A 56,760-nucleotide genomic window follows, 5' to 3' on the forward strand; every position below is an offset into this window, starting at 1 on the left:
CGCCAGTGCCTGCGCCGCCCGCACCTGCGGTAGTCGCGGTCGTGTCAGCGCCAGGACCGCGCGCGCCGCCGCCGCTGGAGCTGCTGCTGCGGCGCCGCCGGCCAGGCTGCCGCCAGTGCCGTTGCCGCCGGCACCGGTACCGTTGGCGCCCCGGGCGCCGACACCGACGCTGGCCGCCAGGGCGCCACCGCCAGTGCCCGTGCCGTTGGCGCCACGGCCCGCGGTGCCATTGGCGTTACCGCCATAGCCGCCGCGGCCCGCCGTCGCGCTGCCGTTGTTGGCATCGCCCGCGGTCGCATCGCCAATCGTTGCCATGCCGCCGGCACCGCCGTTCCCGCCAGCGCCGCCATTGCCGCTGTTGCCGCCATTGCCGCCGGTGCCTCCCATGGCATTGCCGCCTGTGCCGGCGCCACCCGCACCGCCGGCGCCCCCGCCGGCGTTACCCAGCTGACGGGCGACGTTGCCGATATGGCTGACGGTCAGGCCGCTGACCGTGCCGTTGAGCCGCGTCATGGCGACCGCACGGCTCGTGTTGAAGGCGTTGGAGAAGTTGGCGGTCGAGGTGGAGCCGTTGTTTGCCGCAGTCGTGCCAAGGCCCTCCGCCCATGCGCGTCCGCGGTTCTCCGAATTGGTCTTGGTCGTGGTGGTGGTGTCGTTGTCGGTGACATTGACATTCACCGCCACGGCATCGTCGGTTGCGGTCTGTGCCAAGGCGTGCCCTGTCACCCCGAGAGTCAGGGCGACGGCGGACGCGAGTAAGGTCTTTTTCATACATAGCTCCCAGGAGGATGTTCTCTGCGACTCAGCCCGGCGCCGCCCTCGTCAGACGGAAACGAAGCGGTAGCCGGGTCATGGTCCGGCATTGGCCAAACCGAAGCGCCCTGCGCATATTCAGTGCCAGCACCCCACCCAGATACGGCATTCCCTTGTAAAACAAGGCCAAAATGGCCCTGTTGCGGTGCAAGATCCCACTTTTGGTGCGACACTGCGAGCGCTAATCCTGTGCACCGGAACAGACATGTCACATCGCTGTGACAGGACCCGAAAAGCCTCGCCAGCCGGCAATTCCGGCGGCTCGAAAAAAAATTGTTTATTGCCGGATAGTTAAGTCGGCATGCCGGAAAAACCGGCTCGACCCGTTCGCGTTACGAAAATGAAACGACGAACCGGACAGGGCGCGGGTGGTGTTTTTTTAAGCACGTCCTGCATTGGGGGGATGTTTCGGATGAACCGCATCGCGGATCATGGGCGGCCGCGCCAATTCGGGCGCTGCATTCGTCGCTTCCCGAAGCGGAAAATCAAGCCGAAAAACGCTGGCGAGATTGCGACGAAAATGTATCGACATTGTGCCGACGTTGCTCTGGCAAGCCGGGTCCGGCGCATGGCCGGTAAAAGCGCGAATTCACACGACGGCGCCTATTGCGTTGTCACTATGTTCATGTCTGATTTAAAGTACATTAAACTAATTGCCGACCTGTCGTCGACTCGCAAGGGAAGCCATGAGTGAAGCCGTCGTTCCCCTGTATCACCAGATTTACGTGGTGCTGCGCCAACAGATTGTGGAAGGCCGTTTTGGCCAGGGGCCTCTGCCGGGCGAGATCGACCTGGCCAAGCAATTCCACGCCTCGCGCGTGACCATGCGCCGGGTGTTCGATCGCCTGGTGCAGGAAGGACTGGTGCGCCGCCATCGCGGGCTCGGCACCTTCGTCAATCCGCATCCGATCGCACCGGCCGCCAGCGCACCGCAGACCGTCAGCCTGCTGGACAACCTGCTCGACATGGGGCAGAAGACCTCGGTCAAGGTGATCTCGATCGAAGAGGTGCATGCCACGCCGGACGTCGCCGAATCGCTGTGCCTGCAGCCCGGCGATCCGGTGACCAAGGTGGTGCGGGTGCGCCATTACCACGGCGAGCCGCTGTCCCATATCACCGTCTACGTGCCCGCCGACCTCGGCCGCCATCTGACCCGCAAGGATCTGGAAACCACGCCGATCCTGCGGCTGCTCGAGAACCGCGGCGGCCTGAAGCTGGGCCGTGCCACCCAGGTGCTGTCGGCCCGGCTGGCCGACGTGGTGGTGGCCCCGCTGCTCGAGGTGCCGGTCGGCGCCGCGCTGCTCGCCACCCGCCGCGTGGTGCAGGACAAGTCCGGCCGGCCGATCCAGTTGCTGCTGGGACAGTACCGGCCCGACCGCTACGAATACCGGATGGAACTGTCGCCGGCCGGCGGCGACAGCGCCAACGTCTGGGTCGACAACGGGACCCGCACCAGCTTGCGCGACTGACGCAGGCGCGCCATGCTGCGCGCTTCGACGATCAGACAAGGAGACCGCGTCATGCCGCTGCATCGAGCCAGCCGTTCCCTTCCCCCATCGGCCTCCACCACTGGCGTCGTCAAGACACGCCGCGCGACGCTCGGCCTGGGCGCGGCGACGCTGCTGTCGCTGCTCGCGCCTGCCGGCGCCATCGGCGCGGCCAACGGCAATGGCGGGCAGGCGGGAACGTCGGGCATAGCGGGCACATCCCCCGCCCCGCTTGGCCCGATCGCCGGCGGCAAGCCGATCCGCATCCTGGTCGGGGCACCGGCCGGCGGCACCACCGATACGCTGGCCCGCACCATCGCGACCGAGATGGGCAAGCTGCTGGACCAGTCCGTCGTGGTCGAGAACCGCCCGGGCGCCGGCGGCAATATCGCCGCCGAACTGGTCGCGCAAAGCGCGCCGGACGGCAGCACGCTGTTGATGAGTTTCACCAGCCATACCATCAACGCGACGCTGTACAAGAACCTGCCGTTCGATCCGGTCGCCGATTTCACACCGATCACGCTGGTGGCCAGCGTGCCCAGCGTGCTGGTCGCCCATCCGTCGGTGCCGGCCAACAATGTCGCCGAGCTGATCCAGCTGGCCAAGTCCCGTCCCGGCAAGCTGAACTTCGGCATCGGCGCGGTCGGCTCGTCGGTGCATCTGGCCGGCGACATGTTCAAGATGATGACCGGCACGTACATCGTCAACATTCCGTACAAGGGGACGACGCCGGCCGTCACCGACCTGTTGTCGGGCCGCGTCGAGCTGATGTTCGCCAGCACGCTGAACGTGCTGCCGCATATCAAGGCCGGCAAGGTGAAGGCGCTCGGCGTCACCAGCCCCGCGCCGCTGCCGCAGTTGCCTGGCGTGCCGCCGATCTCGCAGACCGTCAAGGGCTTCGAGTCCAACGCCTGGTTCGGGCTGTTCGGCCCGGCGGGCCTGCCGCCGGAAGTCACGCGCACGCTCTATCAGGCCGCGCGCCGCGGTCTGGAGACGCCCGCGGTGGCCAGGCGCCTGGAAAACGATGGCGCGCAGCCGGTCGCCAGCACGCCGGAGGCCTTCAGCGCCTTCGTCAAGCAGGACATCAAGCGCTGGGCCACCGTGGTCCGCTATTCGGGAGCCAAGGTGGAATGAGCCGTGCCGGCGCCGGGTCCATCCCGGCGCAAACCCTCGCGCAGAAGCTGGTGGCCCGCGCCGCGGGCATGGACCGCGTGACGCCAGGCACCGTGGTCACCTGCAAGGTCGATCTGGCGATGTCGCACGATTCCAGCGGCCCGCGCCGCGTCGCGCCGCTGCTGCGCGAGCTGGGCGCCAAGGTGTGGGACCCCGAACGCTTCGTCGTCGTGACCGACCATTTCGTGCCCGCCGCGGATGCGGAAGCCGAGGCGATCGTCCGCTTCACGCGCGACTGGGTGCGCGAGCAGCGCCTGCCGCATCTGATCGACAACGAAGGCATCTGCCACGTGGTGCTGCCCGAGCGCGGCTACGTGCTGCCAGGCCAGTTCATCGTCGGCGGCGACAGCCACAGCCCGACCGGCGGCGCGTTCGGCGCCTATATGTTCGGCATCGGCGCCACCGAAATGGCGGGCGTGCTGGCCACCGGCGAGATCTGGCTGCGCGTGCCGCAGACCATCCGCATCGAATGGGACGGCACGCTGGCCGACGGCGTCTGCGCCAAGGACATCATGCTGTTCCTGTGCGCGAGTCTCGGGCTTGGCGGCGGCCGCTACGAGGCCATCGAATATGCCGGCACGGCGGTAACGGCACTGTCGATGCACGAACGGATGACGCTGACCAATATGAGCGCGGAGCTGGGCGCGCAGACGGGCTTGGTTGCCCCGGACGCCACCACGCTGCAATGGCTCGAACAGGCCGGCGTGTCCGCGTCCACGCTGGCGCGGATCGATCTGCAGCATTGGCGCAGCGATGCCCATGCGCCGATGCTGCAAACCCTTCGCTTCGATGCGACCACGCTGGCCCCGCAGGTCGCGGCACCGCACTCGCCGGCCAACGGCGCGCCGGTGACCGAGATCCAGGGCGAAACGATCGACGTCGCCTATCTCGGCGCCTGCACCGGCGCCAAGCTCGACGACCTGCGCATGGCCGCGCGAATCCTGCGCGGACGCAAGGTCGCGCCCGGGGTGTCGCTGCAACTGGCGCCGGCCTCGCTGCGCGATCAGCAGCAGGCCGAGCGCGAAGGCACGCTGGCGGCGCTGCTCGATGCCGGCGCGCAGTTGCTGCCCAATGCCTGCAACGCCTGCGCCGGCTACGGTCCCACGCGTTTTGCCGCCGGCACGCGGGCGATTGCCTCGACCGCGCGCAATTTCGCGGGTCGCATGGGCGATGCCGGCAGCGCGGTGTGGCTTGCCTCGCCGATGACCGTGGCGGCATCGGCAGTCACCGGCAGCATCACCGATCCGCGCACGCTGCTGTCATGACCTCGATCCCCACGAAAGCACCCGGCGATACCTCGGCCGACGGCCAGGCCGCCGGCCGCATCTGGCGCTTCGGCGACAACGTCGATACCGATGCGATGGCGCCCGCCACGCAGATGAAAGGCGGCATCGACCAGATCGCGCGCCATTGCCTGGCGGGATTGCGCCCCGAATTCCCCGCGACCGTGCGGCCGGGCGACCTCGTCGTCGGCGGACGGCACTTCGGCGTCGGCTCGTCGCGCGAGCAGGCGCCGCAGGCGTTGCGCCATCTGGGCGTCGCGGCCGTCATCGCGCCCTCGTTCGCCGGACTGTTCTACCGCAATGCGCTGAATCTCGGCCTGCCGGCGCTGGTCTGCGCGGATACCGATCGGCTGGTCGATGGAGAACACGCGACGCTGGATCTGGAAGGCGCCGCCATCGTGCTGGCCGATGGCAGCCGCGTGCCATGCGAGCCGATCCCGCCGTTCCTGCTCGACATGCTGCGCGCCGGCGGGCTGATTCCGCATCTGAAGCAGCGGCTGGCGCAGCGGCGCGCCTGACGATGCCTCGCCCTCAACCCCTTTCGGCGTTGCGAGCCTCGCGCAGCAACGCCATCACCTCTTCGTCGGTGGTCTGCTCGAAATCCGCGTAATACGCGCCCACCGCGCCGAAATCATCCGGCACCCACAGCGACACGCATTCGTCGGCCGCATCCCGCAGCGACGCCAGCCCTTCGACCGACGCGACCGGCACCGCGGCAATCACGCGAGCCGCCCCGGCATGGCGCGCGCTCTCCAGCGCCGCGCGCATCGTCGCGCCCGTCGCCACGCCGTCGTCGACCATGATCACGACCCGATCCCGCATCGCCGCCACCGGGGCCCCGCCGCGATAGCGCTGCTGGCGCCGGGCGATTTCGCCCAACTGCCGGCCGCGCTCCAGCTCGAAGGCACCGCTGTCGACCGCGCGGCGCGTCCACGCATCGTCGTTGGCAACGGTATGCGGCGGCGAGCCGGTCGCATCGCCCTCGACCACTGCTCCCAGTGCCAGCTCGGGATAGCCCGGCGCGCCGATCTTGCGCACCAGCAGGATATCCAGCGCGGCGCCCAATGCGCGGGCCACTTCGAAGGCGACGGGCACGCCGCCGCGCGGCAGTGCGAGCACCAGCGGCGGCGCTTCTCCGCCCCGTTTCGCATGGCCAAGCTCGCTCAGGCGGCGCGCCAGATGGACGCCGGCATCGCGGCGATCGGCGAAATACGGCTGCAGCGGCATCGCGGCCCTCCTGTCCTGTTGATGCTCACCGGCCGGTACGGGATTCTCGCCGGCGCACGGTTGCCATTAACCCTGTGGCGCGGTCACCCTTTTATGTCCGGCTCGACACATGCCGTTACAATGCGAAAGTTAACAAGAACGATTCGCATTTATCGTTCATCACCCGAGCCTCCGACCCGCACGGACCGACGTCACGGTCCGCGCTGCCGCACCGCGGCGGCATTGCGCGGGCGTTCTGAAAAAATATAGACGGATCCGACCATGCCACAGCGTGCAATCCATCGCCGCGGCCGCCACCGCGGCCATGCCCTTCGCCTGACGACTCTCGCCCTGGGCCTGCAAGCCGCCGGCATGGTCTGGGCCCAGCAGTCCGCGCCCGCCGATGGCCCAGCCCCGGCCGCCGCCCCCGCCGCATCTGCCTCCGCAACCGCCACGGCCACCGCCGAACTGCCGGCGGTCACCGTACGGGCCACCAGCGACAACGAAACGGCCACCAGCCCCGTCTTCGGCTTCGTCGCCAAGCGCAGCGCCACCGCAACCAAGACCGATACGCCGGTCATGGAAACGCCGCAGTCGATCACCGTGATCACGCGCGACCGCATCGAGGCACAGGGCGCGCAATCGGTGCAGCAGGCGATCGGCTATACCGCGGGCGTCCACGCGGGCCTGTACGGCAACGACAATCGCGGCGACTGGGGACGCTTCCGCGGCACCGATTTCACGCAATACCAGGACGGGCTGCTCAATGCGGTTGGCTACTACAACAATGTCCGCCCCGACGTGTATGCGCTGGAGCGGATCGACGTCCTGCGCGGTCCATCGTCGATGCTGTTCGGCCAGGGCGCGGTCGGCGGCATCCTGAACCTGGTCAGCAAGCGACCGCAAGCCGAAGCCGCGCGCGAGATCGGCGTGCAGTTCGGCAACAACAACCGCAAGCAGGTGCAGGCCGACCTGACCGGGCCGCTCGATGCGGACGGCAAATGGCTGTATCGACTGGTCGCGCTCGCACGCGACAGCGACACGCATGTCGACTTCGCCCAGGACAATCGCTATCTGATCGCGCCGTCGCTGACGTATCGGCCGAACAGCGATACGTCGTTCACGCTGCTGGCGAATTTCCAGCGCGATGACAGCAATACGACGGCGGGGTTCTTTCCGTGGCAGGGCATGCTCTACCCGAACCCCGGCGGCCTGAAGATCCGCGACAGCCTCTTCGTCAGCGAGCCCGGCTTCGATCGCTTCAAGGCCGAGCAGGCCGCCATCGGATATCAGTTCGAGCACAAGGCGAACGAGGTCTTCACGTTCCGCCAGAACCTGCGGTACTCGTACAGCACGGTGGATTACCGCAGCATCTACGCGCGTTTCAATGCGCCGAACGGCGGTTGGGTACCGGGCAGCGACAGGCTGCTGAACCGTACCGTCTATTGGGACAATCCGCGGCTGCGATCCTTCCTGGTCGATACCCAGGCACAGGCCAAGTTCCGCACCGGCAGCGTGGGCCACACCCTGCTGACCGGCATGGACTACCAGCACGCCGATATCGACGGAAGCCGGGGTGCGGGCGGCAGCGCGGCGCCGATCGACATCGTCAATCCGGTCTACGGCAATTACGTCGCGCCGACGCTGAACCCGGTCAATCCCACCAAGCAGATCCAGACCGGCATCTATATGCAGGACCAGATGTCGTGGAACCAGTGGCTGCTGATGGTCGGCCTGCGCTATGACTGGTCGCGCGCCTCGCAAGTGAACACGCCGGCCGGCTCGCGCGACGACAATGAGTTGACCAAGCGCTTCGGCCTGATGTACCAGACCGACTTCGGCCTGAATCCGTACATCAGCTATTCCGAGTCCTTCCAGGGTGTGCCTGGCAACAACCGCGCAGGTCCGCTGAAGCCGCTGCGCGGCAAGCAATGGGAAGCGGGTATCAAGTACCAGCCTCCCGGCAAGAACGCCATGGTCACGATGGCGGTGTTCGACATGCGCGAAAAGAATCGTCGCGCCTCGGGCATCGTCAACGGCGTGGCGGACACCGTGCAGATCGGCGAAGCGCGCACCCGTGGTTTCGAGATCGAGGCGCTCGCATCGCTGCGCAATCGGGTCGACCTGATCGCCAACTACACCTACCTCGACACCCGCATCCTCGCGGGCAATTCCGTCGAAGTCGGCAAGCGCATCGCCAGCATTCCGAAGCATATGGCTTCGCTGTGGGGCACCTACAAGTTCAACCTGTTCGACAAGCCCGGCTTCTCGGCCGGCGCCGGCGTACGGTACTTCAGCGCCAGCTATGACGGCACCGACCGCAACAAGGTCGGCAGCGCTACGCTCGTCGACGCCGTGCTGGCCTACGACCACGGCCCGGTCCGCGTCGCGCTGAACGTCAACAACCTGTTCGACAAGGAATACCTGACGACCTGCCTGGCCCGCGGCGACTGCTACTTCGGCGCACGGCGAACGGTGGTGGGGAGCGTTACCTACAGGTTCTGATCAGCGCTGGGGAAGATTATCGACACTTGGGCTAATGGACGAAGCCTGATTGCGCCGCCTTTGGGCGGCGCTTTTTTTTGAGCCTTCGATTTGCCGCTGACCAAGCCGGCTGTAGCGCTCTTCAGTACCCAGTCTCCGAGACCACACTACCGAACCCTATTCGTAGCGACATGACGCGAATAATCGGATTCTTTGCGCAAACCACGCGAGATCCCCATTTATTCCATCGCTGCCCAGGGCAATAAAGTGCTGGAAGCCGGCCGTTTGTCGCTTGGCGAAGAGTCCCAAACTACCGCCCGCTTGCTGCAAGTAGGCAACCACGAAGGATCGCCTGCACCTTTCTGGCACGATTCTCAGGTCAAAAAGTCACCGATCTCCGCCACAAACGCGTCGTGCCTCTCCACATTCGACATATGCACCGCCGGCAGCAGCGCCAGCTTCGCGCCCGGAAACGCCGCTGCGATTTCCTCGCTGTGCTCGGCCCGCGTCACCGTATCGAACTTGCCGCCGAGCACCAGCGTCGGCCGTGAAATCAGCGTAATCGTGCGTCGCAGGTCCATATCGCGTACCGCGGCCAGCGCGCCGGCGATGCCGCGTGGGTCCGTTTCGAGCAGGACCTTGCGGAACGGCTCAAGCTCCGGACCGTTCTTCTCGCGCATTTCGGCGGGAAACCAGTTCCCTAGAAACGCGTCGGCGGTCTCGTTCGGCGCCGCGGTCAGGATCGTTTGAATGCGCGGCTCCCAATCCGCCGCCGGGCCGAGGTAGGCGGCGGTATGCGCGAGCACGAGGCGGTCGATTCGTTCGGGAGCATGGATGGCGAGCCATTGCGCGACCATGCCGCCCAGCGACAGGCCGAGGAAGTGGACGCGCTCGAGCGCCAGCGCATCCAGCAGTTCGACCGCGTCGCGTCCCAGCCGGTCCAGCGAATAGGCGCCGGCCGGTACGTCGGAGGCACCGTGGCCGCGCATGTCGTAGCGCAGCACGCGGAAACGCTGCAGCAATGGCGGCATCACGCCGTCCCACATCGACATATCGGTCGCGATCGAATTGGACAGCATCAGCACGGGGCGGCCGGCCTCGCCTTCGAGTCGGTAGGCAATCCGCTGGGCATCGCTGGTGGTGAAGGTCGACAACGCTGGCATCTCGGTTCTCCTGGAAGGTTGAAGACGGCCCGTCGCCGATCTGGCGGCCGAGGCCCATCACGGAAGCCATCGTAGTCATGCAGCGATTCTGAGAAAATTACAAAGTTCTCACACTCTCTGTCAGGAACGCGAACAATGTCCCGCTTCACGTTGCAAGACCTGCAGTGCTTCGACGCCGTCGTCCGCGAGGGAGGCTTCCAGGCGGCCGCGGCGGTTCTGCATCGAACGCATCCTGCGGTGTTCGCGGCGGTGGCCAGACTGGAGCGGCAACTCGGCCTGGCGCTGCTGGATCGCAGCGGGTACCGGGTCACCCCGACGGAGGCGGGTCGCGCCTTCCATCGGCAGGCTCAGTCGCTGTTGCGCGAGCTGCAGGCGCTGCAGCTTCACGCCGAGCAATTGGCGATGGGAGAGGAAAGCGAACTGCGCGTGGTGATCGGCGACCTGTGCCCGCCGTCGCAGACGCTGGGGTTGCTGAGCCCGTTCTTCGCCGAACATCCGGCAACGCGGCTGGACCTGCATGTCGAGGCGGTGACCGGGCCGTGGGAGCGCCTGTTCGACGGCGAGGCCGATCTGATCGTGCATCGCGTCGACAAGAGCGACACGCGGATCGAATGGCTGGATCTATGCAGGATCGAGCTGATCCCGGTGGCGGCACCGGGCTTTCTGCCATTCGCCGTCTCGCGTGCAATCCGCCCGGAGCAATTGCGCGCGCTGACGCAGTGCGTGATCCGCGACAGCGCGCGGCGCCCCGCGGATCAGGAGCATTTCGTGATCGCGGGCGCGCCGCAATGCACGGTGCCCGATCCGATGATGAAGAAGGAGATCATCGTGCAGGGCATGGCGTGGGGCCATCTGCCCCGCTTCCTGATCGAACGGGAATTGGCCGAAGGAAGGCTGCTGTCGATCGCTGGCCGCTATCTGCCGGGGCGCATCGAGGAGCTGGTTGCCGTCCGCCGGCGCGACCGGCCGCATGGGCCTGTCGCCAACCGGCTGTGGGAGCATCTGGCCAGGGCGGCCCCGCGATTTCGCGCGGCGCTGCGCCATGGCGGAAATCGCTGAGTACGCCAGGACATCAAGCGTTACACGCGCGTAGTCTCCGCATGCGCCAGCCAGTGCCGCGCGATGGCATCGCGCCGCGCTATCCACACGCCGCCTCGCGAACGCATATGTGCGAGCATTGCCTCCAGCGCCGCAATGCGGCCGGGCCGGCCCAGCATGCGCAAATGCAACCCGACGGACATCATCTTGGGGGCGTGTGCGCCCTCGCGCCAGAGCCAGTCGAACGCATCGGTGACATAGCCCGCGAAGTCGGCGGCGCGCACAAAGCGGTTGCCGTGCTGGAACTGCATGTCATTGGTGTCGAACGCATAAGGCAGCATCACATGCGGCCCGCGTGGACCAGGCAGTGTCACGGGCAGATCGTCACCATAGAAATCGCTGTCGTAGAGGAACCCGCCCTCTTCCATCAGCAGCCTGCGCGTTCTCGGCGTCGACGCGGAGCGCGTATGCCAGCCCACCGGCCGAATGCCGGTGGCCGAACGGATCGCGGCGACGGTGCGGTCGATTGCCTCGCGCTCCTGCTCGGTGGACATTGCGACATGGCTTTCCCAGCGCCAACCGTGTGCGGCGACCTCGTGGCCACGGGCCACCGCATCGCGTGCCAATTCGGGCAGCCGCTCCACGGCGCGTCCGCAGGCGCTGACCGTGATGGCAGCGCCTGCGTCGGCCAGGCATTGCATGATGCGCCACCACCCCGCACGCGTCCCGTAGTCGAAATGGCTCTGCAGGCAAGGATCGGGACGGCCTTCGATGCGGTCGATCACCTCGTACGTCGATTCGTTGCGGGCGTCGCCTTCGGCGATCGACAGTTCGGCCCCCTCTTCGAGGTTCAGCACGAACGATACGGCCACTCTCGCCTCGCCGGGCCAGTGCGGGTGGGGCGGACGACCCGCATAACCGAGCAGGTCGCGCTGCGCGGCTGGCGCTGGTTCGTCGGGCTTCGGCGACACGGCTACGCGGTCCATCGTCATTCCGCTTGCAGCTTGCCGCTGCGCACCAGCTTTGCATATCGGTCCAGTTCGCCGCGCAGGAAGGCGGCCGCTTCCGGAGGCGACCCTGTGGCCGGCTCGGCGCCCAGGGCCTCGAAGCGGCTTCGCACGTCGGCACTCGCGAGCACGGCTGCGATATCGTGATTGAGCTTCTGCACGATCTCGCGTGGTACGCCGGACGGCGCGATCATCATGAACCAGGGTGCGAACTGGTAAGCAGGCAGGCCGGCCTCTGCCATCGTCGGCACGTCGGGCAACAGGGGCGAGCGGCGCGGCGTGGTAACGGCAAGGGCTCGCAGTTTTCCGCTTCTGATATAGCCGACCGAAGAGACCACCGGATCGATCATCATGTCCACCTGCCCGCCGACCAGGTCCGTCAGTGCCGGCGCGGCGCCCTTGTAGGGTATGTGCGTCAGAGCGACGTCGGCCAGGCTGGCAAACTGCGCTCCGCCAATATGGCTGGTCGATCCGCTGCCCGAAGAGGCATAGGTCATCTTGCCGCCAGCGCGTCGCGCCAGTGCGACGAGCTCCGTCACCGAGCGCGCCTGCACTGCCGGATGGACGGCCAGCACGCTGGGCAGCGTGGCGATCATTGCCACCGGCGTGAAGTCGCGCTCGGTGTCATAGCGCAACTTCTGATAGAGGCTCGGGTTGACCGCATGGCCCACGGTCACGAGCAGCAGCGTGTGCCCATCCGCCGGGACCTTGGCCACGTACTCGGTGGCGATCCGGCCGCCGGCTCCGGGCTTGTTCTCGACCAGCACCGGCTGCTTCCACGTCGCGCCGAGCTTGTCCGCGAGCACGCGGCCGAAGGTATCGGCCGCACCGCCCGGCGGGAATGGCACCACGATGCGTACCGGCTTGTCCGGAAAGCTGGCGGCCGATGGCGCTGCCGCGGCATTGGTCGAAGCCGAGCTGACTGTCAGCAGGGCGGCGCAGGGAAGAAGGCATCGGCTCAACAAAGCGTGCAGCGTCATAGGGTCACCTTTTGCTATGGGAGGAAGGAACGCCCCGGCTCGTTTGCAATCGCCGTGCCATCGATGGCTGCATCACGGCACGACGCGACAGAGCGACGGCGTCATGCCGCCGGTTTCCAGTATTCGCGGCCGACTCCCTGCCACAGCGCGCGACAGGCATGCTCGGCCTCGCGGCATACCTCGTCGAGATCCACGCGCGTCGGCACGCCATCGTTCACCACCACCTCGCCATCGACGACGACCATGCGGACATCCCTGCCCTGGCCGTTGTGAACCAGGTTGCCCAGGGGATTCACCAGCGGGACCAGATGCGGCCGCGCGAAGTCCAGCATCACCAGGTCCGCGCGCTTGCCCACTTCGAGGGTGCCGATGCGATCAGCGAGTCCCAGCGCACGCGCGCCACCCATGGTTGCCATCTCGAAGACATGGCGCGGCTGCCAGTCGTCATCGACGCCCCCCCGTTGCACGCGCGCCGTGACCAGCGCCCACCGCATCAGCTCGATCATGTCCGCGTGCTGCGTATCGGTTGCCAGCGCGATATTGATGCCGGCGCGCTTGATGTCGGGCGTCGGGGCGAGGCGACCGGAGCTGGCGTTGCACTTGGGGATGTGGACCACGTGGGCGCCCGCCCGGGCAAGCCTGCCGATGTCATCTGCGGTCACATAGATGCAATGGCCACCCATCAGGCGCGGCGTCAGCAGTCCGGTATCGTCCAATACCTCGGTCGACGTGCGGCCCGTGCGCGCCTTCACGCGCTCGACCTCCACGATGCTCTGGCCCAGATGCATGTTGACCCGCATGTCGCGCTGCTGCGCCAGCGCGGCGAGCTCGCGCAGAAAGCCGTCGGAACAGGTGTCGACGGCGTGAGCCGCGAGCTGGACCTGCACGCGATCGTTGCCCTGCCAGCGGGCCGCCAGGTCCAGTGCCGCCTGCAGCGTGCGAGTGCCGATTGCGGCGTCGTAGTGCCAGCGGCCTTCGGCGACCTGCGCGAAGTCCACATCATGAATGCGCCAGCTCGGCGCGAGCCGCACGCCGAGTTCGGCCATGGCCTCGGTGGTCACGTCAGCGTGCACGAAGTTGTCGCCGATCAGCGTGGAACCGAACAGCATCGCTTCGAGCGCGCCGAGCCGCGCCAGCGCCCGGGCCTGCTCGGGATTGACCTGCGTGCCCTTCGGAATCCCGGGCGTATAGGACGGCGCGAAGCCCGCGTCGGCGGCCACGCCGCGCACCATCGACAGGATCGCGTGCGTATGGACGTTAACGAGCCCGGGAATCAACACCGTGCCGGAAGCGTCGACGACGCGCCGGACTTGGGCGCCCTCCGGCAGCGTCTTGCCGATATAGGCGATCGCGCCATCACGGACGGCAAGCGCCATGTCGCGCTGCGCGACGTCGGTACCGGCCGCGGTACCGAGCAACGTGGCACCGGTGAATGCAAGGTCGAACACGGGCGGCGGCTGCAGGAATTCGGTGGTCATGGATGAGTCTCGCTTCGAAGAAATCGCGGTCGATTCTGGTGCCGGCGCTTATGGATGGTGCGCCGCATGCACCATTACCGATCAACAATTTGTTGGTCGTTTGGTTAACCATTCTGGTTGACGATAATGCGGAACGCAAGAATAATTCGGCCATCGGCCCGCAACGCCGGCCGCCCACGCACGTCCCACCGATGAGTACCGACCCTTCGCCCGACATCGAGCAACGCCTCTACCAATCGATTGCCAGTGCATTGATGGCGGGCAAGCTGCGCCCCGGCATGCCGTTGCGGGAGCGCAATCTGGCGGAGCTGTTCGGTACCACGCGCGGCGCGGTCCGAAAAGTGCTGGCCCGGCTGGGACAGGAAGGCAAGCTGGAACTGCTGCAGAATCGGGGGGCCTTCGTGCCGCAGCCGTCGCCGGAAGACGTGGCGGACATCTATGGCGCGCGTGCCATCGTCGAGGCCGGGCTCGTTGCTGCGCTGGCCATGCGCCTGACCCAGCGCGGTGGCCGTGGTGCCTTGGCCCGGCTCAAGTCCCATGTCGAGGCCGAAGAGGCGGCGAGCCTGGCGCAGGACCGTGAAACGTCGGTGCGCCTGGCCGGCGAGTTTCACCTGAAACTCGCCGAACTGGTGGGCAACGATTCGCTGCTTCGCTATCTCGAGCAGTTGATCGCTCGCACACAGTTGTTCGTCGCGCTGTACGAAGCGCGCGACGAGAGCCACTGCGCGCCGGACGAGCACCGCCGCATCGTCGCCGCGCTCGACAAGGGCGACGTGGCCGCGGCCATCGCGACGATGAGCAGTCATCTGGCCGACGTCCAGGCGCGCGTGCTGGCCCATATGGCACCGACGGCCGACATCGATCTCGCCGAGGTGCTCGGCGCCCCGCTGGGCTGATCGTGCGCTTCGTTCTGCTCAATCCCAATGCCAGCGTCGAGATGACCGCGCGCATGTGCGCGGTGGCACGCGAGGCGGTGGGCCCGGGTCACGCGCTGGATGGGTACCACAATCCCGACGGCCCGGCGGCCATCCGTTCCGCGGCCGACAACGCGCTTGCGGTGCCCGGCCTTCTCGCCCTCGGGGCGAGACATCTGCACCGGTGCGACGCGGCAATCCTGGGAGTGTCGATGGACACCGCGCTGAACGAACTGCGCCGGCAGACGACGATACCTGTCGCCGGTGTCACCGAATCGGCCATGTTGCTCGGCTCTCAGCTCGGAGCGCCCGTCGGGCTGATCACGGTCGGTTCCGACCTCGCGGCGCTTTATCGCAACCTCGTGCGGCAGTACGGGCTCGGCGGCCGCCTGGCCGGCGTCATCGGCATCGAAGCGCCAGGGGCCTACGGCGGTGCCACCGACGCCACCGTGGCCGACAAGCTGCGCGATGCGGTGCGCACCTTGCATCGCGCCCATGGCGCACGCGTGGTGGTCACCGTGGCCGCCGCGCTGTGCGGCTATGTGAACCTGCGCGATACCGACGTGCCGCTCTACGACGGTATCGCGTGTGCTGCCTTGCAGGCATTGGCGCTCGCGCGGCTCCGTCAGGCCTCTCTTTCCTCGGCCGGTTGACCCCTCGTTTTCCCTAGCCGGCCGTCCGTCGACGGCAGCCCTCGCGCCCGCACGCTGCGCTGCGCCTATTGTCCGCCGTACCCCGTAAGCCCTTGCCCATGCTGGCCCGCACGCCCTCAGCGAGGCACGGAATCGGTGCATCGCACCAATATCCGGCATGCATATGCACCACATTCGACAAACAATTTTCGCCTTGATTGTATGGCGGTTATTGGACTACTGTACGGGACAGTGAGACGCCATGCGAGGGCCGTGCCGACGGCACGGATGCGGCAGTCCCACCCACTACGCCAACTTGCCAACCGCCGACAGGCGGCCCCTCCGGAGGAGAACGCATCATGCAAGCAGTCAGTGTCGACGCAACCGCGCGTACCGCACAGGACCGTCCCCAATCGGTCGCGCGGGTCGCGGGTGCCAGCGTGGCGGGGACCACGCTGGAGTTCTACGACCACTTCATCTATGGATCGGCCGCCGCGCTGGTCTTTCCGAAACTGTTCTTCCCGCAGAGCGATCCGCTGACGGCGACGTTGCTGTCCTTCGCCAGCTACGGCGTCGCGTTTGTCGCGCGGCCTCTGGGCGCGGCGATCTTCGGCCACTTCGGCGACAAGTTCGGCCGCAAGTCGGTGCTGATCGTCACGCTGCTGATGATGGGCCTGGCGACCTTCGGCATCGGGCTGCTGCCGACCTACGGCAGCGTCGGCATGCTGGCGCCGTTGCTGCTGGTGCTGCTGCGCGTGATCCAGGGTCTTGCACTGGGCGGGGAGTGGGGCGGTGCCGCGATCATGGTCAACGAACTCGATCCCGAAGGCCGGCGCCGCGGACTGCTGGGCAGCCTGGTGCAGCTGGCAGCGCCGATCGGGCTGCTGCTCGCCAACGGTGTCTTCGCGCTGGTGACGTGGATGGTGTCGGAGGAAGCGTTCCTGAGCTGGGGATGGCGTGTGCCCTTCCTGCTCAGCGCACTGCTGGTCGGTGTCGGCATGTACATCCGCGCCAATGTGCGCGAGTCGGCGGTGTTCGAGAAGGCCGAGGCCCAGCATGCCGAAGCGCGCGCGCCGATCGCCGAGGTGCTGCGCCACTACAAGAAGCAGCTGCTGATTGCCTTCGGCGCGCGTCTGGGCGGCGATATCGCCTTCTACGTCTTCACGCTGTTCCTGCTGTACTACGTGCCGACCAAGCTCGGGCTGCCCAAGAGCATCGCGCTCAATGCCGTGTTGCTCGGGGCCGTCGCGCAGATCCTGTTCATTCCCGTGGCCGGCGTGCTGGCCGACCGCATCGGCCGCCGCCCGGTGCTGATGATCGGGGGCATCGGCGGCGCGCTGTGGGCGTTCGGCTTCTTCGCGCTGGTGCATACGCTGAGCCCGGCGCTGATCATGCTGGCTTCGTTCATCGGCATGGTGCTGGTGTCCTTCATGTTCTCGCCACTCGCTTCCTTCCTGCCGGAGCTGTTCGCCACGCAGGTGCGCGTCACCGGCGCCTCGCTGGGCTTCCAGTTCGCCGGCGTGTTCGGCGGCGCGCTGGCCCCGTTGATCGCGGTCGGCCTGCTGGACCGCTTCGGCAGCAGCACGCCGGTCGCCATCTACCTGGCCGTGGTCTGCGTGCTGATTGCGGTCGCCGCCGGCGTCGCACGCGAAACGGCAAGGGCGCGCCTGTCCGACCTCGGCAATGAGGCCGCGCGCTGAACGCGCGGGGCGACCCGGACCAGAACAACAACCGTCATGAGATTCCTGTGAAACAGTTCGACCTTCTGATCCGCAACGGCACGGTGGTGACCGCCAGCGACACCGTCCAATGCGACATCGCGATCGCCGGCGGCCGCATCGTGCAACTCGGCCATGACCTGGGCAGTGCCCGCGACGAGATCGATGCAAGCGGCAAGCTGGTACTGCCCGGCGGTGTCGATGCGCATTGCCATCTCGACCAGCCGATGCCCGATGGCCTGAAGATGGCGGACGACTTCGAATCGGGCACGATCTCGGCCGCATGCGGCGGCACCACCACCGTGATTCCGTTCGCCGCCCAGGAAAAAGGCCAGTCGCTGCGCGCGGCCGTGGCCGACTACCATCGCCGTGCCGAAGGACGCGCCGTGGTGGACTACGCCTTCCACCTGATCGTGTCTGACCCGACCGAGACGGTTCTGCGCGAGGAGCTGCCCGGTTTGATCCGCAAGGGCTACACCTCGTTCAAGGTCTACATGACCTACGACGACCTGAAGCTGGGCGACCGTGAAATCCTCGAGGTGCTGACGGTGGCGCGGCAGGAAGGCGCGCTGGTGATGATCCACGCCGAGAACTCCGACTGCATCGCCTGGCTGACCGACCGGCTGGAGGCCGAACAGAAGACCGCGCCACGCTTTCATGCGATCGCGCGGCCGATGGCGATCGAGCGCGAGGCCACGCACCGCGCGATCACCTTCTCGGAGCTGGTCGACGTGCCGATCCTGATCGTCCATGTATCCGGGCGCGAAGCGGTCGAGCAGATCCGCTGGAGCCGCGCGCGCGGCATGAAGATCTTCGCCGAGACGTGTCCGCAGTACCTGTTCCTGACCGCCTCGGATCTCGATCAGCCGGGCTACCACGGCGCCAAATGCGTCTGCAGCCCGCCGCCGCGCGACCGCGCCAACCAGGAGGTGATCTGGGACGGCCTGGCCGATGGCCTGTTCACGATCTTCTCGTCGGATCATGCACCGTTCCGCTACGACGATCCGCAGGGCAAGCAGCCGGGCGGCGAGCAGGTGCCGTTCCGCTATATTCCGAATGGCATCCCCGGCCTGGAGACGCGGCTGCCGCTGCTGTTCTCCGAGGGTGTGGGGGGCGGACGCATTTCGCTGAACCAGTTCGTCGCGTTGACCTCGACCAACCCCGCCAAGCTCTATGGACTGCATCCGCGCAAGGGCACGATCGCAATCGGCGCGGACGCCGATCTGGCGATCTGGGATCCGGAGCGCGAGGTCGTCATCCGCAACGCCGACCTGCACCACGCGGTCGATTACACGCCTTACGAGGGCACGCGCGTCAAGGGTTGGCCCGTCACGACGCTGGTGCGCGGCAAGGTGGTCGCGCACGAAGGCAGGCTGATGGCGACGGCGGGGCACGGCGAATTCCTGCCCTGCGCGCTGCCGGAGATGGCAAAGCCGCGCTATCGCACTTCGGGAGGAAGCCTTTGATGCCCCATCCGAATCGCACCGAGCACGAAACGCGCTGCGACAACGCACCGCCCTATCCGAACGCCGCCGCCATCGCCGTCCAGGTCAACGCCGGCGAACTCGATCCCGGCGCTGTGGTGTCGGCATTTCAAGCACGGATCGACGCGCGCAATGGTGAGCTCAATGCGGTGTTCGAGGAGCGCCGCGACCTGGTCGACGCCGACGTCGCGCAACTGCGCGAGCGCCTGGCCGCGGGCGAACGGCCGCCGCTTGCCGGCGTGCCGGTGATCGTCAAGGACGTCGTGTGGGTGCGCGGGCGCCGCGTGACGCAGGGCTCCTTGCTGTACCGCGACTTCGTCGCGCCGGCTGATGCCATCGCGGTAGAACGGCTGCGCGCGGCCGGCGCCATCGTGCTGGGCATGGGCAACACCTCGGAGTTCGCCTGCAAGGGCCTGACCACCAACAAGGTCTATGGCCTGACGCGGCATCCGCAAGACACCGCGCTGACGGCCGGCGGCTCGTCGGGCGGCTGCGCGGTGGCGGTGGCCGCCGGCATGGCGCCGCTGGCGCTGGGTACCGATGGCGGCGGCTCCAGTCGCCGCCCGCCTGCGCACGCTGGTCTGGTGGGCTTCAAGCCGTCCTTCGGCGCGATTCCCGACGCCGCCGGCTTCCCGCACGCGTTTCCGGGCATCCAGGTGATGGCGCCGATCACGCGCACGGTCGACGATGCCGCGCTGATGTTCCGCGTGCTGTGCGGGCCCGATCCGCGCGATCCGGATTCCATGGGCTTTCGGTGCGCCGCGGCCGGGCCGCTGGACGGAATTCGCATCGCTGTCAGCCCCCGCCTGGGTCTCGACACGCCGGTGGACGACGATGTGGCGGAGGCGTTCGAAGCGGCGGTGGCAAGGCTGGAGGCGGCGGGCATGCCGGGCCTTCGCACGGCGCGGCAGGATCCGGTCTGGCCCGACGGCGCCGGCGAAGCGGCTTTGATGCCGCTGCAGCATGTCGGACTGGCCAATCTCCATGGCGACGCGTGGCGACGCGACCCGGATCGATTCGACCCGGACATCGCGCGGCAGATCGAGCGCGGCTTCGCGTGGAGCGGCGCCGAGGTTGCGCGCGCACGCGAAGCCAGCCGCCGCATCGGCCTGGCGCTGGCGGCGTTCTTCACCGAGCATGACTTGCTGCTGTGTCCGACCACGCCTTGCGTGGCATGGCCCAACGACCGCCTGGGTCCCGAGCGGATCGGCGGCGTCGCCGTCGAGCCGCGGGCGCATGCGGTCTTCACGCCGTTCTTCAATCACGCCCAGGCGCCGGCGATTTCGGTGCCGTGCGGCACCGGGCGCGACGGCCTGCCGGTCGGACTGCAGATTGCCGGTCCGCGCGGCGCCGACTGGCGCGTGCTGGCAGCGGCGCGGCTGATCGAACGACTGTTGGCCGCCGGCTGACACGGGCGCCAATCCGGCAAACCCGCGAATTCACTCCAAGACATCATGCGCATCCTCGTCCTGAATCCCAATACCAGCGAAGGCATCACGGCCCGTCTGATGGCCGCGGGCAGCGACGCCGCCGCCCCCGGTACCGAACTTGTGCCATTGACCGCGCCGCGCGGCGTGCCCTATATCGCCACCCGTGCCGAGGCGCAGATCGGCGGCGCCATCGCGCTGGAGATGCTCGCCGAACACCATGCGAACGTCGATGCGGCGGTCATCGCGGCGTTCGGCGACCCGGGCCTGCTTGGCGCGCGCGAACTGTTCGACCTGCCGGTCGTCGGCATGGCGGAGGCCGCGATGCTGAGCGCCTGCATGCTCGGGCGGCGCTTTGCCATCGTCACCTTCGCCCGCGCGCTGGGCCCGTGGTACGAGGAATGCGTCGACATGCATGGGCTGCGCGGCCGGCTGGCCGGCATTCGCATGCTCGACGACGCCTTCGCTTCGGTATCGGATGTGCAGGACGAGAAGGAAGCGTTGCTGGTGGCGCTGGCCAATCGCGCGGTCACCGAGGACGAGGCCGATGTGGTGATCCTCGCCGGTGCGCCGCTGGCCGGACTGGCGGCGCGGGTGCGCGACCGCATTCCGGTGCCCGTGGTCGATCAGATGGCGGCCGCCGTCAAGCAGGCCGAGGGACTGGTTGCATTGAACACGCGCAAGGCGACCGCCGGTACGTTCCGCCGTCCCGATGCCAAGCCCACGTTGGGGCTCCCCGATGCGCTGGCGGCCCGCATCGAGCATCGCTAGACGTCAGCCGTCGGGGCGTTCGGTCATAGGGTCGTTGGCCCGCGGAACGCGGCCGCGGCCACGGCCGCGTCAGACGGAGGCGAAGACCGCCTCCAGGTCGACCTCCTCGTCGGCCGGCGCATCCAGATGCAGCGTGCTTTCGACATGCGCCAGATGCTCGGTCATCAGCGTCGCCGCACGCTCGCCGTCTCCCGCTTCCATCGCATCGAGAATGTCGTCGTGCTCATGATGGGGGCATGACGGGACGCCCGGCGCATCGTACAACGCGATGATCAGGCAGGTCAGCGAGCACAGCTCGCGCAGATATTTCGCCAGGTACTGGTTCTCGGACAGGTCGGCGAGCCGCGCATGGAATTCGCCGGACAGGCGGATGATCGTGCGGCGGTCGTTCTTGCGCCGCGCCTGCGCCTCCTCGCGCGTGATCGCGCGCAGCGGCCGCAAGCGCTCACGCGTCATGCCGGCCGCGAGGTCGCGCGCCAGTTCCGGCTCGATCAGCCGCCGCGCATGCAGGACCTGGCGGGCCTCCTGCACGCTGGGGCTGGAGACGAAGGTGCCGCGGTTCGGATACACCGTCACCACGCCCTCGTGGGCGAGCTTGGTGAAGGCGAGCCTCACCTTGGTCCGGCTCACGCCGAACACGCTGGCCAGTTTCTCCTCGACCAGCTTGGTGCCCGGCGGCAGGCGGTGCTCCCAGATCGCGACCAGGATGCGCTCGGCAATCTCGTCGACCTGAATGCCGGACACGGTCTTGCCGTCGTCCAGCGGTTCGGCAGGGCTGTCGGTGTCGAGGCGCGCGGCTTTCGCTCGAGGCATGGTCAATCCGGATGCGGGCTGTGGAGCGACTATTGTACGGCGGTGGCGCGACGAGTGTATATCGGCAGCGCAAACAATCCGCCCGCCCTCTCACCACTGCACGCCGCGCATTCCGTGTTCGATCGCCGCCGCCAGCGACATCAGCGGCCCCGCCAGTGCTGACTGCGCAGCCGCCGTGTCCTGCTGCCCGGAAACGCTGACGTTCAGCACATGGACCGCGTAGCCGTCGAACCGCATCGGCGTGGCCAGGGCCACCACCTGGGGCTGCCACGAGGCCGCGCAGTAGCCGTGCCGATGCACCGACTCCACCGCGGCCTCGATCTCCTTGCGCAGCTCGCGCCAGCCGCGGCCGCCGCCTTTGCTCGCGAACGACGCCATCATCCGGGCGAAATCGTCGGGGCTCAGCGTCGACAGATGGGCGCGGCCCAGCGACGTCAGCGCCATCGGAATGCGCTGGCCCGTCACGACGGTACGCAGCGATTGCCTGCGGTTGTAGCGGAACGATTCGAGGTAGACCATCTCGTCGCCATCGGCGACGGCCAGGCCGACATTGATGCGGTGGCGCATCGCGACGTCCACCATCATCGGCGTGGCCACCTTGAGGACCTGGGAGCTGTCCCGCATCGCGTGCGCCATGCTGAGCACCGGCACACCGAGCCGGTACGCACGGGCTTGCGGGATGTAGTCCAGCATGCCGGTCTCGACCAGCGTCTGGGTCAGCCGGCTGACCGTCGAGCGCGACAGCCCGGTGCGCTCCGCAATCTCGCTGTTGCCGAGCATCGACGATCCGGCGCGGAACGCGCGCAGGATCGCCACGCCCCGTTCCAGGGACCGGTTCGGCGTCGCCTTGCCCTGACCGGGCATGGTTCGCGAGCGCTGGGGAAGGCTGTTCGGCATGATCGACGTCGGGCATCGCGGAAGGCTGCCTATGATAGCGGCCGGGTGGCACGCCGGCCGCCGAGTCGCCCATGCCGGTGCCGCTCAGCGGCGGTCGCCGTCGGCCAGTACCGCCACGCCGTCCGCCGCGACCACGCCCTGCCCTTGCGGCAGTACGAACAGCGGATTGATCTCGGCCTCCACCAGGCTGTCGCCCAGCGTGGCCACCATGCGCGAGAACGACACGATCGCATCGGCCAGCGCATCGACATCGGCGCGGGGCCGGCCACGAAAGCCCTGCAGCAACGGGGCGGTTTTCAATCGCTGCACCATCTGCAACGCCGCGCCGCGCGTCAGTCCACCATTTCCCGGCAGCAGCCGCAGCGTGGTGTCGCCGAACAGCTCCGCCGTCACGCCGCCCATGCCGAGCAGAATGGCCGTGCCCAGCGCATCGCGGTGCATGCCGACAATGACTTCGACCCCGTCCCTGACCATTTCCTGCACCAGATAGCGCTTCGGCGCGCTGCCGGTCGCGCCGCGGACGTCGGCGGCCATGCGGTCGAGCCGGGCGGCAATGCCCTCGGGCGGAACATTGACCGCGACTCCACCGATATCGCTCTTGTGCGTGATCTGCGCGGACAGCATCTTCAGCACGACGTTGCCGCCGAACGACCGCGCCGCGGCGGCCGCCTCCTCGCCATTGCCGACCACGACCTCGCGCGCGACCGGCACGCCAAAGGCGGCGAACAGCGCCTTTGCGGCCGCTTCGTCGAGCGAACCCGTGCCGAAGCGATCGAGTTGCGGTGCCGGCAGCGCCGGGGTACCGGCGTCCTCGTCGGCTGGGAGCCGTGCCGCGCGCAGCATCGCATCGAACGCAACGGAACAGCCCTCCGGGTCGGCAAAGGCGGGCACGCCGTTGCGGTTCAGCAGCGCCAGCGCCTGCGGCGCATGCGGACTGACGTAGGCGACCACCGGCTTGTCGGTCTCGGCCAGGCAATCGCCGATCGCATTGGCCATCAGGTCCGGCATGGCCACGCCCGACGAACCGACGATGACGGCCACGGCGTCGTAACCATTGCTGTGGAGCAGCGTGCGAATCGCCGCGCGCAGCAGGTCGGGCTGCAGCCCCGCCAGCGTGACGTCGATGGGATTGCGGTCGAGGGCGGCATGGTCGCCCTTCTGCAGCGCGCGCAGCTTCGGCGCGGTGTCTTCGTCAGGCGGCGGCGTCTCGAATCCGGCCAGGCCGAGGCTGTCGGATACCAGCGTTCCCGCGCCGCCGGTCGAGGTCAGGATCGCGATGCGCTTGCCCTTCAGCCTGCGGCCAGTGGCCAGTGCCGCGGGGATGTCCAGCAGGTCCGAGAACGATTGCGCGCGAATCACGCCGAGCTGCTCGAACAGCGCGTCGTACATGCGGTCGGCGCCGGCGAGCGCGCCGGTATGCGACACCGCGGCGCGCGCGCCGCTCTCCGATCGACCGATCTTGAAGGCGACCACCGGCTTGCCGGCACGGGCGCACTTCAGCGCCGCACGGCGAAACGCCGCGGGATTGCGCACGCTTTCGATGTAGAGGGCCACCACACGCGTCGCGTCATCGTCGGCCAGGTAGTCCATGAAGTCGGCCAGGTCCAGGTCCACCTCGTTGCTGGTGGAGATCAGCTTGGAAAGACCGATGCCCCGTGCCGCGGCGCGGGACAGCAACGCGCCGAGGATGCCCCCGCTTTGCGATACCACGCCGATACTGCCGGCGGGAAACGCGTCCATTTCCAGCGCACCGCTGGCCGACAGCGGGATGTTGTCGGTCAGATTGACCAGGCCGATCGTGTTGGGGCCGAGCAGGCGCATGCTGCCGGCCGCCTCGATCAGCTGCGCCTGGCGCCGCGCACCCTCGGCACCGGTCTCGGTATAGCCGCTCGCCAGCACGATGGCGGCGCCCGCCCCCTTGTCGGCCAGTTCGCGCACCGCCAGATGCGCGCGCTCGGCGCCCAGCAGCACGATGCCGACGTCCGGCACCTCCGGCAGCGACGCGATATCGGGATAGCAGCGCAAGCCGTCGATCGATTCGACCTTCGGGTTGACCGGATAGATCGCGCCGCCGAAGCCGTGCTTGCGCAGGTAGGACACCGGACGGCCGGCCGTCTTGGCAGGATCGGCCGACGCACCGATCACCGCCACGCTGCGCGGACTGACGAGTCGTTGGATCGCATTCATGGGTCAGCCCTTGCTGGCGGTCTTGTTCAGGAAGGCCAGCACGGCTTCGCGATGCTCGGTGCTGGTGTAGCAGATGCCCTGCGCCTGGCTGCCCTGCGCGAACACCTGGTCGGCCGGCAGCTCGAAGGACTGGTTGATGATGCTCTTGCCCAGTGCGATCGCGGTCGCCGAGCCCTGGCTTAGCTCCCTGGCCCACGCCAGCGCGTCGGCGATCAACGTCTCCGGTTGGCTCAGGCGATCCGCGATACCCAGCGCCTTGGCCTCCTGCGCATCGACCTTGCGGCCGGTGAAGACCAGTTCCTTGGCGGTCGGCAGCCCCACGCGGCGCGGCAGGAAATACATGCCGCCGCCGTCGGGAATCAGCCCCCGGTTGATATAGGACCAGGAGAACGAAGCCGCCTCGGAGGCCAGCACGAAATCGCAGCACAGCGCGGTATCGGCACCGAGGCCGGCCGCTGCGCCGTTGACCGCGGCGATCGTCGGCTTGGGCATCGTATGCAGCAGCTTGACGGTGTGATGCACGCGCTGCTGGCGGCTCCAGCCGTTGAAGGCCACTTCGCCCGGCGGCGCTTCCATGCGGCGCTGCATGCCAGCCACGTCTCCACCGGCGCAGAAGCCCTTGCCGTTGCCGGTGAGCACCAGCGCCCGGATCGCCTTGTCGGCCGCCACGCGTTCGAGGGCGTCGATGAACTCGGCACGCATGTCGTCGCTCATCGCATTGCGCTTGTCCGGGCGGTTGAAGGTGATCAGCGCGATGCCCGATTCCACCCGCAGCTCGATAAGGGAATATTGGTCCATGATCCTGTTCTCGTTGCCTCGTTGTCTCGTTGTCTCGTTGTCCGGCCGCGCTCAGTCGACCGTGATGTTGGCCTGCTTGACGAGCTTGCTCCAGCGCTGGCTTTCGCCCTTGACGTAGCGGCCGAATTCCTCCGGCGTGCCGCCGCCGATGTTCAGGCCTTCCTGCTCGGCCCGCTTGCGGAACGACTCCGTCTGCACGGCCTTCTTTGCCGCCTCGTTCAGCCGGGCGATCACCGCCGGCGGCGTACCGGCGGGGGCGAACAGGCCATACCAGCTGTCGGCGGCGTAGTTCGGCACGCCGCTCTCGGCAATCGTCGGCACCTTGCTGAGGCCCGGGGCTTGCGAGCGCTGGGCAGTGGTCACCGCGACCGCGCGCAGCTTGCCGCTCTCCAGGTGCGGCGCCACCGCGGCCGCCGTGGCGAACATCATGTCGACCTGGCCGCCGAGCAGATCGGTGATCGCCGGGCCGGCACCGCGATAGGGGATATGGATCAGGTCCACCTTCGCCATGCTCTTGAACAGCTCGCCGGCCAGGTGCGCGGAAGTGCCGGCGCCCTGCGATGCATAGTTGAGCTTGCCCGGCTTCGCCCGCGCGGCGGCGATCAGGTCCTGCACCGTCTTGATCGGGCTGTCGGGCTTGACCACCAGCACATTGGGCGAGCGGCCCACCAGCATCACCGGCGTGAATGCCTTGTCGGTGTCGAACGGCAGCTTGCGGTGCAGGCTCGGATTGACGGCATGGGCAATGGTGGCCATTACCAGCGTGTAGCCGTCGGGCGCGCTCTTGGCGACCGCCTCGGTGCCGATGATGGTGCCGCCGCCGGGCTTGTTGTCGATGATCACCGGCTGGCCGAGGTCCTCGCTCATCGTGACGCCCATGGCGCGCGCGATCAGATCGGTGCCGCCGCCGGGGGCAAACGGCACGACCATGCGGATCGGCTTGTCGGGGAAGGCCGCCCACGCCGAGGACGGGGCCGTGGCCGCGATCGACAACGGGATGGCGGCGGCGGCGATGGCAAGACGTCGGAAGAATCCGGTGCGGGTGCAATGCATGGTCTGTCTCCTGAAGATGGGAGCGCCTCGGCGGTCGGACCGACCGCGCCGGCGCGCTTTCTTGTTGGTGACAGCTTAGGGCCTGCAACGCTGGTTCACACCCCCGAAATTCCACTGCATGGAACGATGGCATCGTTCGCGGCGGACATCGCCAGACATGAAAAAGCCCGGCGAGGTCGACAACCTTCGCCGGGCGGGGCGTGCCGCGGCGGCCCGGCCAACGTTGCCGCGCGCCTATCGGTTGACCGTCTTCGCGGGCATCGCCAGCACCAGCAGGCAGCTGCCCAGCAGGCACACCGCGAACAGGATCAGGCCGGCGCTCGGGCTATGGAACGTGTCCTTCATCCAGCCCAGCAGATAGGTCGCCGCAAACCCGCCGAGGTTGGCGATCGAACAGGCCAGCGCAATGCCGGCGGCCGCCGCGGTACCGCTGAGGAAGGTCGACGGCAGGCACCAGAACACCGGGAACGTGGCGACGATGCCGACGTTGGCCAGCGTCAGCAGCGCCAGTGTCGCGCCGGTATGGCCGGTGACGAAGGTACTGGCGACGAGGCCGAAGGCGCCGAACAGCACCGGCACCACGATATGCCAGCGGCGTTCGCGCGTCCGGTCCGAGTGTGCGCCGTTGATCAGCATGGCAACCACCGCCACGGCATGCGGAATCGCGGTCAGCAGGCCGATATGCAGCGGGCTGGCAACGCCGGAATCGCGGATGATGGTCGGCATCCAGAAGCCGATCGAGTACGTCCCCATCAGCAGGCACATGTCGATCACCCCAAGCATCCAGACGCGACGATCGGTGAAGGCGGCCTTCAGCGAATGCTGGTTCTCGACCAGCACGTCCGCTTGCAGATTGCGTTGCAGCGTGCGCTTCTCGGCGGCATCGAGCCATTTCGCCGAGTCGATGTTGTTGGGCAGATAGAAGAACACCATCACGCCCAGCAGCACCGAGGGCAGCGCCTCGAGGAAGAACAGCCATTGCCAGCCGGCATAGCCATAGACTCCGGCAAACGCCGTCATGATCCAGCCCGAGATCGGACTGCCGATCATGCTGGCCAGCGGCAGCCCGATCATGAACAGCGCAATGATCTTGCTGCGGCGATGCGTGGGATACCAGTAGGTCAGATACAGCAGCACGCCGGGCAGGAAGCCCGCTTCGGCCGCGCCCAGCAGGAATCGCAGGATATAGAACTGCGTGGGCGTGGTGACGAACATCGTGGCGCCCGACAGCAGGCCCCAGGTCACCATGATGCGGGCGATCCAGATACGCGCGCCGACCTTCTGCAGCACCAGGTTGCTCGGCACCTCGAACAGGATATAGCCGACGAAGAACAGGCCGGCACCCAGGCCGTAGACGGTCTCGCTGAACTTCAGGTCGTCGAGCATCTGCAGCTTGGCCAGGCCGACGTTGATGCGGTCCAGATAGGCGGCCAGATAGCACAGACAGAAGAACGGAATCAGACGCCATGTCACCTTGCGGTAGACATCCGGTTCCGTCGTTGGGGCCAGCACGCCGGCCGTTCCTTGAGGGTACTGATACGACATCTTCGCTCCTTGCTTGGTCTACCTTTGGGTGCTGGCGTCAACACCGTCCCCGCCTCGGCGTGCGATGACGCAAGGTGCGGAGCCGCTGTGACAGGGGTCCGATGCAGTGCGTGCTGCATCGTGATCGGGAATGGCTTGGCGAGCGCTGGCTGGTGCGGCGACCTCGTCGAACTTATTGCGCGCCGTGTCCGGCGGTGGACACGCTGCCGCGTATTCGCGCCACCGCCTCGTCGACGCCCTGCCAGGCCGGCTTGTCCGGTGCGAAACGGGCCCGCAGGTAATGCACCAGTTCGGCCACCTGCCGGTCATCGAAGCTGTCGGCAAAGCCCGGCATCTCGCCCATCGCATTGAACCGCGGTGCCGGGATGCCCCTGAGCACGGCCTGGATCACGTTGTCCGGCTTGTCGCCATGCAGATTGGTGTTCAGCGCCAGCGACGGCTTGACCCCAAACATCGGCACGCCCTGGTCGGATTGATGGCAGACCGCGCAGGCGCTCTGGTACAGCCGGTCGGCGGGGCCGGCCAGCGAGCGGGCCAGCGTCGCGCTGCGCTGCTCCAGCGCGCGCGCCTGCCGGTCCAGCGCGGCGGCATCCGGCGGCGGCGCGTTGAACGAGGCGACGTAGTGCGCGATCGCGCGGACGTCGCTCTCGGGCAATTGCGCGAGTTCTTCGACGACCGGCGCCATCGGCCCGGCCGCCGCGCCATGGCGCGCGGCGTAGCCGGTGCGCAAATACTGGAACAGGTCTTCCTCCGTCCAGGGAATCGGCGCGCGCGACAGCGAGGTCAATGCCGGCGCGTCCCACCCTTCGGCCTCTCCGCCGGTCAGGTAGGCGCGGCCGCCCTTCTCGGCGCCGAAGGCATTGCGCGGCGAATGGCAGGCGCTGCAATGCCCCAGCCCTTCGGCCAGATACGCACCCCGATTCCATTGCACCGAGCGCGACGGGTCGGGCCGGAACGGCTCGTTGCGATGGAACAGCAGGTTCCAGCCCGCCATCAGCGGCCGCAGATTGAAGGGGAACGCCAGCTCGGTCTTCGGCACCGGCGCATGCACCGGCTCGGCCGACATCAGGTACGCATACAGCGCGCGCATATCGCCCTCGCTGATCCTGGCGAAGGCGGTATAGGGGAAGGCGGGGTACAGCCTGCGTCCGTCGCGATGGATGCCTTCGCGCATCGCGCGCTCGAAGGCGGCGTACGACCAGTTGCCGATGCCGGTGTCGACATCGGGCGTGATGTTGGTGCTGTAGATCGTGCCGAACGGCGTCTCGAGCGGCAGGCCGCCGGCATTGCTGGCGCCATTGGGCGCGGTGTGGCAGACCGCGCAGTCGCCGGCCGCCGCCACCAGCCGGCCGCGTTCGATCGTCGCCGCGGAATAGAAACCCGGCTCGGGCGGTGCAACGGGTGCGATCGCCGATCGCCATGGCATCACGGTCGCGCACAGTCCCGCGATGGCGGCGCCGGCCGCGAGCAGCCAATTGCGCTTGCGCCTTGCGGGCGCGCCCTCGGCGCGTTCCGCGGCGAGCGCCAGGCGAACGCGTTCGCCACTGAACGGTGGCTCGCGCAGCCGCACGCCGGTGGCATCGAAGATCGCATTGGCGATCGCGGCGGCCGCGGGCAGCATCGCGGCGGCACTGCCGCGCAGGCCCGCGGTCGTCGTCAGGCCGCCGACGACGCGGACCTCGGGCGCGAGCGTGCCGGCCGTGACGGGGAGCGCGGTGGCGTGATGGGACGCCTTCGCCCAGTTGTCGAACGACGGCGCCTGTGCCGTCAATCGCCGTGTCGCTTCGGCGATATCGTGCTCCAAGGCCGGCGCAGCGTCACGCGTTCCGCCGGGGGACGGCGAGGGCGCGGACACCGCGCTGTCGTGACCGAGCGTGACCCGTGTCACGCTGACTTCGCCGCTGAACGCGTCCACCTCGACATCGGCGACCCACGCCGCCCAGCTCTGCGTCGGCTGCTCGCCATCGGTATCGAGCACGCTGGCGTAGGCGAAGCCGCGACCACGGCGAACGCTTGCCGACGTATCGCCCGACGCGGCCCGGGACACAGAGCGCTGCGCAGGCGCCTGCCACTCGGCCTGACGCAGCACCTGCCGAACCAGCGCCGCGCCCCGCGCGTCCTGCAGATGATTCAGGCGCAGTGCAACCGGATCGGTGCCGGCCAGCGCGGCCGCCTCGTCCAGATGCGATTCGCGCGCAAACACCTGCGCGACGGCAGCCGCCGAGGGATGGATGGCGATGGCGGCGGCCGTGGGCGCCGTATCGCCCGACACCGCTTCGAGATGGTCGATCCGATACGGCGGCACCAACCCGGCCTCATCATCTCCGCCGACATCGGACACCGCGGCCGGCGTACCGGTCTGGATCGAGGCCAGCGGCCGAACCTGCGCGGGCATCGCCGTGGCGGTGACCTGGTAGGCGGAGAACGCGGCAGCCTCGCCATCCGGCTCGGCACGGGCCGTCGCCATCGCGCTCGCGATGCGGGTCGTGATCCATCCCGCGGCATCGTCGAACGCGGCCGCGTCGAAGCGGACCCGCACCGGTCCACCGACCGCCCGCGCCAGCAGCGCGGCATCGGCGGCCGCATGGTGCGACACGCTGGCCCGCGCAGCCGCACCAGCGATGCCGGCCAATTTCGCCATATCGGCCATATCGGCCATATCCGCCATATCCGCCATATCGGCACCGTCGTGCCAGCAGATCAGCGTGACGGCCGCCTCGGCAATCTCCAGCAGCTTCGCCAGCTCGGCACGCAGCGCACCGGGGCGGCTGTCCGGCAGCCAGACCCGCAGCTCGCCTCCGTTCCAATCCGCGATCGCGGTGGCGGCAGGCGGGGCAATGCCGGCCAGGGGCCAGCGGTAGTCCTGTTCGAGTCGCAAGGGCGCCGCGGCCAGCGCCGCCGCTGCGTCGCCATGCGAGGCGAGGACGCGGCGCCGGCGCGGAACACGCTGGTCGGTACGGCTGCCGGCTTCGGACCATACGGGACGCAACGCGGCCACGCCGGCAGCCGCCCGCGCGGGCGAGCGTGCCACCACGGCGAGGAAGCTGCCGCGCGCGACCACCGCGACCACATCGGGCACCGCGCGTGCCGCCTCGGCATCGAACCGGCGCAGCGTCGCGGCATGGGGATGACGGGGCCGGACGACTTCGCCGAACAGCCATTTCTCCCGTGCGGGCGGTGGGACCGGCATGGCCACGCCGGCTCCCTCGGCGATGTCCCCGCCGGGCATCCGTGCCAGATCGTTCATCGCCGCTCCGCCTGTTCGCCGGCCTGCCGCAGCAATACCGCAGCGCGCTTGACCGCGCGGACGATCTCGACATGCGTGCCGCAGCGGCACAGATTGAAGCGCAGCGCCTCGCGAATCTGTTCGTCGGTGGGATCGGGTTGCGTCGACAGGAAGGCCCTGGCGGTCATGATCATGCCGTTCAGGCAGTAGCCGCACTGGGCCGCCTGTTCATCGATGAAGGCTTGCTGCACCGGATCCAGCCGCTCGCCCTGTGCAAGGCCTTCCAGCGTGGTCACCGCGTGCCCCACCGCGGCCCTGACCGGCACCACGCACGAACGCGCCGCCACGCCGTCGATCAGCACCGTGCAGGCCCCGCACTGGCCCAGCCCGCAGCCATACTTGGGCCCGTTGCATTCCAGGTCGTTGCGCAGGATATAGAGCAGCGGCGTCGCGAGGTCGGCGCAGACCGATCGTTCGGTGCGGTTGACGTTCAGCGCGAGCTGGCTGGGGGAACGGGACACGCTCATGGGGGCTGGCTTGGCATGGGGGCGGCAATGCGAGGTTGCCGCGCCTCCGGGATTCACGGTTCATCTCCGGCCGGACCGCGCCGGCCGGACCGCACCGGCGGGCCCGAGGACCCGCGCAAGACCTGCGCTCAGGCTGCGGCGGCCGCGCTGGCTGCCGCCGGGGCGGCGGCGGGCCCGACCAACGGTACCTCGAACACATCGTAGCCGAAGCACCAGTCCGGATTCTCGTTGGTACGCAGCCAGGTGTTTTCGTGCGAGACCCGTTGCACCCTGCTGGCGCGCTCGGCGCGGTTCGCCTCGTACAACGCAAAGGTCGTGCCGAAGTCGTCGAGCCCGGCTTCGACGAAGCAGCGCGTCAGCATCGCCGCGTCCTCGATCGCCATCGCCGCGCCCTGGGCCATATGCGGCTTCATCGGATGGCAGGCGTCGCCCAGCAGCACCAGACGGCCGCGGCTCCACAGCGGCAGCGGGTCGCGCTCGAGCAGCGGCCACTTGGTGACCTCGACCGTGCCTTCGATCAGCGACTGCACGCCCTGGTGCCAGCCATCGAAGGCCGCGCGCATCTCCTCGACGCTGCTCGGCAGCCAGCTCTTGCTCATATCCCACGTGGGCTCGGGCACGCCGGTCACGTAGTAGATCTCGTCGAGCTTGCTGGTATCGAAATAGACCATCATGTGGCGATCGTCGGACCACCACTTGGTGCAGCGCTCGTGCGTAAAGCCCTTGACGCGCGAGATCGGAAACACCGCGCGATGCGCGATATAGCCGGTGTACTTGGGCGGCTCGGCGCCCAGCAGCGATTCGCGGATCTTCGAATTGACGCCGTCGGCGCCGATCACGATGTCGGCCTCCTCGACGGTGCCATCGGCAAAGCTCAGGCGCACCACGTCGCCCAGATCCTCGACCTGGGTCAGCTTCTTGTCGAACAGCAGCGTGCCGGGCGCGACCGCATCGGTCAGCAGCGCGTGGAAGTCGCCGCGGTGCACGGTCAGATAGGTGGCGCCGTAATGGGACACCGCGTAGTCGCCGAGCGGGATCTGCGCGATCACCTCGCCGGTCTTCCAGTCGCGGCTGTACCAGTAGTCAGGATGGCAGCCCATCGCGTTGAGTCCGTCCTCGATGCCGATCCTGCGCATGATCTTCATCACGTTGGGCCCGACATGGATGCCGGCGCCAAGCCGCGAGAACGCCGGGGCCTGCTCATACAGCCTGACGTTGAAACCCTGGCGCTGCAGCAGCGCGGCCGCGGCCGTTCCTCCCAGTCCTGCACCGATCACGGCGATCCGAGGTTTGCCTTGCACGTTTTTTCTCCTGGCCATCACTTCCAATCCAACACGGTTCGCGCCGGCCGTGGCCAGCGATTGGAATTGAGTGTACACACCATATTTTTGTGCGTAAAGACGGAATGCGACGACTCGGTGTAATCCCTAGGTATGGAGGTGCTAGAAACGATGCAGCGCGCCATATACGTGAAATCACGCACCATTCTCGTCATTCGTTCGTTGAGTACTTACTAAAATGGTGCATGCGGCACGGCGCTGGAGATGGTTGTCGTAATACAGTGTGTACACTACAATGGTCCAACACACGCGAGACGGCTTGCCGTGGCGCCCCCCTCTACCGACAAAACGGAGTCGACAGTGCAGAAAGTCTTCCGGATCGGCCAGATCGTGCCGAGCTCCAACACCACCATGGAAACCGAGATCCCCGCGATGCTCGCGGCGCGCCAGTTGGTGCGGCCGGAACGGTTCACCTTCCATTCGAGCCGGATGCGGATGAAGACGGTCAAGAAGGAAGAGCTCGCCGCGATGGACGCCGAATCGGACCGCTGCGCGATCGAACTCAGCGATGCGCGGGTCGACGTGCTGGGCTACGCCTGCCTCGTGGCGATCATGTCGATGGGGCGCGGCTATCACCGCGTGTCGGAGGAGCGCCTGCAGTCGCGCACCGCCGAGAACGACGGCACCGCGCCGGTGGTGACCAGCGCCGGCGCGCTGGTCAACGCGCTGAAGATGATCGGCGCCAAACGCATCGCGCTGGTCGCGCCCTATATGAAGCCGCTGACCGAGCTGGTGGTCGACTACATCCGGAACGAGGGCTACGAGGTCGTCGACTGGCGCGCGCTGGAGATCCCGGACAACCTGGAGGTGGGCCGCCACGACCCGAATCGCCTGCCCGCCATCGTCGCGCAGATGAATACGCGCGATGTCGATGCCGTGGTGCTGTCGGCCTGCGTGCAGATGCCTTCGCTGCCGGTGGTCGAGAAGGTCGAGGCGATGACCGGCAAGCCGGTGATCACCGCCGCGATCGCGACGACCTACGCGATGCTGAAGGCGCTGGACCTGGAGGCGGTGGTGCCGGGCGGCGGCACGCTGCTGTCGGGCGCGTACTGAGCGGAGGGCCGTCATGACCGCATCCTTTCCGTACGGCGGCAACGTCCTGGCCAATGGCATCCGTCAGCACTATCTGCGCTACGGCGGACCGGGCGAGGGCCGCGATGCGCGCGACCCGGTCATCGTCGTGCCGGGCATCACTTCCCCAGCCATCACCTGGGGCTTCGTCGGCGAACGCTTCGGCCGCCAGTTCGATACCTATGTGCTCGACGTGCGCGGCCGCGGCCTGTCGGAGGCTGGCGATGCGCTGGACTACAGCCTCGATGCGCAGGCGGCCGACGTGATCGCCTTCGCCGAGGCACTGGGCCTGCGGCGCTACAGCCTGGTCGGCCATTCGATGGGCGCGCGCATCGGCCTGCGGGCGGCGCGCGCCAGGCCGGCCGGCCTGGCGCGGCTGGCCATGATCGACCCGCCGGTGTCCGGCCCAGGCCGCCGGCCCTATCCCTCGCAGCTGCCCTGGTATGTCGATTCGATCCGGCTGGCGCGCCGCGGCATCGATGCCGAAGGCATGCGCGCGTTCTGTCCGACCTGGACGGAGGCGCAATTGCGGCTGCGTGCCGAATGGCTGCATACCTGCGACGAGCGCGCGGTGGTGGCCAGCTTCGACGGCTTCCACCAGGACGACGTGCATGCCGACATGCCGCATGTCGCCGTGCCGGCGCTGCTGATGGTCGCGGGCCGCGGCGACGTGATCCGCCCGGAGGATGTCGAGGAAATCCGCGGCCTGATGCCGCAGCTGCAAGTGGCGCGCGTGCCCGATGCCGGCCACATGATTCCGTGGGACGACGAGGCCGGGTTCTATCGCGCCTTCGGCGATTTCCTGGGCGCGCCGCTGCAGCCATGAGCGCCCCGCCAACCTTCACCGATTCACCGAGCAAGGAGAACGCATGCCGGTAAGCGATCATGATCTGACGCAGGCCTGGAAGCAGGTGCTGACGCTGTCGAAGCTGCAGCCGGGCCAGAGCGTCACGGTGCTGACCAGCGCCGCCACGCATCCGCAGACGATGCGCACCGCGCTGCTGGCGGCCTCGTCGATGGGCGCCATCGTCAATCGGCTCGATTTGCCGCCTGTCAATGCCGACAAGGCGCTGAGCCGCGATTCGCTGGCGTACCTGGGCACCACGCCGCTGACCGGCAATCCGGCGGCGATCGCGGCGCTCAAGGCCAGCGACCTGGTGCTCGACCTGATGACGCTGCTGTTCTCACCAGAACAGCACGAGATCCTCGCCACCGGCACGAAAATCCTGCTGGCGGTGGAGCCGCCCGAGGTGCTGGTGCGGCTGGTGCCGACCGAAGCGGACCGCACGCGCGTGCGCGCGGCCACCGCGCGGCTGTCGCGCGCGCGCGAGATGCATATCGTCTCCGACGCGGGCACCGATCTGCGCTGCGCGCTCGGCGAATTCCCGGCCATCAGCGAGTACGGCTTCGTCGACGAACCCGGCCGCTGGGACCACTGGCCCAGCGGCTTCGTGCTGACCTGGCCCAACGAGGGCGGCACCAACGGCCGCATCGTGCTCGATCGCGGCGACATCCTGCTGCCGATGAAGTCCTATCTGCAGGCGCCGATCGATATCACCGTCGAGAACGGCTATGTCACGTCGATCGACGGCGAGCTCGACGCCGAGCTGCTGGCCGACTACATGGCCTCGTTCCATGACCCGGAAGCCTATGCGATGTCGCACATCGGCTGGGGCCTGCAGCCGCGCGCGCGCTGGTCCACGCTGGCGATGTACGACCGCGAGGCGACCATCGGCATGGACGCGCGCGCCTATGAAGGCAATTTCCTGTGCTCGTTCGGTCCGAACAACGAGGCCGGCGGCAGCCGCACCACCGCCTGCCACATCGACATCCCGGTGCGCCACTGCACCGTCAGCCTCGATGGCGAGACCGTGGTCGAGCGTGGCCGCGTGATGGATGGCGGCGTCCCGGTGCAGCACGCCTTCGACTATCGAACCGATGGAGCCTGACATGCACGATGAAGTCTCGACGTACCAGCGCCAGGGCTTTGGCGCGACCATGGAAATCGCCGCGCCGTTCGGCCTGCTGATCATCGATTTCGTCAACGGCTTTGCCGATCCGGCGGTGTTCGGCGGCGGCAATATTCCGCAGGCGATCGCCAACACCGGGCCGCTGCTGGCCGCGGCGCGCGAACAAGGCTGGCCGGTCGCGCATACGCGCATCGTCTTTGCCGACGACGACGCCGACCGCAATGTCTTCACGCAGAAGGTGCCGGGCATGCTGACGCTGAAGGAGGCGAGCCACGACAGCGCGATCGTGCCCGAGTTGGCGCCGCGCGACGGCGAGCTGGTGGTGCGCAAGACGGTGCCGTCGGCGTTCTTCGGCACCTCGCTGGCGGCCTGGCTGGCGCACCGGGGCGTGCGCACGCTGCTGGTGGCGGGCTGCGTGACCAGCGGCTGCGTGCGCGCCAGCGTGGTCGACGCGATGTCGCATGGCTTCCGCCCGCTGGTGCTGTCCGATTGCGTCGGCGATCGCGCACTGGGCCCGCATCAGGCCAATCTGTTCGATATGGAGCAGAAGTACGCCACCGTGATGCCGCGCGACGAGGCGCTGGCGGCAATCGCTGCCGGGCGGGATCGCTAAGGCTTCGACGCGCCGACGGAGACCGCCGATGCGCCCCGCTTCAGCCGGCCGTCGCCACGCGGGCGCTCGGTCCGCTCTTGCTCGCGGTCTTGTTCGCTGTCTTGCGTGCCGCCTTGCGCGCGGCCTTGGCCGGGCGCGATGCCGCCGGCAGTTCCACCGCATCGGCCTGCTCCGCGGCAATGGCAGGCCGGCAGACCGCGTTCAGCACGGTGTGCTGCATCACGTCGCGCCAGTGCTCGAGCGCGGGCTTGCTCATCATCGGCTCGCCGAGGAAGGCGCTCAGCGTGTGATGGTTCGAGTTGTAGAAGTAGCCCAGCGAGGCGATCACCAGATAGATGTCCCGGGCGCGCACCTCGGCGCGGAAATGGCCGCTGGCCTTGCCGCGCTCGAGCACGCCGTCGAGCACCGACAGCGCGTAGCTGGAGATTTCCTTGAGCCGGCCCGACTTCTTCGCATGCCGGCCCTGGCTGATATTCTCGCTGGTCAGGATCGCGACAAACTCGGGATGGTCCAGATAGTAATGCCAGACGAAATCGGTCAGCTGCATCAGCGCGCGCACCGGATTTTCCGGGTCGAGCTCGAGGCCCTGCTCGGCCTCGTTCAACTGCGTGTAGATGGTCTCGAGCACTTCGACGAACAGCTTTTCCTTGCTGCCGAAGTAGTAGTAGATCATCCGGTCGTAGGTCTTGGCGAGCGACGAGATGCGCTCGACCCGTCCACCGTCGTAGCCGCGCTCGGCGAAGACCTTGATGGCCGCCTTGAGGATCTTGGCGCGCGTATCCTGGGCTTGCCGGGCCCGCGTGCCGGCCGCTGCCCTGGTTCTTGCCGTCGCGGTGGTCATGTCGTCGGTTGCGAGGATCTGGCGTTGCGAAGCTGCCAGTATAACTGTCGAAGGTGCGGGAGGCCGCACGCCTCGCGGGCCGCGCGGCGCCGCGCTGGCCATGTCGACATCCTGGCGGCACAGCCGCCATCGAAGGGAAACGAAGCCAATGCCGATGCACGACGATGATTCACCGCGCGCCCTGAGAATGGCGCTGGCGCAGGCCCGCGGCGTGCTGCTGATCACGCGCCCCGCGCAGGCGGCGCCCAAACCCGCACCCGGCCAACCCGGCGCCGCGTCCGACCATGTACCGGCGCTGCCGGATGTCTTCGTCGCCGTGCGCGCGGACGGCGAGGTGCTGGCCTTCAATGGCCACGTCGATCTCGGCACGGGTATCCGCACGGCGCTCGCGCAGATCGTCGCCGAGGAACTTGACGTACCGCTCGCTTCGGTGCGCATGGTGCTCGGGCATACCGATGCCACGCCGAACCAGGGCCCGACCATCGCCAGCGCGACGATCCAGATTTCCGCGCAACCGCTGCGGCGTGCCGCGGCGCAGGCGCGCGCGTTCCTGGTGGCGCGTGCCGCCGAGCGCCTCGGTGCGAGCGTCGACAGCCTGGTCGTCGACGACGGCCGCATTCGTGTCCGTCAGCCGGGCAGCCCGGCCAGCGATACGCCTGCCGAAGCGGGCCTGGCCTACGGCGCCCTGCTCGGCGACGAGCACATCGAACTGCCGCTTGCCGACGAGATCGCGACCAAGCCGGCCAGCGCCTATCGCGTGGTCGGCAAGGCCGCGCCGCGCGTCGATATTCCGGCCAAGGCCACCGGCGCGCTGACCTTCGTCCATGACGTGCGCGTGCCCGGCATGCTGCATGGACGCGTGATCCGTCCCCCGTATGCGGGGCGCGATGCCGGCGACTTCGTGGGGCGCAGCCTGATCTCGGTGGATCGCGACTCGATCCGCGACGTGCCGGGCGTGGTCGAGGTCGTGACGATCGGCGATTTCGTCGGCGTGGTCGCGCAGCGCGAGGAGCAGGCGATCGAAGCGGCGCGCCGGCTGCGTGTGCGTTGGCAGGCCGCGCCGCCATTGCCGCGGCTGGACGACCCCGAACCGGCGCTGCGTGCGAACCCCGCCAAACGGCGCGAGCTGCGCGCCGAGGGCGAGGCCGCACCGCCGCCGCGGCAAGGCGCCGCCACGCTGAAGCGCGGCTATGTATGGCCCTACCAGATGCACGCGTCGATCGGGCCCTCCTGCGGCGTGGCCCACTGGCGAGATGAAGGGCGCGATGAAGGGCGCGGCGATGCGGACGGCGGCGGGCTGACGGTCTGGTCCGGCACGCAGAACCCCCATGTGCTGCGCATCGACCTGGCGCGCCTGACCGGCCTCGACGAAGGCCGGATCGAGATCGTGCGGATGGAAGCGGCGGGCTGCTATGGCCGCAACTGCGCGGACGACGTCTGCGCCGACGCCGTGCTGCTGTCCCGCGCGGTGGGCAGGCCGGTGCGCGTGCAGCTGTCGCGCGAACAGGAACATCTGTGGGAACCCAAGGGCGCCGCCCAACTGATGGACGTGCAGGGCACACTCGGCGCCGGCGGCGCGCTGCTGGGCTACGACTTCGTCAGCCGCTATCCGTCGAACGACGCGCCGACGCTGGCGCTGCTGCTGACCGGCAGAATCGATCCGGCGCCGCGCATGCTGGAGATGGGCGACCGCACCGCGGTGCCGCCCTACGACTACGCGCAAGTGCACATCGCCTGCGACGATACGCCGGCCATCGTTCGCGCCGCCTGGCTGCGCGGCGTGTCGGCGCTGCCCAATACCTTCGCGCATGAGTGCTTCATCGACGAACTCGCGCACGAGGCGGGCGCGGACCCGCTGGCCTTTCGGCTGCGCCACCTTCGCGACGAACGAGCGGCGGACCTGCTGCGCGCCGTCGGCGAGGAAGCGCTGTGGCGCGATGGCCAGCGCGGTACGCGCGGCATCCCCGATGCCGATGGCAAGCTGCGCGGCCGCGGCATCGCCTATGCCCGCTATATCCACAGCAAGTTTCCCGGCTTCGGCGCTGCCTGGTCGGCGTGGATCGTCGATCTGGAGGTCGAGCCCGACAGCGGCAGCATTCGCGTGCTGCGCGTGGTGGTGGGCCAGGACACCGGCATGATGGTCAACCCGGACGGCGTCCGCCATCAGGTGCATGGCAATGTGGTGCAGACCCTCAGCCGCGCGTTGAAGGAGCAGGTCCGTTTCGATCGCGACGGCGTCGCCAGCCGCGAATGGGGCAGCTATCCGCTGCTGACCTTCCCGGAGCTGCCGCCGATTACGGTGGTGCTGATGCCTCGCCAGCACGAGGCGCCGCTGGGCGCCGGCGAGTCCGCCTCGCTGCCGGGCGCGCCGGCACTGGCCAATGCGCTGTTCGATGCCACCGGCCTGCGGCTGCGCCGGCCGCCGTTTACGCCGGAGTCGGTGCGGGCGGCGTTGGCGGAAACGGAAGCGGTGGCCGATTGAAAGCCGCTGCGTTCCCCCCGGCGCGGGAACGACTACCTTGGCGATCGCGCGTTATGACCCGGACTCCCGCTCGTCGAACTCGCTCATCTTCTTGAGCAGATAGGTGATCGCGACGCGCTCGGCGGGATTGAGGTCGCCGAAGGTCTGCTCGGTGATCTGGTGCGCGAACGGAATGGTCTGGTCGATCAGCGCCAACCCCGCCGGCGTGACGGTGACGACCACCTTGCGCCGGTCGCTCGGGTCATGCGACACCGCGATCAGCTCGCGCGCCTTCAGCCGTTCGATGATGCCGCGCACCGTGGCCTGATCGATCGCCGTGGCGCGCACGATCTCGCTGAGCGAGCACGACTGCCGCTCCTTGACCGCGCACAGCACGACGAACTGCGCCGCGGTCAGCTGCGAATCGGGAATGGTCTGCTGGAAGATCGCGACATGCCGCTGATAGGCCCGCCGCAGCAGGTGGCCGACCTGATCGGTGAAATCGTAGGAAGGGACCGGCGTCTTGTTCTTGTTGGATGACGAGGTGGACACTTTGCGTGGCGGCATCGGTAGGAGCGTTGCGCAGAGTATATCGGGCACGGCCTCGCTACGGGGCCTTCGCCGCCGCTTTCCGTGCGGCGTTCGCGGGGGTTTCGCGGGGGTTTCGCGGGGGTTTCGCGGGGGTTTCGCGGGCATCTTGCAGCAGAATGCGCGGCGACCGCCGGGCGATTTGACCGTCCCTGCGCGTGGGCGCAGTATCATGGGACCTTCCCCACGACGCAGCGCGCCCCCACCGTTCCCATGTCAGCCGTCATCCCGGGGCATCTGGCCAAGCCCGATACCTCGCACATGGTCCGCTTCTACGACGAGGACTCGATCCTTGTCGCGGACGTGCGCGAGTTCGCCGACGAGGCCTTGCGCTGCGGCGGCAGCGCGATCCTGATCGCCACCGAGGAACACCTGGATGCGCTGCTGCCGCTGCTGCGCGGCCTCGGTCCGGGGCGGGACGATCGGCCGTGGTACACCGGCAATCTGATCACGTTGCCGGCACAGGCGACGCTGGACCGATTCATGGTCGACGGATGGCCGGACGAACAGCGCTTTCTGGCGAGCGTCGGCGAGTTGGTGGCCGCGGAAGCGCGACGTGCTCCACCGCTGCACGCGTTCGGCGAGATGGTCGCGCTGCTGTGCGAGCAAGGCATGCACGACGCCGCGCTGCGGCTCGAGGAACTGTGGAACGATCTGATCCGGCGCCACGGCTTCAGGCTGCTGTGTGCGTATCCGCATCGGGTGTTCGCCAGCGACGAGAAGGCGCGGCACTTCCGCTGCGTCTGCGATGTCCACACCCACTTCTACGCCACCGCGGCGGGCAAGTCGGCCGATATCGCCGACAGCGCGCTGCGCGCCGCGGTATGGCAGCAGAAGGCGCTGGCGCTGGAGAACGAGGTCAAGCGGCTGCGCGAGGCCGAATCGACGTTGCGCCGGCGCGAGATCGAGCTGACCGACTTCCTCGACAATGCCGCCGAGGGCGTGCATCGCGTCGCGGCCGACGGCACCATCCTGTGGGCCAACCGGGCCGAACTCGAGATGCTCGGCTACCGCTACGACGAATATGTGGGACGCCCGATCACCGACTTCCACGTCGACGCCCCGGTCATCGAGCACATCCTCGACAGCCTGAAGGCCGGCGAGACGCTGTACGACCAGCCCGCCCGGCTGCGCTGCAAGGACGGCAGCATCAAACCCGTGCTGATCCATTCGAACGGCTGCTTCGAGGACGGCAAGCTGCGTTATACGCGCTGCTTCACGCGCGACGCCAGCGACCGCGTCGCGCGCGAGCTCGCCGAACAGCAGCGCGAGCGCCTGCTGCGCGAACTGGAGCGCGCCAGCCAGGCCAAGGACGAATTCCTGGCGATGCTGGGGCACGAGCTGCGCAATCCGCTGTCGCCGATCGTCACGGCGCTGCAGCTGATGCGAATGCGCGGGTCCACCGAGACCCAGCGCGAGCGGGCCATCATCGAGCGCCAGGTCGATCATCTGGTGCGGCTGATCGACGATCTGCTCGACGTATCGCGCATCACGCGCGGCAATATCGAGCTCAAGGTCGAGACGGTGCAGCTGGCCGACGTGCTGGCCAAGGCCGTCGAAATGGCAAGCCGGCTTCTGGAACAGCGCAGCCATCGGCTGACCGTCGACGTCGACCGCTCGCTGGCCTGGCAGGGCGACCCCGTGCGGCTGGCGCAGGCGGTCGCCAATCTGCTGACCAATGCCGCGCGCTACACCGATATCGGCGGCGAGATCCGGCTGTCGGCATGGCGCGACGACCCGGTGGAGGATATCGCGGAGGGCAGCGCAGCGGGCACCATCGTGATCCGGGTGCGCGACAACGGCATCGGCATCGCAGCCGACATGCTGCCCCATCTGTTCGACCTGTTCTATCAGGGGCCGCGCAAGATCGACCGCCAGGAAGGCGGGCTCGGAATCGGTCTGGCGCTGGTCAAGAATCTGGTCGAACTGCACGGCGGCAGCGTGTCGGCGACCAGCGCGGGACCCGCTCAGGGCAGCGAATTCACGATCCGCCTGCCCGCGGTGGCCAGCGCCGAGCTGGTGGCGGCCGCGCACCGCGACGAACCTGCCGCCGTGGTAGCCGCCGCCGATGCGCGCCGCGTGCTGCTGGTCGACGACAACGTCGATTCGGTGCAGGCGCTGGCGCAATTGCTGACGGCCTACGGCCATCATGTCCAGGTGGTCTACGACCCGGTCTCCGCGCTGCGCGTCGTCGAGCGCTTCGCGCCCGATGTCGCGGTGCTCGACATCGGCCTGCCGGTGATGGACGGCTACGAACTGGTGCGCCGGCTGCGCGAGACGCTGGGCGACCGTCCGTGCCGCTTCGTCGCGCTGACGGGCTACGGGCAGGACACCGACCGCGATCGAAGCAAGGCCGCCGGCTTCAGCCAGCATCTGGTCAAGCCGGTCAGCCCCGATGCGTTGCTGCGGCTGATCGAGGACACCGGCCAATAAGGCCGGCGGCAGCTCTTCCTACACCGCCAGGTAGTCGCGCCGTACCGCGTCGTTGGCGGCCAGTTCCGCCATCGTGCCGTGGTAGCGGATGTGGCCGTTCTCCAGCACATAGGCACGATCGCTGACCAGTTCGGCGAAGTGCAGGTTCTGCTCGGACAGCAGGATCGACATGCCCTCGCGCTTGAGCGCCAGGATCATGTTGGCCATCTGTTCGACGATCACCGGCGCCACGCCTTCGGACGGCTCGTCGAGCAGCACCAGATACGGATTGCCCATCAGCGTGCGCGACACGGTCAGCATCTGCTGCTCGCCGCCGCTCATCTGCCCGCCCGGCCGGTTCGGCATCTCGCCGAGGTTCGGAAACAGCGAGAACAGCTTCTGCGGCGTCCATTCGACCGCATCGGCACGCGGCGGCTGCCTGCCGATCTCGAGGTTTTCCATCACCGTCAGGTCGGTGAAGATGCGACGGTCTTCGGGCACGAAGCCCATGCCCAGGCGGCTGATCTGGTACGGCTTGGCGCGCGCGAGGTCGCGGCCGCGAAAGCGGATGCTGCCGTGCGCGCGATCGAGCAGCCCCATCAGCGCCTTCATCGTGGTCGACTTGCCGGCGCCGTTGCGGCCCATCAGCGCGACGACCTCGCCGCGCCGCACTTCCAGCCCGACATCGAACAGGATATGCGCGCGGCCATAGAATGCGTTCAGGCCGCTCACTTCCAACAGCGTGTCGGCGCTCATGCCGAACCCTCCTGCATCTGTCCGGATCGGCGTTGTCCGGCCCGGCTTTCGAAGGTCTTGCCGGTACCGAAATACACCTCGCGTACCTTGGGATCGTTGCGGATCGTCTCGCCATCGCCCTCGGCGATCAGCTGGCCGCGCGCCAGCACGATCATCCGGTCCGCATAGGCAAACACGACGTCCATGCTGTGCTCGGTAAACAGCACCGACAGCTGGTGCCGCACGACCAGTTGCCTGGTCAGCGCCATCAGCGCCCGGCGCTCCTCGGGCGCCATGCCGGCGGTCGGCTCGTCCATCAGCAGCAGCCGGGGCCGGTTGGCCAGCGCGATCGCCAGTTCGACGCGCTTGACGTCGCCATAGGCCAGCACGCCGCAGGCGCGCTCGGCCTGGCTGGCCATGCCGACCTGTTCGAGCAGCGCCATTGCCTCGTCGCGATGGTGCCGGCGCACCGGGCGCCACAGCTGGAACAGCTTGCGCTCGCGCGACAGGATCGCCATCTGCACGTTCTCGACCACCGTCATCGAGCCGAAGGTGGCGGCGATCTGGAAGGTCCGGCCGACGCCGAGCCGCCAGATATCGCGCGGCCGCATGCCGGCGATCTCGTGCCCGTCGAATCGGATCGAGCCGTGGTCCGGCTTGAGCTGGCCGTTCAGCATGTTGAAGCAGGTCGATTTGCCGGCGCCGTTGGGGCCGAGCAGCGCCAGCAACTGGCCGGCAGGCAGGTCGAACGACACGTCGCTGACCGCCTTGACGCCACCGAACGCCTTGCCCAGATGTCTGACTTGCAGCAGCGTCATGCCGGCTCCTTCAGCGAGGGAGATTGCCAGGACGAGGAGGCGGACGCGCCGGACTGGCCAGACGCGCCGGCCGCCGGCTCGGCTTCGGCCGGCTCCGTCTCGCGCACGAAGCGCTTGCGCAGCGAGCCGACGATGCCGGCCGGGAACAGGATCACCAGCAGCAGCATGGTGGCGCCCAGCAGTGCCCGCCAGTATTCGGTTTCGCGCGCGATGGTGTCGTGCAGCCAGGTGAACACCGACGCGCCGACCAGCGGCCCGGCCAGGGTCTGCACGCCGCCGAGCAGCACCATCACCAGGCCGTCGACCGAGCGGCCGACGCTGATCGCCTCGGGCGAGATGCTGCCCTTCGAATAGGCGAACAGCACGCCCGCCATGCCGCAGAACAGGCCGGCGATGGCAAACGCCACCCACTGCACCCGCTTGACGTCGATGCCGATCGCCTCGGCGCGCAGCGCCGAATCGCGTCCGGCGCGCATCGCGTAGCCGAACGGTGCAAAGAGGATGCGACGCAGCGCCAGCACGCACAGGCAGCACAGGCCCATCGTCAGGTAATAGAACGCGGTCGGCGACGACAGCCAGCCGGCCGGCCACACGCCAAGCAGACCATTGCTGCCGCCGGTGAAGCCGTCCCACTGGTAGATCACCGACCAGACGATCTGTGCGAAGGCCAGCGTCAGCATCGCCAGATAGGTGCCGGACAGCCGCACGCAGAACCAGCCGAACACGATCGCGCCGGCGCAGGCCAAGAGCGGCGCCAGCAGCAGCGTGCTCTCCATCGGCAGTTGCCATTTGGTCAGCAGCAGCGCGGCCGCGTAGGCGCCCAGGCCGAAGTAGGCGGCATGGCCGAACGAGTGCAGGCCCCCCGGGCCCATGATGAAGTGCAGGCTGGCGGCGAACAGCACCGCAATCAGGATTTCGACCAGCAGCACCGTCAGGTACGGATAGGTTTGCGCGAGCAGCGGCACCAGCAGCAGCGCCACGACGGTCAGCGCCCCAGCGAGCTTGACCGCCTTGCCGGGCGCACGCAGCGGCGCCTCCAGCTCGGCGCCATTGCGCGACGGCGCCTGTGGCTTGCCGAGCAGACCCCAGGGGCGCACCACCAGGATCACCGCCATCACCAGGAACTCGACCACCAGCGTCATCCTGGTCAGCGCGATCTCGACGCCGCCGAACGACACCGTGCCGAGCGCGATGCACAGCGCCTTGATCTCGGCGATCAGCAGCGCCGCGAGAAAGGCGCCGGGGATCGAGCCCATGCCGCCGACCACGACAACGACGAAGGCGCTGCCAATGGTCTCCAGATCGAGCGCAAGGTTGGCCGGCACGCGCGGGCCCTGCAGCGCACCGGCCAGCCCCGCCAGAAAGCAGCCGAGCGCGAACACGCCGGTGAACAGCCAGGCCTGGTTGGTGCCGAGCGCGCCGACCATTTCACGGTCCTGCGTCGCCGCGCGCAGCAGCGTGCCCCAGCGCGTGCGTGTCAGCAGCAGCCACAGCAGGCCGAGCACCAGCGGGCCGATCGCGATCAGCACCAGGTCGTATTGCGGGAAGCGCTGGCCCAGTATTTCCACCGCGCCGCTCAGGCCCGGCGCGCGGGGGCCGAACAGGTCCTCGGGTCCCCAGACGAACAGCGCCGCATCCTTGATCACCAGCACCAGCGCGAACGTCGCCAGCAGCTGGAACAGCTCGGGCGCCTGATAGATGCGCCGCAGGATCAGGCATTCGACCAGCGCGCCGATCGCGGCGACCAGCAGCGCGGACACCAGCACGCCGCCCCAGAAGCCCGCGGCGGTCTCGCCGATACGGCTGACCACCGTATAGGACAGATAGATGCCCAGCATGAAGAACGAGCCGTGCGCGAAATTGACGATGCGCGTGACGCCGAAGATCAGCGACAGCCCGGCGGCCACCAGGAACATCGTCGAGGCTTCGGCCAGGCCGTTCAGCAGCTGGGCCAGCAAGCTTGTCAGTGTCATGTGTCGACTCCAGCCGGGACGCGCCGGCCCTGTTGCATCGGCCTTATTGCATCGGCCTTATTGCATCAGCCTTGTTGCGCCGGCCTTATTGCGCCGGCCGCATCGCCTTCACTTCGGCATCGCTGGGCTGCACCTTGGCACCGTCGACGTAGACGAAGGAGGTCATCACGCCCTTGCCGTCGCGCACGCCGGTGCGCCCGACATAGGCGCCCATCGTCGATTGATGGTCCTGCGGACGGTAGACGATCTGCCCCATCGGCGTGTCGACGCGCAGGCCGGAGAACGCGGCGGCGAGCTTGTCGCTGTCGGCGGAGCCGGCCTTCTGCAGCCCCGCCGCGATCGACTTGACCGCGGCGTAGCCGACCACCGAGCCGACGCGCGGCGTGTCGTTGAATTTCTTGCGATAGGCCTCGACGAACTTCTTGTTTTCGGGCGTATCGATCGCGTACCACGGGTAGCCGGTCACGATCCAGTTCTTCGGCGCCTCGCCGCGCAGCGGATCCAGATATTCCGGTTCGCCGGTCAGCAGCGACACCACCTCCCGTCCTTCGAACAGCCCCCGCGTGTTGCCCTCGCGGACGAACTTGCCGAGGTCGGCGGCGAACAGCACGTTGAAGATCGCATCGGGCTTGGCATCCGCCAGCGCCTGCACCACCGAGCCGGCGTCGACCTTGCCCAACGGCGGCGCCTGTTCGGCGACGAACTCGACATCGGGCTGCGCCTGCTTCAGCAGCTTCTTGAAGGTGGCGACCGCCGATTGCCCGTATTCGTAGTTGGGATAGACGATGGCCCAGCGCTTCTTCTTCAGCCTGGCCGCCTCGGGCACCAGCATCGCGACCTGCATATAGGTCGACGGACGCAGCCGGTAGGTGTACCGGTTGCCGTTCTGCCAGACGATCTTGTCGGTCAGCGGCTCGGCGGCCAGGAAAAATACGCGCCGCTGCCTGGCATAGTCGGTCAGCGCGAGACCGGTATTGGACAGGAAGCCGCCGAACAGCAGCGCGACGCGCTCGCGCGCCACCAGTTCCTCGGCCACCCGCACCGAGTCTCCCGGATTGCCGTTATCGTCGCGCGACACCACCTCCAGCTTCTTGCCGAGCACGCCGCCCGCCGCATTGACCTCCTCGATCGCCATCTCCCAGCCGCGCTTGTACGGCTCGAGAAATGCCGGCTGCGCCTTGTAGCTGTTGATTTCGCCGATCTTGATGGTGTTCTGCGCCAGCGCCGCGGCGCTGCCGAGCAGCGCCGACACGGTGACGGCCACGGCGGCGGCGGCGCGGCGCAATCGCCGTTGGGGGCGGATTCGGTTGTGCATCGTTCTTCCTTTGCTGAAGCAAGTCGCCAGATGGCGGGAATGGACAATGAAACGGCAAGGCACGCCGGCGCGCGGCCGGCACAGTGCTGGTGCGCATCCCTCGCCGGAGGCGGTGCTCCTCGCACTGTTTTCATTCAGGATTCACTACATAAACTGCGACGGCCGGGTTGACGCAAGGAACGGGCCAGCGGCTTCCCATGCCGCATCGTACAAGCATGCCACGGCAATCGGCTTCGCGCTCGCCGGCCGGCATTGCGCTGGCGGACGGACTCGCGCGGCCCCCCATTGATGTAGCGTTTACCGAATGGACGTTCAGTATGTACTACATCAAGGCGAGTGGAAATCAGGGTGTTCACGGGAATGGCGCCGGCCTGAAGCGGGGCCTGGCCCGCCGGAAAACAGCGCGGTGAATCAAGCCGTCAGCGAAAAGCCTGCCGGCATCAGCCCTTTGTCCGCAGCAGATCGACATAGGCCGTCGGCACCAGCTGGCCGGCATCGACGCCCAGCTTGCCGAGCAGCGCATGGGCCTCGGCCACGCCCTGCTCGGCCGCTTCGCCGTCGCGCAGCACCACCTCCAGTTCGAGGAAGTCGCCCAGTCCCTCGACCCGATCCAGATGCACGCGGGTGCGGCCGATCAGGTACAGGATGCGGGCCTTGCGCACGCGTCCGGCCTCGCCGTAGGCGGCAGCCAGCGCGGCACGCAGCCGGTCCGGCTCGGCGGTCGGCACGATCTGGTAGTGGCTTGGCTTGGGACCGCTGTCGTCGGCGCGGCGATAGAAGATCAGCTCGCCCTGTCCCGACGGAAACGCGCGCAGCTTCAGGCGGCCATTGCCGCAATGGAAAAAGGTGTCGTCCTGCTGCAGCAGTTCGGGACCGTGATCGGCCAGTTCGGCCGCGAGAGGCGCCAGGGCGTCGCGGTCGTCGACGCGGGCCTTGATTTCGATATTGGTCGGCATGGGCCGACGATGGTAGCACGCGTGCCCGCTCGCCCCGGGCGCATGCCGCCAGGCCCGGATCCTTATGCCGCCTGCTGCTCGATGGCGAACGCCAGCGCGTCTTCCAGCCTGTCGTTGCCCCAGAACATCTGCGCGCCGACGAAGAAGGTCGGCGCACCGAAGACGCCGCGGTGCAGGGCCCGTTCGGTCTGCGCGCGCAGCGCCTCCTTGTTCTGCCGCAGCACGGCGGCCGCCAGCAGGGCGTCGGCCGGCAGACCCAGTTCGGCCAGCGCCTCGCCGACCGCCTCGGGGTTGTCGATATCGCGGTCCTCCGCGAAATTCATCCGCATGATGCGGCGGCAATAGGCGCCGATCCACGGTTCCTGTGCGCCGAGCAGCGCCACGCGCATCGGCAGCAGCGCGCGGCGCGGGAACTGGCTCGGCTGCCGCCATGGCAGGCCGTATTTGGCGCACTGGCGGGCGGTGTCGATCATCGCGTAGGCACCCTTGGCGCGCTGCACCACGAAGGGCGAGCCCTGCCAGCCCAGGGCGGCGAACACCGGGCCGAGCAGAAACGGCTTCCACGCCAGCGTGACGCCGTGCCGGGCCGCCAGCGGCTCGATCCGCATCGCGCTCAGATAGCTGTAGTTGCTGCCGAATTCGAACCAGAACTCGAGCGTGGGCCGGGGCGTTGGCGCAGGCATGGGCGCGGCTGGCATCCTGTCTCCTGGTTGGCGGCGACGACGCCACGATGATCGCCCTGACACCCCGCGCCGCTCAAGCGCGGCCTCGGCATGGGGCGCATGCCCGGGCGGCATGCCGCGGCGCACAAGCCAGACCGCGGCTGTGACACACACGCCGCCCGGGGTGTCGTCCCTTTCCTACAGGCAATTCAGCCCGGGGCCGAATCGACGGCGTGGCGGCGGGGCCTAAGCTGGACGCATCAGGCGGCAACCACGCCGCTCAGGAGATCATCATGTGGAAGCTGATAGCAACGCTCGTTGCGGCGGGCGCGATGACCATCTCGATGCAGGGCTGTACGCTCGGCGGCGCGGTCGCCGGCGGTGCGATCGGTCACGAAGTCTCCGATGGCAGCCCGTGGGGCACGATCGGCGGAGCGGCGGTCGGCGGCTATATCGGCCACGAGCTGGGCAAGGACTGACGGGGCTCGCTGCGTCGTCGCCGCGCATGCGGGAAGCCAGCGCCTCCGACAGCCGCCGGGTCCCGCCTTCGCGGCGACGACGCAGCGCTCAACACCTCAATAGCGGGTCCGTTCCGCACTGCGCGCCACCACGGCATTGCCGGCGATCAGCTCGCCGAGCAGTGCCAGCGAGGCGCGGCCGCTGGTGCGATACGGATCGAACTCCGCCCGCGGGAAGTACTTCAGCAGCGTGGCGGTATTGATGCGGCAGGTGTCGACCAGCCCCATCGCCCAGCCGGCAAATTGCCGCTCCCCGATTTCCTCGTAGTGCAGCAGCACGACGTCCTCGTGCCGCGGGTCCTTTGCGATCCGGTGATAGAGGGCCGATACCTCGGCGCGGGCGCCTTCCAGCGCCTGCACGAAGACGCCGTTGCCATAGCACAGCACGCCGGTGATGCCTTGCGGCGGATTGCGCTCGATGCTGGTGGCCACGATGGTGTCGACCAGCCCCTCGTCGGCGGGCTGGCGGGCGCGGCTCGCGTAAAGCAGACGAACTAGCATGGTGGCCTCCTTCAGCCGCGGTTCAGATTGAGCAGGGTCAGGAATTCGCGGCGCAGGCTGTCGTTCTTCAGGAAGGAGCCGCGCATCACACTGTTGGTCATCTTGGCGTCGGTATCGCGCACGCCGCGCCAGTGCATGCAGAAGTGCTCGGCCTCCATCACGATGGCCAGGCCGTCCGGATTCATCTTCTGCTGCAGCAGGTCCGCCATCTGGCTGACCGCCTCTTCCTGGATCTGCGGACGGCACATGATCCATTCGGCCAGCCGCGCATACTTGGACAGGCCGATCAGGTTCGAATGCTGGTTGGGCATGACGCCGACCCACAGCTTGCCGATGATCGGGCACAGATGGTGCGAACACGCGCTGCGCACGCGGATCGGGCCGACGATCATCAGTTCGCTGAGCTGCTCGACATTCGGAAATTCCGTCACGCTCGGCGCATGCACATAGCGGCCGGCGAAGATTTCCTTCAGGTACATCTTGGCGACGCGGCGCGCGGTCTCCTGTGTGTTGTGATCGTTGTCGATATCGATGACCAGGCTGCGCAGCACGTCGGCCAGCCGGTGTTCGACCTCCTTCGACAACTGGTCGAGTTCGCCGGGCTCGATGAAGCGCGAGATATTGTCGTTGGCGTGAAAGCGCTGGCGCGCGGCGAGCAGCCGGGCGCGGATGCGCTCCGACACCGGCTGTTCGACGACGTGGCCGCGCACGTCGGCCGCGCTGGGCGTCGAGACGTCGGCCCCTTGCCGTTTCGGAGCGGAATCGCTGTTGGTCATGCCGTTTCCCGAGTTGAAGGACATTGGCCCGACTATAGGGGGACGGCACAGCGTCGGCAAGCGCAGGGAAGACCGGGCCATGCCCGGCAAAGTCAGCGCCCGTGCAAGGACGCGGCAGCGTCAGGCCTCGCCAGCCGCTGCCGCGATGTCCCGCGCGGCCTGCGCGAACAGGCTCGCGGGCGGCACGAACAGTCCGCGGCCGAGCAGGCCCAGTTCGCCGGCGGCATCGATCATGGCGATCGCGGTCAGCGGCTCGCGACCCGTGACGATGCTTGCGGCATCGAGGCCCACGGCCAGCCCTTGCGGCGCCAGGCCGGGATGGCGGCCCGCCAGCAGGGATCCGGGCCGCGTGCGCCAGTCGGCGGGCAGCCACGGCGCCAGCGCCGCGGCGATCTCCGGCGCTCCGGTCAACGCCTGCCCGCCACAGCCCAATGCATCGATGACGCCGCTGTCGCCGATCACCGGCAAGGCGGTGGCGCTGGCCGCCGATGCGTTCAGCGGCGGACCGACCGGCGCGGCGGCAGGCGCGGTATGCCAGCGATGCGGCTGCCCGGCCAGCCGAATACCCACCCGTTCGCCATTGCCGGCCAGCGCCACGACGAGGCTCGAGGCCGCGTCGCGGCCGCCATCGGCGGCGCGATCCAGCATCAGGTGGCAAGCGGCCATCCACAACGTCAGGAAGAACAGCGGCGTCTGGCGCAGCATCCGCGCCACGGCCCGCGCGTCCCCATCGTCCCCCTCGTCCCCTCCGTCCGCTTCCTCCGTGGCGTCGGCCGCCCCGTCGCCGACGCCGCCCAGCGCCGGGATCAGCCGCTCGCACAAGGCCGTGTTGGCCGCCGTCGTGCGCGCATGCAGGTCGTCGCCCGCGGCCAGGCCCGTCGTGGCCAGCGGCAGCAGCGCCAGCGGCCCCGCGGCCAGCACGGCGTTCAGCCGGCGCGCCAGCGCGCCATCGCGCCACGCCAGTCTGGGCAGGATCGCCGGATCCCGGCTGCCGAAGCGCAATTGCGGCCCGGCGCCGCTGCCGAGCAGCGACCACGCCCGTGCAGGCACGGCGTGCGAGCCGGCAGCGGCCAGGTCCACGACCTCTACCAGCGCCGACGAAGGCGAAATCAGCGCGGCCAGCGGCGTGACCGCGCCAAAGTCCTGCGCCGGCCGCAAGGCAATGCGTCCGCAGGCGATCGCGTGCTCGGCCGCCATCGCGTCGCTTGCCCAGCCCTCGTACAGGCAGCACAGCACCGCCGAAGCCAGCAGCGGCTTCGGCGGCCGGCACGGGTCGGTCAGTGGCGGGCCGGCGTGCAGCAGCGTGTGGGGGGCCAGGCCCAGCGCCTCGCGCGCCGGCCTTACCGCCGTCCACGCGGGCTGCACCGAGGCGAGCCGCGCCAGCACGCGCGCATTGGCGGCGCGGCGGGCGGCTTCATTGGCGTCGATCGCGTCCATTGCCGTGCTCATGCCGCCTCACATCCCCATATAGGCCTGGCGCACACGCGGATCGTCGGCCAGCAGCCGCGTCTCGCCGGCAAGCGATACCCGTCCGGTCTCGACCACGTTGGCATGGCGGGCCAGCTCGAACGCCGTCAGCACGTCCTGTTCGACCAGCAGGATGGTCAACCCGGCCCGATTGATCTGCAGCAGCGCCTCGCCCAGGCTCTCGACCGCGCGCGGGGCCAGCCCCAGCGACAGCTCGTCGATCATCAGCAGTTGCGGGCGCGACATGATGCCCCGGCCGATCGCGCACATCTGCTGCTCGCCGCCGGAAAGCGTGGTGGCGTCCTGCTTCTGGCGGGTCTTCAGGATGGGAAACATGGTGAAGACAAAGTCGAGGTCGGCCTCGATGTCGGCGCGGCTGTCGCTGCGCAGATACGCGCCCAGCAGCAGGTTGTCGCGGATCGACAGGCCCCGGAACAGCCGCCGCCCTTCGGGCACATGCGCGACGCCGGCGCGCAGCATCGCGTCGGGACTGGCGCCGGTCATGTCCTTGCCGGCAAACACGAGCCGCCCGCCGGAGGGCTTGACCATGCCGGAGATCGTTCGCAGCAGCGTGGACTTGCCGGCGCCGTTGGAGCCGACAATGCAGGTGACCTCGCCGGCCGGCACCTGCAGGTCGATGCCCCACAGCACCTGCACGTCGCCGTAGCCGGCGCGCAGCCCGGTGATTTCGAGCAGGGGCGCGTTCGGGGACGAGGCGGCGCCGGCGGACAGCGCGCTGGCGCGAGCGGCCATGGCGGCGCTGCCGACGCTGGTTTGCACGTTCATCAGTGGACCTCCGTGGTGGTGTCCGTCGCCGCCATCGCGGCTACGCCATGCGCCGCCTGGCGCGCGGCAAACTTGCTGCCCAGATAGGCCTCGACCACTCGCGGATCGCGGATCACCGCCTGCGGCTCGCCCTGTGCGATCAGTTCGCCCTGATGCAGCACCAGGATGCGCTGGCTCAGCGACATCACCACCTTCATCAGATGTTCGATCAGCAGGATGGTGACGCCGCGCGCCGCGATCGCCCGCATCAGCGCCAGCGCCTGGTCGATTTCGGCGCTGTTCAGCCCGGCATTGACCTCGTCGAGCAACAGCAGCCGCGGCCGCATCGCCAGGCTCTTGGCCAGTTCCAGCCGCTTGCGCGAGGGCAGCGTCAGCGCGGTGGCCGGGCGCCGCGCCTCATGTGCCAGGCCGACGAATTCGAGATGGTCCATCGCGTCGCGCTCGGCCTGCGCCATGCTGGCCGCGTGGCCCGCGAACAGCGCACCGGCGCAGACGTTCTCGAGCACCGTCATCTGCGGAAACGGCTGCACGATCTGGAACGTCCGCGCCAGGCCGCTGCGGGCCGCCTGCCAGGGCCGCTGCGCGGTCACGTCGCGGCCGCGGAACACCACCGAGCCGCCGTCGGCGCGCACCACGCCGGTGATCAGATTGACCAGCGTGGTCTTGCCCGCGCCGTTCGGCCCGATCAGCCCGACGATCTCGCCTTCCTCCAGCGCGAAGCTGACCTTGCGGGTCGCATGCAGCCCGCCGAAATGCTTGTCCAGTGCCCGGACTTCCAGCAGCTTGCCCATCAGCGCACCTCCGTCGCCGCGGCACGGCCCGCGCGCGCGCCGGCGGCCGCGCGGATGCGTGCCAGCCCGCGCCGATAGTCGATCTTCAGCAGGCCGCCCGGCAGGAAGAAGATCAGCAGCACGATCACCACGCCGAGAATCGCCTGGTGATAGTCGAGAAACCGCGCCCAGATCGTTTCCTCCATCAGCACGAAGGCAGTGGCGCCGACCAGCGGGCCGTAGACCGTGCCCAGTCCGCCCAGCATCGCCATCACCGGCACTTTCAGCGTCAGCAGGATGCCGAACGCGTCGGTCGGCGCGATATACGAGACCCACGACGCGTAGATCGCGCCGACGGTGCCGCAATAGACGGCCGACAGCGTGTAGGCGGCGGTCTTGTAGCGGTTGGTGTCGATGCCCACCATATCGGCGGCCTCCTCGTTCTGGCTGATGCAGCGCAGGCCGAAACCGAGCCGCGAGCGGTCGACCGCCAGCGTGGTGGCCCACGCGCATAGCATCACCGCGAGCATCGCGTAAAGGAAGACGCGGCCGGCAAAGTCGGGGCCGCCGGCGAGGATGCGGATATTGAGTCCGTCGCCGCCACCGGTCACCTCGACCCACAGCGAGGCGACCATGCGCAGCACCTCGACCAGCGTGATCGACCCGATCGCGAAGTAATGGCCCTTCATCCGCAGGATCGCGCCGCCCAGCAGCGCGGCGAACAGGCTGACGAACACGGTCGCGCCCAGCCAGGCGAGCACCATCGGCACGCCCGCGTTCTGCAGCAGGCCGCCCACATAGCTGCCCAGGCCGACGAAGGCCGCGGTCGAGAACGACGGATAGCCGGCATAGCCGCCAATGAAGTTCCACGACAGCGCCAGGGCTCCGTACATGCAGACGAACGTGGCGAGCCGCACGAAGTAGTTGTCGGCCAGGAACGGCATCGCGGCCAGCACCAGCACGCCGCCGGCGAACAGCAGATGGGCGCGGCGCCCGGGGAAACGGGAACGGTTGGCGTTCATTGGTAGCCTCGCTTGCCGATCAGCCCGGTGGGCCGCGTCATCAACAGCACCAGCATCAGCAGCGAGCCGACCAGGATCGCGCTCTGCGCGCCCAGGAAGTTGCCCGCCACGCTCTCGATCAGCCCCAGCGCAAGGCCGCCGACCAGCGCGCCCGGCACCGTGCCGAGCCCGCCGATCACGCAGATCACGAAGGCCTTGCCGAGCAGCAGCCCGGTGATATTGGTGGTGATCGGGAACACCACGGACATCAGCACGCCGCAGGCGCCGGCCATCAGCGCGCCGATGCCGAACGTGATCGCGTAGACGCGGCCGACGCGGATGCCCATCAGCGTCGCGGCGTCGCGGTCCATCCGCACCGCGACGATGGCGCGGCCGATGCGCGAGCTGCGCAGCACCAGATAGAGCAGGCCGGTCATCGCCAGCGCCAGCAGCATCGCCAGCAGCCGGTCGTTCGGCACGATCACGCCGCTCAGGTCCAGGCGCCCCAGGTCCAGCGAGATCCGGCGCGGCGTGGCGTCGAACCACAGGTTCATCAGGTTGTAGAGGATCATGTCGAGGCCGAAGGTCAGCGTCAGCGTGGTCAGCACCGGCTGCGACACGACCCGGTTGACCAGCCCGTACTGCAGCAGGAAGCCGAGCACGAACAGTCCCGCCGAAACCGCCAGCAGCATCGCGAAAGGGCTGACCTGCCAGTGCAGCCAGGCGAAGTAGGCCAGATAGCCCCCCAGCACGATGAACGACCCGTGCAGCATGTTGATGACGTTCAGCACGCCCCAGACCAGCGAAAAGCCGACGGCGATGCAGGCGTACAGCGCGCCCAGCATCAGGCCGTTGACGAGGATTTGTGCGTAGAGGCTCATGGCGGTGGCTTCCGGCGGTCCGTGTCAGCGCACGGCGACGAGATTGGCCTGCTTGACGGCCTGCGGATACAGCACCGCGACCTTGCCCGACTGGACCTGGATGATCGGCAGGTCGCGTCCGGCATTCATGCCGTTGGGGCCGAACTTGATCGGGCCATAGAACGTCATCGCGTCGAGCGAGGCCAGCGCGTCGCGCACCTT

At 68.3% G+C, this 56,760-nt stretch carries 50 protein-coding genes and 1 pseudogene (1 of these 51 only partly in view); 20 read left to right on the forward strand and 31 right to left on the reverse strand.

Annotation, left to right across the window (positions count from 1 at the left end; all coding sequences use genetic code 11):
• Positions 1–771 (reverse strand): annotated as a pseudogene (locus F7Q96_RS27385) (hypothetical protein); the annotation flags it as partial.
• A 382-nt stretch (positions 772–1,153) separates the two neighbouring features.
• Here F7Q96_RS27385 and F7Q96_RS10885 point away from each other — a divergent pair.
• From F7Q96_RS10885 to F7Q96_RS10905, 5 genes are read left to right on the forward strand one after another with little or no spacing between them, the layout of a single operon-like run.
• Positions 1,154–1,507 carry a hypothetical protein gene (locus F7Q96_RS10885; RefSeq protein ID WP_151022625.1) on the forward strand — a complete coding sequence of 118 codons (354 nt, stop codon included), beginning with the start codon at positions 1,154–1,156 and terminating at the stop codon, positions 1,505–1,507.
• Entirely contained in the window at positions 1,500–2,282 is a 783-nt protein-coding gene (locus F7Q96_RS10890) for a GntR family transcriptional regulator (RefSeq protein WP_053823336.1), read from the forward strand. Before F7Q96_RS10885 ends, F7Q96_RS10890 begins: the two co-directional genes overlap by 8 nt.
• A 51-nt stretch (positions 2,283–2,333) precedes the next feature.
• Complete coding sequence (locus F7Q96_RS10895; RefSeq protein WP_151022627.1) at positions 2,334–3,434, forward strand: tripartite tricarboxylate transporter substrate binding protein; 1,101 nt, start codon at positions 2,334–2,336, stop codon at positions 3,432–3,434.
• Positions 3,431–4,738 (forward strand): 3-isopropylmalate dehydratase large subunit, encoded by a 1,308-nt coding sequence (locus F7Q96_RS10900; RefSeq protein WP_053823335.1) that lies wholly within the window; start codon positions 3,431–3,433, stop codon positions 4,736–4,738. Before F7Q96_RS10895 ends, F7Q96_RS10900 begins: the two co-directional genes overlap by 4 nt.
• Positions 4,735–5,274 carry a LeuD/DmdB family oxidoreductase small subunit gene (locus tag F7Q96_RS10905; protein ID WP_053823334.1) on the forward strand — a complete coding sequence of 180 codons (540 nt, stop codon included), beginning with the start codon at positions 4,735–4,737 and terminating at the stop codon, positions 5,272–5,274. The genes F7Q96_RS10900 and F7Q96_RS10905 overlap by 4 nt, the downstream gene beginning before the upstream one ends.
• A gap of 13 nt (positions 5,275–5,287) precedes the next feature.
• Here F7Q96_RS10905 and F7Q96_RS10910 read toward each other — a convergent pair whose 3' ends face one another.
• The gene (locus F7Q96_RS10910; protein WP_151022629.1) at positions 5,288–5,983 is read right to left on the reverse strand and encodes a phosphoribosyltransferase; all 696 of its coding nucleotides are present in this window, start codon (positions 5,981–5,983) and stop codon (positions 5,288–5,290) included.
• A gap of 351 nt (positions 5,984–6,334) precedes the next feature.
• Here F7Q96_RS10910 and F7Q96_RS10915 point away from each other — a divergent pair, with 351 nt between their 5' ends.
• Positions 6,335–8,467, forward strand: a complete 2,133-nt coding sequence (locus tag F7Q96_RS10915; RefSeq protein WP_082371844.1) for a TonB-dependent siderophore receptor — start codon at positions 6,335–6,337, stop codon at positions 8,465–8,467.
• 353 nt (positions 8,468–8,820) lie between these two features.
• Here F7Q96_RS10915 and F7Q96_RS10920 read toward each other — a convergent pair whose 3' ends face one another.
• Positions 8,821–9,609, reverse strand: coding sequence for an alpha/beta fold hydrolase (locus tag F7Q96_RS10920; protein ID WP_151022631.1), 789 nt, complete (start codon positions 9,607–9,609; stop codon positions 8,821–8,823).
• Between the two features lie 135 nt (positions 9,610–9,744).
• Between F7Q96_RS10920 and F7Q96_RS10925 the strand changes: the two genes are divergently transcribed.
• A complete protein-coding gene (locus tag F7Q96_RS10925) occupies positions 9,745–10,668 on the forward strand; it encodes a LysR family transcriptional regulator (RefSeq protein ID WP_053823331.1) in 924 nt (307 codons plus the stop codon).
• A gap of 20 nt (positions 10,669–10,688) precedes the next feature.
• On the opposite strand, the gene F7Q96_RS10930 is transcribed toward F7Q96_RS10925, so the two are convergent.
• From F7Q96_RS10930 to F7Q96_RS10940, 3 genes are all read right to left on the reverse strand, one after another.
• The gene (locus tag F7Q96_RS10930; protein WP_053823330.1) at positions 10,689–11,633 is read right to left on the reverse strand and encodes a polysaccharide deacetylase family protein; all 945 of its coding nucleotides are present in this window, start codon (positions 11,631–11,633) and stop codon (positions 10,689–10,691) included.
• 2 nt (positions 11,634–11,635) lie between these two features.
• Positions 11,636–12,634, reverse strand: coding sequence for a tripartite tricarboxylate transporter substrate binding protein (locus tag F7Q96_RS10935; protein WP_082371672.1), 999 nt, complete (start codon positions 12,632–12,634; stop codon positions 11,636–11,638).
• A gap of 101 nt (positions 12,635–12,735) precedes the next feature.
• Entirely contained in the window at positions 12,736–14,112 is a 1,377-nt protein-coding gene (locus tag F7Q96_RS10940; RefSeq protein ID WP_151022633.1) for an amidohydrolase family protein, read from the reverse strand.
• 2 nt (positions 14,113–14,114) lie between these two features.
• Between F7Q96_RS10940 and F7Q96_RS10945 the strand changes: the two genes are divergently transcribed.
• The 6 genes from F7Q96_RS10945 (at position 14,115) to F7Q96_RS10970 (ending at position 21,058) form a co-directional block, all read left to right on the forward strand.
• Positions 14,115–15,008 carry a GntR family transcriptional regulator gene (locus F7Q96_RS10945; RefSeq protein WP_226995006.1) on the forward strand — a complete coding sequence of 298 codons (894 nt, stop codon included), beginning with the start codon at positions 14,115–14,117 and terminating at the stop codon, positions 15,006–15,008.
• A gap of 2 nt (positions 15,009–15,010) precedes the next feature.
• Positions 15,011–15,679, forward strand: a complete 669-nt coding sequence (locus tag F7Q96_RS10950; RefSeq protein ID WP_053823328.1) for an aspartate/glutamate racemase family protein — start codon at positions 15,011–15,013, stop codon at positions 15,677–15,679.
• A 338-nt stretch (positions 15,680–16,017) separates the two neighbouring features.
• The gene (locus F7Q96_RS10955; protein WP_053823327.1) at positions 16,018–17,358 is read left to right on the forward strand and encodes an MFS transporter; all 1,341 of its coding nucleotides are present in this window, start codon (positions 16,018–16,020) and stop codon (positions 17,356–17,358) included.
• Between the two features lie 47 nt (positions 17,359–17,405).
• Positions 17,406–18,842 carry a dihydropyrimidinase gene (gene hydA / locus F7Q96_RS10960; protein ID WP_053823326.1) on the forward strand — a complete coding sequence of 479 codons (1,437 nt, stop codon included), beginning with the start codon at positions 17,406–17,408 and terminating at the stop codon, positions 18,840–18,842.
• On the forward strand, positions 18,842–20,269 hold the full coding sequence (locus F7Q96_RS10965) for an amidase (protein ID WP_082371670.1): 1,428 nt from the start codon (positions 18,842–18,844) through the stop codon (positions 20,267–20,269). The genes hydA and F7Q96_RS10965 overlap by 1 nt, the downstream gene beginning before the upstream one ends.
• Positions 20,270–20,314: 45 nt before the next feature.
• Positions 20,315–21,058 carry an aspartate/glutamate racemase family protein gene (locus tag F7Q96_RS10970; protein WP_053823325.1) on the forward strand — a complete coding sequence of 248 codons (744 nt, stop codon included), beginning with the start codon at positions 20,315–20,317 and terminating at the stop codon, positions 21,056–21,058.
• A 69-nt stretch (positions 21,059–21,127) separates the two neighbouring features.
• Here F7Q96_RS10970 and F7Q96_RS10975 read toward each other — a convergent pair whose 3' ends face one another.
• From F7Q96_RS10975 to F7Q96_RS11015, 9 genes are all read right to left on the reverse strand, one after another.
• Entirely contained in the window at positions 21,128–21,871 is a 744-nt protein-coding gene (locus tag F7Q96_RS10975) for a GntR family transcriptional regulator (protein ID WP_053823324.1), read from the reverse strand.
• A gap of 90 nt (positions 21,872–21,961) precedes the next feature.
• The gene (locus F7Q96_RS10980; protein ID WP_053823323.1) at positions 21,962–22,768 is read right to left on the reverse strand and encodes an IclR family transcriptional regulator; all 807 of its coding nucleotides are present in this window, start codon (positions 22,766–22,768) and stop codon (positions 21,962–21,964) included.
• Positions 22,769–22,852: 84 nt separating this feature from the next.
• Positions 22,853–24,955, reverse strand: coding sequence for an acetate--CoA ligase family protein (locus F7Q96_RS10985; protein ID WP_151022635.1), 2,103 nt, complete (start codon positions 24,953–24,955; stop codon positions 22,853–22,855).
• Positions 24,956–24,958: 3 nt separating this feature from the next.
• Complete coding sequence (locus F7Q96_RS10990; protein WP_053823322.1) at positions 24,959–25,753, reverse strand: enoyl-CoA hydratase/isomerase family protein; 795 nt, start codon at positions 25,751–25,753, stop codon at positions 24,959–24,961.
• A gap of 51 nt (positions 25,754–25,804) precedes the next feature.
• Positions 25,805–26,806, reverse strand: coding sequence for a tripartite tricarboxylate transporter substrate binding protein (locus F7Q96_RS10995; RefSeq protein ID WP_053823321.1), 1,002 nt, complete (start codon positions 26,804–26,806; stop codon positions 25,805–25,807).
• Positions 26,807–27,040: 234 nt separating this feature from the next.
• Positions 27,041–28,351, reverse strand: coding sequence for an MFS transporter (locus tag F7Q96_RS11000; protein WP_053823320.1), 1,311 nt, complete (start codon positions 28,349–28,351; stop codon positions 27,041–27,043).
• Between the two features lie 172 nt (positions 28,352–28,523).
• Positions 28,524–31,598 carry a cytochrome c gene (locus tag F7Q96_RS11005; RefSeq protein ID WP_170265921.1) on the reverse strand — a complete coding sequence of 1,025 codons (3,075 nt, stop codon included), beginning with the start codon at positions 31,596–31,598 and terminating at the stop codon, positions 28,524–28,526.
• Positions 31,595–32,104 (reverse strand): (2Fe-2S)-binding protein, encoded by a 510-nt coding sequence (locus F7Q96_RS11010; protein ID WP_151022637.1) that lies wholly within the window; start codon positions 32,102–32,104, stop codon positions 31,595–31,597. Before F7Q96_RS11010 ends, F7Q96_RS11005 begins: the two co-directional genes overlap by 4 nt.
• 128 nt (positions 32,105–32,232) lie before the next feature.
• Entirely contained in the window at positions 32,233–33,405 is a 1,173-nt protein-coding gene (locus F7Q96_RS11015; RefSeq protein ID WP_053823319.1) for an FAD-dependent monooxygenase, read from the reverse strand.
• 339 nt (positions 33,406–33,744) lie between these two features.
• Between F7Q96_RS11015 and F7Q96_RS11020 the strand changes: the two genes are divergently transcribed.
• From F7Q96_RS11020 to F7Q96_RS11035, 4 genes are read left to right on the forward strand one after another with little or no spacing between them, the layout of a single operon-like run.
• Positions 33,745–34,497 carry a maleate cis-trans isomerase family protein gene (locus F7Q96_RS11020; protein ID WP_053823318.1) on the forward strand — a complete coding sequence of 251 codons (753 nt, stop codon included), beginning with the start codon at positions 33,745–33,747 and terminating at the stop codon, positions 34,495–34,497.
• 13 nt (positions 34,498–34,510) lie between these two features.
• Entirely contained in the window at positions 34,511–35,341 is an 831-nt protein-coding gene (locus F7Q96_RS11025) for an alpha/beta fold hydrolase (protein ID WP_053823317.1), read from the forward strand.
• Positions 35,342–35,384: 43 nt separating this feature from the next.
• Entirely contained in the window at positions 35,385–36,464 is a 1,080-nt protein-coding gene (locus F7Q96_RS11030) for a M29 family metallopeptidase (RefSeq protein ID WP_053823316.1), read from the forward strand.
• A gap of 1 nt (position 36,465) precedes the next feature.
• Positions 36,466–37,098: an N-carbamoylsarcosine amidohydrolase gene (locus tag F7Q96_RS11035; protein ID WP_053823315.1), complete on the forward strand. Its 633-nt coding sequence runs from the start codon at positions 36,466–36,468 to the stop codon at positions 37,096–37,098.
• 40 nt (positions 37,099–37,138) lie between these two features.
• Here the strand turns inward: F7Q96_RS11035 and F7Q96_RS11040 are convergent, their stop codons facing one another.
• Positions 37,139–37,939 carry a TetR/AcrR family transcriptional regulator gene (locus tag F7Q96_RS11040; protein ID WP_053823314.1) on the reverse strand — a complete coding sequence of 267 codons (801 nt, stop codon included), beginning with the start codon at positions 37,937–37,939 and terminating at the stop codon, positions 37,139–37,141.
• A gap of 148 nt (positions 37,940–38,087) precedes the next feature.
• Here F7Q96_RS11040 and F7Q96_RS11045 point away from each other — a divergent pair, with 148 nt between their 5' ends.
• Positions 38,088–40,421 (forward strand): xanthine dehydrogenase family protein molybdopterin-binding subunit, encoded by a 2,334-nt coding sequence (locus tag F7Q96_RS11045; RefSeq protein ID WP_053823313.1) that lies wholly within the window; start codon positions 38,088–38,090, stop codon positions 40,419–40,421.
• Between the two features lie 51 nt (positions 40,422–40,472).
• On the opposite strand, the gene F7Q96_RS11050 is transcribed toward F7Q96_RS11045, so the two are convergent.
• Positions 40,473–40,967 carry a MarR family winged helix-turn-helix transcriptional regulator gene (locus tag F7Q96_RS11050; protein WP_053823312.1) on the reverse strand — a complete coding sequence of 165 codons (495 nt, stop codon included), beginning with the start codon at positions 40,965–40,967 and terminating at the stop codon, positions 40,473–40,475.
• Positions 40,968–41,201: 234 nt separating this feature from the next.
• Between F7Q96_RS11050 and F7Q96_RS11055 the strand changes: the two genes are divergently transcribed.
• Positions 41,202–43,421: a hybrid sensor histidine kinase/response regulator gene (locus F7Q96_RS11055; protein ID WP_053823311.1), complete on the forward strand. Its 2,220-nt coding sequence runs from the start codon at positions 41,202–41,204 to the stop codon at positions 43,419–43,421.
• A gap of 18 nt (positions 43,422–43,439) precedes the next feature.
• On the opposite strand, the gene F7Q96_RS11060 is transcribed toward F7Q96_RS11055, so the two are convergent.
• The 6 genes from F7Q96_RS11060 to F7Q96_RS11085 all read right to left on the reverse strand — a co-directional run bounded on the left by F7Q96_RS11060 (position 43,440) and on the right by F7Q96_RS11085 (position 49,895).
• Positions 43,440–44,156 (reverse strand): ABC transporter ATP-binding protein, encoded by a 717-nt coding sequence (locus F7Q96_RS11060; protein ID WP_053823310.1) that lies wholly within the window; start codon positions 44,154–44,156, stop codon positions 43,440–43,442.
• Positions 44,153–44,953, reverse strand: coding sequence for an ABC transporter ATP-binding protein (locus F7Q96_RS11065; RefSeq protein WP_053823309.1), 801 nt, complete (start codon positions 44,951–44,953; stop codon positions 44,153–44,155). Before F7Q96_RS11065 ends, F7Q96_RS11060 begins: the two co-directional genes overlap by 4 nt.
• The gene (locus F7Q96_RS11070) at positions 44,950–46,926 is read right to left on the reverse strand and encodes an ABC transporter permease (RefSeq protein ID WP_053823308.1); all 1,977 of its coding nucleotides are present in this window, start codon (positions 46,924–46,926) and stop codon (positions 44,950–44,952) included. The genes F7Q96_RS11065 and F7Q96_RS11070 overlap by 4 nt, the downstream gene beginning before the upstream one ends.
• 85 nt (positions 46,927–47,011) lie before the next feature.
• Positions 47,012–48,241 (reverse strand): ABC transporter substrate-binding protein, encoded by a 1,230-nt coding sequence (locus tag F7Q96_RS11075; protein ID WP_053823307.1) that lies wholly within the window; start codon positions 48,239–48,241, stop codon positions 47,012–47,014.
• A 440-nt stretch (positions 48,242–48,681) separates the two neighbouring features.
• Positions 48,682–49,197 (reverse strand): class IV adenylate cyclase, encoded by a 516-nt coding sequence (locus tag F7Q96_RS11080; RefSeq protein ID WP_053823306.1) that lies wholly within the window; start codon positions 49,195–49,197, stop codon positions 48,682–48,684.
• Positions 49,198–49,259: 62 nt separating this feature from the next.
• Positions 49,260–49,895, reverse strand: a complete 636-nt coding sequence (locus F7Q96_RS11085) for a 2-hydroxychromene-2-carboxylate isomerase (RefSeq protein ID WP_211923505.1) — start codon at positions 49,893–49,895, stop codon at positions 49,260–49,262.
• Between the two features lie 257 nt (positions 49,896–50,152).
• On the opposite strand from F7Q96_RS11085, the gene F7Q96_RS11090 reads away from it, so the two are divergent.
• On the forward strand, positions 50,153–50,338 hold the full coding sequence (locus tag F7Q96_RS11090; protein ID WP_053823305.1) for a glycine zipper 2TM domain-containing protein: 186 nt from the start codon (positions 50,153–50,155) through the stop codon (positions 50,336–50,338).
• A gap of 96 nt (positions 50,339–50,434) precedes the next feature.
• On the opposite strand, the gene F7Q96_RS11095 is transcribed toward F7Q96_RS11090, so the two are convergent.
• From F7Q96_RS11095 to F7Q96_RS11130, 8 genes are all read right to left on the reverse strand, one after another.
• Positions 50,435–50,878, reverse strand: a complete 444-nt coding sequence (locus tag F7Q96_RS11095; protein ID WP_151022639.1) for a BLUF domain-containing protein — start codon at positions 50,876–50,878, stop codon at positions 50,435–50,437.
• Positions 50,879–50,889: 11 nt separating this feature from the next.
• On the reverse strand, positions 50,890–51,654 hold the full coding sequence (gene folE / locus F7Q96_RS11100) for a GTP cyclohydrolase I (RefSeq protein WP_053823304.1): 765 nt from the start codon (positions 51,652–51,654) through the stop codon (positions 50,890–50,892).
• A gap of 120 nt (positions 51,655–51,774) precedes the next feature.
• A complete protein-coding gene (locus F7Q96_RS11105) occupies positions 51,775–53,103 on the reverse strand; it encodes an oxamate carbamoyltransferase subunit AllG family protein (RefSeq protein ID WP_249041665.1) in 1,329 nt (442 codons plus the stop codon).
• Positions 53,104–53,109: 6 nt separating this feature from the next.
• Positions 53,110–53,907, reverse strand: a complete 798-nt coding sequence (locus F7Q96_RS11110; protein ID WP_226995003.1) for an ABC transporter ATP-binding protein — start codon at positions 53,905–53,907, stop codon at positions 53,110–53,112.
• Positions 53,907–54,698 carry an ABC transporter ATP-binding protein gene (locus F7Q96_RS11115; protein WP_053823303.1) on the reverse strand — a complete coding sequence of 264 codons (792 nt, stop codon included), beginning with the start codon at positions 54,696–54,698 and terminating at the stop codon, positions 53,907–53,909. Before F7Q96_RS11115 ends, F7Q96_RS11110 begins: the two co-directional genes overlap by 1 nt.
• Positions 54,698–55,699 carry a branched-chain amino acid ABC transporter permease gene (locus F7Q96_RS11120; protein ID WP_053823302.1) on the reverse strand — a complete coding sequence of 334 codons (1,002 nt, stop codon included), beginning with the start codon at positions 55,697–55,699 and terminating at the stop codon, positions 54,698–54,700. Before F7Q96_RS11120 ends, F7Q96_RS11115 begins: the two co-directional genes overlap by 1 nt.
• Complete coding sequence (locus F7Q96_RS11125) at positions 55,696–56,559, reverse strand: branched-chain amino acid ABC transporter permease (RefSeq protein WP_151022641.1); 864 nt, start codon at positions 56,557–56,559, stop codon at positions 55,696–55,698. The genes F7Q96_RS11120 and F7Q96_RS11125 overlap by 4 nt, the downstream gene beginning before the upstream one ends.
• A gap of 24 nt (positions 56,560–56,583) precedes the next feature.
• Positions 56,584–56,760: the 3' end of an amino acid ABC transporter substrate-binding protein gene (locus F7Q96_RS11130; RefSeq protein WP_053823301.1), read on the reverse strand. It continues 1,017 nt past the right edge of the window; only the last 177 of its 1,194 coding nucleotides appear in the window; its start codon lies beyond the right edge, outside the window; the stop codon is at positions 56,584–56,586.

It is taken from the genome of Cupriavidus gilardii (assembly GCF_008801915.1).
GTDB classification, from domain to species: Bacteria; Pseudomonadota; Gammaproteobacteria; order Burkholderiales; family Burkholderiaceae; genus Cupriavidus; species Cupriavidus gilardii.

Coding starts and splice junctions, on each gene's coding strand:
- F7Q96_RS10935 (WP_082371672.1), bottom strand. CDS start 12,634: ATGACGCTGCACGCTTTGTTGAGCCGATGCCTTCTTCCCTGCGCCGCC.
- F7Q96_RS11040 (WP_053823314.1), bottom strand. CDS start 37,939: ATGACCACCGCGACGGCAAGAACCAGGGCAGCGGCCGGCACGCGGGCC.
- F7Q96_RS11055 (WP_053823311.1), top strand. CDS start 41,202: ATGTCAGCCGTCATCCCGGGGCATCTGGCCAAGCCCGATACCTCGCAC.
- F7Q96_RS11110 (WP_226995003.1), bottom strand. CDS start 53,907: ATGAACGTGCAAACCAGCGTCGGCAGCGCCGCCATGGCCGCTCGCGCC.
- F7Q96_RS11060 (WP_053823310.1), bottom strand. CDS start 44,156: ATGAGCGCCGACACGCTGTTGGAAGTGAGCGGCCTGAACGCATTCTAT.
- F7Q96_RS11125 (WP_151022641.1), bottom strand. CDS start 56,559: ATGAGCCTCTACGCACAAATCCTCGTCAACGGCCTGATGCTGGGCGCG.
- F7Q96_RS10915 (WP_082371844.1), top strand. CDS start 6,335: ATGGTCTGGGCCCAGCAGTCCGCGCCCGCCGATGGCCCAGCCCCGGCC.
- F7Q96_RS10900 (WP_053823335.1), top strand. CDS start 3,431: ATGAGCCGTGCCGGCGCCGGGTCCATCCCGGCGCAAACCCTCGCGCAG.
- F7Q96_RS10890 (WP_053823336.1), top strand. CDS start 1,500: ATGAGTGAAGCCGTCGTTCCCCTGTATCACCAGATTTACGTGGTGCTG.
- folE (WP_053823304.1), bottom strand. CDS start 51,654: ATGACCAACAGCGATTCCGCTCCGAAACGGCAAGGGGCCGACGTCTCG.
- F7Q96_RS10995 (WP_053823321.1), bottom strand. CDS start 26,806: ATGCATTGCACCCGCACCGGATTCTTCCGACGTCTTGCCATCGCCGCC.
- F7Q96_RS11050 (WP_053823312.1), bottom strand. CDS start 40,967: ATGCCGCCACGCAAAGTGTCCACCTCGTCATCCAACAAGAACAAGACG.
- F7Q96_RS11115 (WP_053823303.1), bottom strand. CDS start 54,698: ATGGGCAAGCTGCTGGAAGTCCGGGCACTGGACAAGCATTTCGGCGGG.
- F7Q96_RS11080 (WP_053823306.1), bottom strand. CDS start 49,197: ATGCCGACCAATATCGAAATCAAGGCCCGCGTCGACGACCGCGACGCC.
- F7Q96_RS10905 (WP_053823334.1), top strand. CDS start 4,735: ATGACCTCGATCCCCACGAAAGCACCCGGCGATACCTCGGCCGACGGC.
- F7Q96_RS11010 (WP_151022637.1), bottom strand. CDS start 32,104: ATGAGCGTGTCCCGTTCCCCCAGCCAGCTCGCGCTGAACGTCAACCGC.
- F7Q96_RS11075 (WP_053823307.1), bottom strand. CDS start 48,241: ATGCACAACCGAATCCGCCCCCAACGGCGATTGCGCCGCGCCGCCGCC.
- F7Q96_RS10965 (WP_082371670.1), top strand. CDS start 18,842: ATGCCCCATCCGAATCGCACCGAGCACGAAACGCGCTGCGACAACGCA.
- F7Q96_RS10910 (WP_151022629.1), bottom strand. CDS start 5,983: ATGCCGCTGCAGCCGTATTTCGCCGATCGCCGCGATGCCGGCGTCCAT.
- F7Q96_RS11095 (WP_151022639.1), bottom strand. CDS start 50,878: ATGCTAGTTCGTCTGCTTTACGCGAGCCGCGCCCGCCAGCCCGCCGAC.
- F7Q96_RS10970 (WP_053823325.1), top strand. CDS start 20,315: ATGCGCATCCTCGTCCTGAATCCCAATACCAGCGAAGGCATCACGGCC.
- F7Q96_RS11035 (WP_053823315.1), top strand. CDS start 36,466: ATGCACGATGAAGTCTCGACGTACCAGCGCCAGGGCTTTGGCGCGACC.
- F7Q96_RS11120 (WP_053823302.1), bottom strand. CDS start 55,699: ATGAACGCCAACCGTTCCCGTTTCCCCGGGCGCCGCGCCCATCTGCTG.
- F7Q96_RS10930 (WP_053823330.1), bottom strand. CDS start 11,633: ATGGACCGCGTAGCCGTGTCGCCGAAGCCCGACGAACCAGCGCCAGCC.
- F7Q96_RS11065 (WP_053823309.1), bottom strand. CDS start 44,953: ATGACGCTGCTGCAAGTCAGACATCTGGGCAAGGCGTTCGGTGGCGTC.
- F7Q96_RS11090 (WP_053823305.1), top strand. CDS start 50,153: ATGTGGAAGCTGATAGCAACGCTCGTTGCGGCGGGCGCGATGACCATC.
- F7Q96_RS10955 (WP_053823327.1), top strand. CDS start 16,018: ATGCAAGCAGTCAGTGTCGACGCAACCGCGCGTACCGCACAGGACCGT.
- F7Q96_RS10925 (WP_053823331.1), top strand. CDS start 9,745: ATGTCCCGCTTCACGTTGCAAGACCTGCAGTGCTTCGACGCCGTCGTC.
- F7Q96_RS10895 (WP_151022627.1), top strand. CDS start 2,334: ATGCCGCTGCATCGAGCCAGCCGTTCCCTTCCCCCATCGGCCTCCACC.
- F7Q96_RS11045 (WP_053823313.1), top strand. CDS start 38,088: ATGCCGATGCACGACGATGATTCACCGCGCGCCCTGAGAATGGCGCTG.
- F7Q96_RS11070 (WP_053823308.1), bottom strand. CDS start 46,926: ATGACACTGACAAGCTTGCTGGCCCAGCTGCTGAACGGCCTGGCCGAA.
- F7Q96_RS10975 (WP_053823324.1), bottom strand. CDS start 21,871: ATGCCTCGAGCGAAAGCCGCGCGCCTCGACACCGACAGCCCTGCCGAA.
- F7Q96_RS11005 (WP_170265921.1), bottom strand. CDS start 31,598: ATGAACGATCTGGCACGGATGCCCGGCGGGGACATCGCCGAGGGAGCC.
- F7Q96_RS11000 (WP_053823320.1), bottom strand. CDS start 28,351: ATGTCGTATCAGTACCCTCAAGGAACGGCCGGCGTGCTGGCCCCAACG.
- F7Q96_RS10980 (WP_053823323.1), bottom strand. CDS start 22,768: ATGCCGAACAGCCTTCCCCAGCGCTCGCGAACCATGCCCGGTCAGGGC.
- F7Q96_RS10945 (WP_226995006.1), top strand. CDS start 14,115: ATGAGTCTCGCTTCGAAGAAATCGCGGTCGATTCTGGTGCCGGCGCTT.
- F7Q96_RS10920 (WP_151022631.1), bottom strand. CDS start 9,609: ATGCCAGCGTTGTCGACCTTCACCACCAGCGATGCCCAGCGGATTGCC.
- F7Q96_RS11105 (WP_249041665.1), bottom strand. CDS start 53,103: ATGAGCACGGCAATGGACGCGATCGACGCCAATGAAGCCGCCCGCCGC.
- F7Q96_RS10940 (WP_151022633.1), bottom strand. CDS start 14,112: ATGACCACCGAATTCCTGCAGCCGCCGCCCGTGTTCGACCTTGCATTC.
- F7Q96_RS10990 (WP_053823322.1), bottom strand. CDS start 25,753: ATGGACCAATATTCCCTTATCGAGCTGCGGGTGGAATCGGGCATCGCG.
- F7Q96_RS11085 (WP_211923505.1), bottom strand. CDS start 49,895: ATGCCAGCCGCGCCCATGCCTGCGCCAACGCCCCGGCCCACGCTCGAG.
- F7Q96_RS11025 (WP_053823317.1), top strand. CDS start 34,511: ATGACCGCATCCTTTCCGTACGGCGGCAACGTCCTGGCCAATGGCATC.
- F7Q96_RS10985 (WP_151022635.1), bottom strand. CDS start 24,955: ATGAATGCGATCCAACGACTCGTCAGTCCGCGCAGCGTGGCGGTGATC.
- F7Q96_RS10885 (WP_151022625.1), top strand. CDS start 1,154: ATGAAACGACGAACCGGACAGGGCGCGGGTGGTGTTTTTTTAAGCACG.
- F7Q96_RS11030 (WP_053823316.1), top strand. CDS start 35,385: ATGCCGGTAAGCGATCATGATCTGACGCAGGCCTGGAAGCAGGTGCTG.